The sequence below is a fragment of the Actinophytocola sediminis genome, assembly GCF_054779715.1.
On record NZ_BAAGXS010000018.1, the window covers coordinates 225,019 to 280,196 of the forward strand.

At 71.4% G+C, this 55,178-nt stretch carries 55 protein-coding genes, 1 pseudogene and 1 riboswitch (2 of these 57 only partly in view); of the genes and pseudogenes, 34 read left to right on the forward strand and 22 right to left on the reverse strand.

All coding sequences use genetic code 11. The features are described from left to right. Positions 1 to 400 carry the 3' portion of an AfsR/SARP family transcriptional regulator gene (locus ACYVIP_RS11345; RefSeq protein ID WP_460394984.1) on the forward strand. It extends 2,744 nt beyond the left edge of the window, so the window shows 400 of its 3,144 coding nt (coding positions 2,745-3,144); its start codon lies beyond the left edge, outside the window; it ends in the stop codon at positions 398 to 400. 18 nt (positions 401 to 418) lie between these two features. Here ACYVIP_RS11345 and ACYVIP_RS11350 read toward each other — a convergent pair whose 3' ends face one another. After that, positions 419 to 625: a hypothetical protein gene (locus tag ACYVIP_RS11350; protein WP_460394986.1), complete on the reverse strand. Its 207-nt coding sequence runs from the start codon at positions 623 to 625 to the stop codon at positions 419 to 421. A gap of 170 nt (positions 626 to 795) precedes the next feature. Between ACYVIP_RS11350 and ACYVIP_RS11355 the strand changes: the two genes are divergently transcribed. The 16 genes from ACYVIP_RS11355 to ACYVIP_RS11430 are packed head-to-tail and all read left to right on the forward strand — an operon-like array spanning position 796 to position 18,049. Continuing rightward, positions 796 to 1,692 (forward strand): hypothetical protein, encoded by an 897-nt coding sequence (locus ACYVIP_RS11355; RefSeq protein WP_460394988.1) that lies wholly within the window; start codon positions 796 to 798, stop codon positions 1,690 to 1,692. A gap of 10 nt (positions 1,693 to 1,702) precedes the next feature. Next, positions 1,703 to 3,025: a phenylacetate--CoA ligase family protein gene (locus tag ACYVIP_RS11360; RefSeq protein ID WP_460394990.1), complete on the forward strand. Its 1,323-nt coding sequence runs from the start codon at positions 1,703 to 1,705 to the stop codon at positions 3,023 to 3,025. Further along, positions 3,022 to 4,716 (forward strand): prenyltransferase/squalene oxidase repeat-containing protein, encoded by a 1,695-nt coding sequence (locus ACYVIP_RS11365; RefSeq protein ID WP_460394992.1) that lies wholly within the window; start codon positions 3,022 to 3,024, stop codon positions 4,714 to 4,716. The genes ACYVIP_RS11360 and ACYVIP_RS11365 overlap by 4 nt, the downstream gene beginning before the upstream one ends. An 11-nt stretch (positions 4,717 to 4,727) precedes the next feature. Next, a complete protein-coding gene (locus ACYVIP_RS11370) occupies positions 4,728 to 5,144 on the forward strand; it encodes a hypothetical protein (protein WP_460394994.1) in 417 nt (138 codons plus the stop codon). A gap of 4 nt (positions 5,145 to 5,148) precedes the next feature. After that, positions 5,149 to 5,451 (forward strand): acyl carrier protein, encoded by a 303-nt coding sequence (locus ACYVIP_RS11375; protein WP_460394996.1) that lies wholly within the window; start codon positions 5,149 to 5,151, stop codon positions 5,449 to 5,451. Then, positions 5,448 to 6,410: a class I adenylate-forming enzyme family protein gene (locus tag ACYVIP_RS11380; protein WP_460394998.1), complete on the forward strand. Its 963-nt coding sequence runs from the start codon at positions 5,448 to 5,450 to the stop codon at positions 6,408 to 6,410. Before ACYVIP_RS11375 ends, ACYVIP_RS11380 begins: the two co-directional genes overlap by 4 nt. Next, positions 6,407 to 7,921, forward strand: coding sequence for an aromatic amino acid ammonia-lyase (locus tag ACYVIP_RS11385; RefSeq protein ID WP_460395000.1), 1,515 nt, complete (start codon positions 6,407 to 6,409; stop codon positions 7,919 to 7,921). Before ACYVIP_RS11380 ends, ACYVIP_RS11385 begins: the two co-directional genes overlap by 4 nt. Continuing rightward, complete coding sequence (locus ACYVIP_RS11390) at positions 7,918 to 9,087, forward strand: 3-deoxy-7-phosphoheptulonate synthase (protein ID WP_460395002.1); 1,170 nt, start codon at positions 7,918 to 7,920, stop codon at positions 9,085 to 9,087. The genes ACYVIP_RS11385 and ACYVIP_RS11390 overlap by 4 nt, the downstream gene beginning before the upstream one ends. A 33-nt stretch (positions 9,088 to 9,120) precedes the next feature. Next, positions 9,121 to 9,849 (forward strand): SDR family NAD(P)-dependent oxidoreductase, encoded by a 729-nt coding sequence (locus ACYVIP_RS11395; protein ID WP_460395004.1) that lies wholly within the window; start codon positions 9,121 to 9,123, stop codon positions 9,847 to 9,849. After that, positions 9,827 to 10,852, forward strand: a complete 1,026-nt coding sequence (locus tag ACYVIP_RS11400) for an ATP-grasp domain-containing protein (RefSeq protein ID WP_460395006.1) — start codon at positions 9,827 to 9,829, stop codon at positions 10,850 to 10,852. The genes ACYVIP_RS11395 and ACYVIP_RS11400 overlap by 23 nt, the downstream gene beginning before the upstream one ends. Next, positions 10,849 to 12,006: an AMP-binding protein gene (locus ACYVIP_RS11405; protein ID WP_460395008.1), complete on the forward strand. Its 1,158-nt coding sequence runs from the start codon at positions 10,849 to 10,851 to the stop codon at positions 12,004 to 12,006. The genes ACYVIP_RS11400 and ACYVIP_RS11405 overlap by 4 nt, the downstream gene beginning before the upstream one ends. A gap of 16 nt (positions 12,007 to 12,022) precedes the next feature. Beyond that, positions 12,023 to 13,360 (forward strand): hypothetical protein, encoded by a 1,338-nt coding sequence (locus tag ACYVIP_RS11410; RefSeq protein WP_460395010.1) that lies wholly within the window; start codon positions 12,023 to 12,025, stop codon positions 13,358 to 13,360. Positions 13,361 to 13,369: 9 nt separating this feature from the next. Then, positions 13,370 to 14,632, forward strand: coding sequence for an MFS transporter (locus ACYVIP_RS11415; protein ID WP_460395012.1), 1,263 nt, complete (start codon positions 13,370 to 13,372; stop codon positions 14,630 to 14,632). Between the two features lie 29 nt (positions 14,633 to 14,661). Continuing rightward, the gene (locus ACYVIP_RS11420; RefSeq protein WP_460395219.1) at positions 14,662 to 16,014 is read left to right on the forward strand and encodes an ATP-grasp domain-containing protein; all 1,353 of its coding nucleotides are present in this window, start codon (positions 14,662 to 14,664) and stop codon (positions 16,012 to 16,014) included. Then, positions 16,014 to 16,763 carry an MBL fold metallo-hydrolase gene (locus ACYVIP_RS11425; RefSeq protein ID WP_460395014.1) on the forward strand — a complete coding sequence of 250 codons (750 nt, stop codon included), beginning with the start codon at positions 16,014 to 16,016 and terminating at the stop codon, positions 16,761 to 16,763. The genes ACYVIP_RS11420 and ACYVIP_RS11425 overlap by 1 nt, the downstream gene beginning before the upstream one ends. A gap of 5 nt (positions 16,764 to 16,768) precedes the next feature. Next, complete coding sequence (locus ACYVIP_RS11430) at positions 16,769 to 18,049, forward strand: amidase family protein (RefSeq protein WP_460395016.1); 1,281 nt, start codon at positions 16,769 to 16,771, stop codon at positions 18,047 to 18,049. Here ACYVIP_RS11430 and ACYVIP_RS11435 read toward each other — a convergent pair. The 3 genes from ACYVIP_RS11435 to ACYVIP_RS11445 all read right to left on the reverse strand — a co-directional run bounded on the left by ACYVIP_RS11435 (position 18,042) and on the right by ACYVIP_RS11445 (position 20,753). Next, on the reverse strand, positions 18,042 to 19,328 hold the full coding sequence (locus ACYVIP_RS11435) for an ArsB/NhaD family transporter (protein WP_460395018.1): 1,287 nt from the start codon (positions 19,326 to 19,328) through the stop codon (positions 18,042 to 18,044). The genes ACYVIP_RS11430 and ACYVIP_RS11435 overlap by 8 nt on opposite strands. Before the next feature lie 193 nt (positions 19,329 to 19,521). Next, complete coding sequence (locus ACYVIP_RS11440; RefSeq protein ID WP_460395020.1) at positions 19,522 to 19,980, reverse strand: CBS domain-containing protein; 459 nt, start codon at positions 19,978 to 19,980, stop codon at positions 19,522 to 19,524. Positions 19,981 to 20,195: 215 nt separating this feature from the next. Continuing rightward, positions 20,196 to 20,753: a hypothetical protein gene (locus ACYVIP_RS11445; protein WP_460395022.1), complete on the reverse strand. Its 558-nt coding sequence runs from the start codon at positions 20,751 to 20,753 to the stop codon at positions 20,196 to 20,198. A gap of 203 nt (positions 20,754 to 20,956) precedes the next feature. Between ACYVIP_RS11445 and ACYVIP_RS11450 the strand changes: the two genes are divergently transcribed. Together ACYVIP_RS11450 and ACYVIP_RS11455 are read left to right on the forward strand one after the other, a co-directional pair. Next, the gene (locus tag ACYVIP_RS11450; RefSeq protein WP_460395024.1) at positions 20,957 to 21,913 is read left to right on the forward strand and encodes a sensor histidine kinase; all 957 of its coding nucleotides are present in this window, start codon (positions 20,957 to 20,959) and stop codon (positions 21,911 to 21,913) included. Then, positions 21,910 to 22,575 carry a response regulator gene (locus tag ACYVIP_RS11455; protein WP_460395026.1) on the forward strand — a complete coding sequence of 222 codons (666 nt, stop codon included), beginning with the start codon at positions 21,910 to 21,912 and terminating at the stop codon, positions 22,573 to 22,575. The genes ACYVIP_RS11450 and ACYVIP_RS11455 overlap by 4 nt, the downstream gene beginning before the upstream one ends. 129 nt (positions 22,576 to 22,704) lie before the next feature. Here ACYVIP_RS11455 and ACYVIP_RS11460 read toward each other — a convergent pair whose 3' ends face one another. The 3 genes from ACYVIP_RS11460 to gdhA all read right to left on the reverse strand — a co-directional run bounded on the left by ACYVIP_RS11460 (position 22,705) and on the right by gdhA (position 25,283). After that, the gene (locus ACYVIP_RS11460; RefSeq protein ID WP_460395028.1) at positions 22,705 to 23,400 is read right to left on the reverse strand and encodes a DUF3558 domain-containing protein; all 696 of its coding nucleotides are present in this window, start codon (positions 23,398 to 23,400) and stop codon (positions 22,705 to 22,707) included. Beyond that, positions 23,336 to 23,719, reverse strand: a complete 384-nt coding sequence (locus ACYVIP_RS11465; protein ID WP_460395030.1) for a hypothetical protein — start codon at positions 23,717 to 23,719, stop codon at positions 23,336 to 23,338. Before ACYVIP_RS11465 ends, ACYVIP_RS11460 begins: the two co-directional genes overlap by 65 nt. A gap of 223 nt (positions 23,720 to 23,942) precedes the next feature. Beyond that, positions 23,943 to 25,283 carry an NADP-specific glutamate dehydrogenase gene (gene gdhA / locus ACYVIP_RS11470; RefSeq protein ID WP_460395221.1) on the reverse strand — a complete coding sequence of 447 codons (1,341 nt, stop codon included), beginning with the start codon at positions 25,281 to 25,283 and terminating at the stop codon, positions 23,943 to 23,945. Between the two features lie 116 nt (positions 25,284 to 25,399). On the opposite strand from gdhA, the gene ACYVIP_RS11475 reads away from it, so the two are divergent. The 7 genes from ACYVIP_RS11475 to ACYVIP_RS11505 all read left to right on the forward strand — a co-directional run bounded on the left by ACYVIP_RS11475 (position 25,400) and on the right by ACYVIP_RS11505 (position 32,464). Beyond that, a complete protein-coding gene (locus tag ACYVIP_RS11475; protein WP_460395032.1) occupies positions 25,400 to 26,947 on the forward strand; it encodes a hypothetical protein in 1,548 nt (515 codons plus the stop codon). A gap of 131 nt (positions 26,948 to 27,078) precedes the next feature. Further along, on the forward strand, positions 27,079 to 28,227 hold the full coding sequence (locus tag ACYVIP_RS11480; RefSeq protein ID WP_460395034.1) for a peptidoglycan DD-metalloendopeptidase family protein: 1,149 nt from the start codon (positions 27,079 to 27,081) through the stop codon (positions 28,225 to 28,227). 145 nt (positions 28,228 to 28,372) lie between these two features. Continuing rightward, positions 28,373 to 28,966, forward strand: a complete 594-nt coding sequence (locus ACYVIP_RS11485; protein ID WP_460395036.1) for a hypothetical protein — start codon at positions 28,373 to 28,375, stop codon at positions 28,964 to 28,966. Positions 28,967 to 29,203: 237 nt separating this feature from the next. After that, positions 29,204 to 30,166: a methionine ABC transporter ATP-binding protein gene (locus ACYVIP_RS11490; protein WP_460395038.1), complete on the forward strand. Its 963-nt coding sequence runs from the start codon at positions 29,204 to 29,206 to the stop codon at positions 30,164 to 30,166. After that, complete coding sequence (locus tag ACYVIP_RS11495) at positions 30,163 to 30,843, forward strand: methionine ABC transporter permease (protein ID WP_460395040.1); 681 nt, start codon at positions 30,163 to 30,165, stop codon at positions 30,841 to 30,843. The genes ACYVIP_RS11490 and ACYVIP_RS11495 overlap by 4 nt, the downstream gene beginning before the upstream one ends. 26 nt (positions 30,844 to 30,869) lie before the next feature. Continuing rightward, the gene (locus ACYVIP_RS11500; protein ID WP_460395042.1) at positions 30,870 to 31,718 is read left to right on the forward strand and encodes a MetQ/NlpA family ABC transporter substrate-binding protein; all 849 of its coding nucleotides are present in this window, start codon (positions 30,870 to 30,872) and stop codon (positions 31,716 to 31,718) included. A gap of 77 nt (positions 31,719 to 31,795) precedes the next feature. Further along, positions 31,796 to 32,464 carry a lysoplasmalogenase family protein gene (locus ACYVIP_RS11505; RefSeq protein WP_460395044.1) on the forward strand — a complete coding sequence of 223 codons (669 nt, stop codon included), beginning with the start codon at positions 31,796 to 31,798 and terminating at the stop codon, positions 32,462 to 32,464. Here the strand turns inward: ACYVIP_RS11505 and ACYVIP_RS11510 are convergent. Continuing rightward, positions 32,425 to 33,885, reverse strand: a complete 1,461-nt coding sequence (locus tag ACYVIP_RS11510) for a glycoside hydrolase family 76 protein (protein ID WP_460395046.1) — start codon at positions 33,883 to 33,885, stop codon at positions 32,425 to 32,427. The two genes, ACYVIP_RS11505 and ACYVIP_RS11510, sit on opposite strands and share 40 nt — an antisense overlap. A 75-nt stretch (positions 33,886 to 33,960) precedes the next feature. Then, on the reverse strand, positions 33,961 to 34,317 hold the full coding sequence (locus ACYVIP_RS11515) for a MerR family transcriptional regulator (protein WP_460395048.1): 357 nt from the start codon (positions 34,315 to 34,317) through the stop codon (positions 33,961 to 33,963). A 56-nt stretch (positions 34,318 to 34,373) separates the two neighbouring features. Here ACYVIP_RS11515 and ACYVIP_RS11520 point away from each other — a divergent pair, with 56 nt between their 5' ends. The 3 genes and pseudogenes from ACYVIP_RS11520 (at position 34,374) to ACYVIP_RS11530 (ending at position 35,970) form a co-directional block, all read left to right on the forward strand. Then, positions 34,374 to 35,231, forward strand: a complete 858-nt coding sequence (locus ACYVIP_RS11520; protein WP_460395050.1) for a polysaccharide deacetylase family protein — start codon at positions 34,374 to 34,376, stop codon at positions 35,229 to 35,231. A 41-nt stretch (positions 35,232 to 35,272) separates the two neighbouring features. Continuing rightward, positions 35,273 to 35,776, forward strand: a pseudogene (locus ACYVIP_RS11525) (helix-turn-helix domain-containing protein); the annotation flags it as partial. A 113-nt stretch (positions 35,777 to 35,889) separates the two neighbouring features. After that, the gene (locus tag ACYVIP_RS11530; RefSeq protein WP_460395223.1) at positions 35,890 to 35,970 is read left to right on the forward strand and encodes a DUF397 domain-containing protein; all 81 of its coding nucleotides are present in this window, start codon (positions 35,890 to 35,892) and stop codon (positions 35,968 to 35,970) included. A 42-nt stretch (positions 35,971 to 36,012) separates the two neighbouring features. On the opposite strand, the gene ACYVIP_RS11535 is transcribed toward ACYVIP_RS11530, so the two are convergent. The 5 genes from ACYVIP_RS11535 to ACYVIP_RS11555 form a co-directional block, all read right to left on the reverse strand. After that, a complete protein-coding gene (locus ACYVIP_RS11535) occupies positions 36,013 to 36,876 on the reverse strand; it encodes a CU044_5270 family protein (protein WP_460395052.1) in 864 nt (287 codons plus the stop codon). Further along, entirely contained in the window at positions 36,869 to 37,438 is a 570-nt protein-coding gene (locus ACYVIP_RS11540; protein ID WP_460395054.1) for an RNA polymerase sigma factor, read from the reverse strand. Before ACYVIP_RS11540 ends, ACYVIP_RS11535 begins: the two co-directional genes overlap by 8 nt. Before the next feature lie 129 nt (positions 37,439 to 37,567). After that, the gene (locus ACYVIP_RS11545) at positions 37,568 to 38,203 is read right to left on the reverse strand and encodes a C39 family peptidase (protein WP_460395056.1); all 636 of its coding nucleotides are present in this window, start codon (positions 38,201 to 38,203) and stop codon (positions 37,568 to 37,570) included. A 123-nt stretch (positions 38,204 to 38,326) separates the two neighbouring features. After that, a complete protein-coding gene (locus ACYVIP_RS11550; RefSeq protein WP_460395058.1) occupies positions 38,327 to 39,418 on the reverse strand; it encodes a hypothetical protein in 1,092 nt (363 codons plus the stop codon). Then, positions 39,418 to 40,500 carry a sensor histidine kinase gene (locus ACYVIP_RS11555; RefSeq protein WP_460395060.1) on the reverse strand — a complete coding sequence of 361 codons (1,083 nt, stop codon included), beginning with the start codon at positions 40,498 to 40,500 and terminating at the stop codon, positions 39,418 to 39,420. Before ACYVIP_RS11555 ends, ACYVIP_RS11550 begins: the two co-directional genes overlap by 1 nt. Before the next feature lie 60 nt (positions 40,501 to 40,560). Here ACYVIP_RS11555 and ACYVIP_RS11560 point away from each other — a divergent pair, with 60 nt between their 5' ends. Continuing rightward, entirely contained in the window at positions 40,561 to 41,187 is a 627-nt protein-coding gene (locus ACYVIP_RS11560) for a response regulator (protein ID WP_460395062.1), read from the forward strand. Here the strand turns inward: ACYVIP_RS11560 and ACYVIP_RS11565 are convergent. Beyond that, complete coding sequence (locus ACYVIP_RS11565; RefSeq protein ID WP_460395064.1) at positions 41,165 to 42,451, reverse strand: outer membrane protein assembly factor BamB family protein; 1,287 nt, start codon at positions 42,449 to 42,451, stop codon at positions 41,165 to 41,167. The two genes, ACYVIP_RS11560 and ACYVIP_RS11565, sit on opposite strands and share 23 nt — an antisense overlap. Positions 42,452 to 42,523: 72 nt before the next feature. Here ACYVIP_RS11565 and ACYVIP_RS11570 point away from each other — a divergent pair, with 72 nt between their 5' ends. Continuing rightward, positions 42,524 to 42,991, forward strand: coding sequence for a DUF309 domain-containing protein (locus tag ACYVIP_RS11570; protein WP_460395066.1), 468 nt, complete (start codon positions 42,524 to 42,526; stop codon positions 42,989 to 42,991). Between the two features lie 13 nt (positions 42,992 to 43,004). On the opposite strand, the gene ACYVIP_RS11575 is transcribed toward ACYVIP_RS11570, so the two are convergent. Continuing rightward, positions 43,005 to 43,532 carry a DinB family protein gene (locus tag ACYVIP_RS11575; protein WP_460395068.1) on the reverse strand — a complete coding sequence of 176 codons (528 nt, stop codon included), beginning with the start codon at positions 43,530 to 43,532 and terminating at the stop codon, positions 43,005 to 43,007. A 94-nt stretch (positions 43,533 to 43,626) separates the two neighbouring features. Here ACYVIP_RS11575 and ACYVIP_RS11580 point away from each other — a divergent pair, with 94 nt between their 5' ends. The 3 genes from ACYVIP_RS11580 (at position 43,627) to ACYVIP_RS11590 (ending at position 48,065) form a co-directional block, all read left to right on the forward strand. Continuing rightward, complete coding sequence (locus ACYVIP_RS11580; RefSeq protein WP_460395071.1) at positions 43,627 to 44,595, forward strand: helix-turn-helix transcriptional regulator; 969 nt, start codon at positions 43,627 to 43,629, stop codon at positions 44,593 to 44,595. 521 nt (positions 44,596 to 45,116) lie between these two features. Continuing rightward, entirely contained in the window at positions 45,117 to 46,586 is a 1,470-nt protein-coding gene (locus ACYVIP_RS11585) for a glucose-6-phosphate isomerase (RefSeq protein WP_460395075.1), read from the forward strand. A gap of 123 nt (positions 46,587 to 46,709) precedes the next feature. Continuing rightward, positions 46,710 to 48,065, forward strand: coding sequence for a glycosyltransferase (locus tag ACYVIP_RS11590; RefSeq protein ID WP_460395077.1), 1,356 nt, complete (start codon positions 46,710 to 46,712; stop codon positions 48,063 to 48,065). Between the two features lie 33 nt (positions 48,066 to 48,098). Here the strand turns inward: ACYVIP_RS11590 and ACYVIP_RS11595 are convergent, their stop codons facing one another. The 6 genes from ACYVIP_RS11595 to ACYVIP_RS11620 all read right to left on the reverse strand — a co-directional run. Further along, positions 48,099 to 49,412, reverse strand: a complete 1,314-nt coding sequence (locus ACYVIP_RS11595; RefSeq protein ID WP_460395079.1) for a hypothetical protein — start codon at positions 49,410 to 49,412, stop codon at positions 48,099 to 48,101. Between the two features lie 60 nt (positions 49,413 to 49,472). Further along, positions 49,473 to 50,051, reverse strand: coding sequence for a vitamin K epoxide reductase family protein (locus ACYVIP_RS11600; RefSeq protein WP_460395081.1), 579 nt, complete (start codon positions 50,049 to 50,051; stop codon positions 49,473 to 49,475). Further along, complete coding sequence (locus ACYVIP_RS11605) at positions 50,048 to 50,806, reverse strand: DsbA family protein (RefSeq protein WP_460395083.1); 759 nt, start codon at positions 50,804 to 50,806, stop codon at positions 50,048 to 50,050. Before ACYVIP_RS11605 ends, ACYVIP_RS11600 begins: the two co-directional genes overlap by 4 nt. 117 nt (positions 50,807 to 50,923) lie before the next feature. Then, on the reverse strand, positions 50,924 to 51,952 hold the full coding sequence (locus ACYVIP_RS11610; protein ID WP_460395085.1) for a ribonucleotide-diphosphate reductase subunit beta: 1,029 nt from the start codon (positions 51,950 to 51,952) through the stop codon (positions 50,924 to 50,926). Then, entirely contained in the window at positions 51,943 to 54,288 is a 2,346-nt protein-coding gene (locus tag ACYVIP_RS11615; RefSeq protein WP_460395087.1) for a ribonucleoside-diphosphate reductase subunit alpha, read from the reverse strand. Before ACYVIP_RS11615 ends, ACYVIP_RS11610 begins: the two co-directional genes overlap by 10 nt. A gap of 136 nt (positions 54,289 to 54,424) precedes the next feature. Beyond that, positions 54,425 to 54,659: riboswitch (cobalamin riboswitch) on the reverse strand. 50 nt (positions 54,660 to 54,709) lie between these two features. Further along, positions 54,710 to 55,178, reverse strand: partial view of a hypothetical protein gene (locus ACYVIP_RS11620; protein WP_460395089.1) — the final stretch only. 809 nt of this gene lie beyond the right edge of the window; 469 of the gene's 1,278 nt are visible here — the last part of the coding sequence; its start codon lies beyond the right edge, outside the window — the gene reads right to left on this strand; the stop codon is at positions 54,710 to 54,712.

A 55,178-nucleotide genomic window follows, 5' to 3' on the forward strand; every position in this document is an offset into this window, starting at 1 on the left:
GGGCGAGCTCGGCCAGGCGGAGTCGACGCTCGGCGAGGCCCTCAGCGCGGCGGGCCAGGTCGGCGAGCGGCTGGTCATGGGGCAGTCCCGGCTCGGGATCGGGGAGATCCGGCTCGCCTACCACGACCGGTGCGGCGCGGCGGAGCACTTCACGGCGGCGGCCGCGCTCTTCGACGAGTCGGGATCGGTGCTGTGGCACGCCAAGGCGCTGGTCCTGCTGGCGACGGCCCAGGCCGGGCAGGGCGGCGTCACCACGGCCGCCACCACAGCTGTCGTCGGTCGCGCGCGGGAACTGCTGGTCGGGTTGGCGTCCAAGGAGGCCGCGCGTTGGCTGGCCCGCCTGGACGCGCTGCGGCCGGAGCTGCCAACCGGCGAGTCACCGGCCGCCGCCAGGACCTGATCGCCGGGGTGAACCGCCCTACCAGTGCATGTCGCCGCCCTCCCGGGGTGGCTCGCCGTCGGACCTCGGGGTCGTGTCGGTGACGTCGTCGCCGGCCGAGGCGGACAGGGCGGCGCCGGGCGGCTGGGCCGCACTCACCGAGGCCGAAGCGACCGCGCCGCTGGTCGCGATGACACCGGCCAGCCCGATGACCACGATCGCGATCTTCCTGGTTCCGTTTCGCATGCCTCGTGTCCCTGTCCGTTCGTTGTCGGGTGTCGGATGAGCCCAAGTCCACGGTGAACCGCTTTCACATTACTGCCGCGCCGCTGTCATCCCACTGACAGTCGTTCGAAAGCGCGCGCCGGGAGATTCCTGGGGTCACAGCGGCATCGGCAGAGGCAGAGGCGACCACGGTGAGCACCCCGGTACGGCGGCTGGGCGAGGCGGAGATGCCCCTCGTGGTCGACGCGATCGATCCGGTGGCGGTCGTGGCGAGCGGGCTGACCGGCGCGGCGCTCACCGCCGAGGAACGGGCCTGCGTCGTGCGTCCGTGGCCGAACATGACGTCCTCGACCGACCTGCTGCTGGTGTCCGACGGGGTGGAGGCCGGCGGGCTGCTGGTCTCCGAGCCGATCCTGCGCGCGCTGTACACCTCGGCGCTCGCCACGCTCGCGGCGACCGAGCTGATGGTGCCGGGGCCGGTGCAGGCCGCGGTGTTCGGGGTCGGCCTGGTCATGCGGCTGCAGCTGATGCTGACCGCCAGCAGGCTGCGGACGGTCAGCCGGATCGTCGTGCACCCGATGATGGTCGGTACGGGCACCCCGTTGGACACCCATGTCATCGCGCTGGTCGACCTGACCGGGGTCGAGCTGTCGATGACCGACGACGTCGAGGACGCGGTGTCCGGGGCGTCGCTGGTGATCGTCACCGGCGACAGCGTGGCGCGGATCGGGGCCGGCGGGATCGCGGCGGGCACCGTGGTGGTCAACGCCAGCGGCCGGACCCTGCCCGAGCTGGTCGCCGCCGCCGAGCGGATCTACGTCGACGATCCCGCGTTGCTCGACGAGCGGACCCACGACCACCTCACCCAGCAGGCGGTGGACGCGGGGCTCGCGCAGGTGCTCTCCGGCGCGCACCCCGGCAGGTCGGGCACCGACGAGACCGTCCTGGTGGAGCTGCTCGGCGCCGGCGCGCTGGACATCCGCCTGGCATGCCAGCTGTATCGCGCCACCGATGACCGCGGCCTGTGGAGCGGACCGGTGCCCTGGCCTGCCGGTGATGACCGGGAACGGAACGAGAAACGGCGTTAGGGAGGCAGACTTGCTGATTGGCAGCAGCGCGGCGCTGGACTTACTGGTGCGCGCGGAGAACGAACTGCGCGCGCGGTCGAAGGGCGTCCCGTCGGCAGGCTTCTACGACGGCAAGCTGGCCCAGCTGTGGGACCGGGCGCGCGGATCCCTTGCCTACACGGGGATCGGCGAGTTCTCGCCGGCGGCGTTCGCTCGGCTCGCGGTGACGTCCAAGGAGGATCTCAAGCGCAGCCCGTGGGACTACGTCGCGGTCGGCCTGGACGACGCGGCGAAGTACTACGAGACCACCGGGACCTCGGGCGTGGTCACGCCGACGCCACGCACCGTGGACGACATCGTGTGGAACACCGTCTCGGTCGGCACGGCGTGGCGGGAGCTCATCGGGCAGGACGATCGAGTGCTGGTCATGCTGCCATCGGACCTGGTTCCGGTGGCGGACCTGGTGGTGAACGTGTGCGAGTACCTTGGGGTGCCGCACGCCAGGGCCTACCCCTTCGCCACCGGCATCGTCGACTGGGACCGGCTGGTCGGGGTGCTCGGCTCGCTGCGGCCGACGGTGGTGTTCATCGCTCCCGGGGTGGCGGTGCAGTTCGCCCGCCTGCTCAAACAACGGGGCCTGATCGCGCGGACACGGGAGAGCGTCCGTGCGCTGATGATGCTCGGCGAGGTCAGCACCGGCCCGATGCGCGCGCGGATCGGGCAGTGGTGGGACGCGTCCTGTTTCGACATCAGCTACGGCAGCACGGAGACCGGCACCCTCGCGGCGTCCTGTGTGGACGGTTCGTTGCACATGCTGACCGCGGCCAACTTCTTCGAGCTGCGCACCGATGCCGGCATCGAACCGGTCGGCGGTGACGACAGTCCGCGTACCGGCACGCTGGTGGTCTCCCCGCTCAACACCTACGCCCGTCCGTTGCTGCGGTTCGACACCGGCGACCAGGTCACCGTCGGCATGCCCTGCCGCTGCGGCGATTCCCGGCCGGTGGTCACCGTGCACGGCCGGGCCACCGACGCGATCACGCTGCACCAGGTGGAGCTGACGCTGCGGACCGTCGAGGAGGTGGTGTACTCGGCGACCACGGCCACCGGCTACCTGATCGAGATCGACGCCGACGGGAGCTACGGGCGGCTGTTGCTCGAACGCGACATCGACGCGGACCGCGCCGCGGAGCCGGCCATGGTCGAGGCCGTGCGCGCGGCGAGCACCGCGCGCGCCGGAATCCGGTGGGACGACGTCGTGTTCGTCAACGCGCTCGCGGTCACCACCAAGAGCGGCGGCTCCCAGAAAAGCTGGAAGCGGTCCAACATCCGCGTCGTGGAGCCGGTCGGATGAGTATCTCGGTTGCTTCTCCGGTGCTCGCGACCGTTAGTGGGGAGCCGGATCTGTGGTGCACCTACGCCGCCGTGCGCACGTTGCGGTGGCTGGGGATGCCGGCGGTCGACGTCGATGGCACCGCGGCCTATCTCGCGGGCCGGGGCAACACCGATGGCGGCTACGCCTGGAGTCGCGGCATGCCGTCGGATGCCTGGGCCACGTTCTACTCCGTGCAGGCGCTGCGCGATCTCGGCCGGACCGTCCCGGCACTGGACGCCACGGCGCGCTGGGTGGACCGGACCTGGTCCGGCGACGCCTACGCGATGACCCCGGGCCAGCGACCCGACGTGTGGGCGACGCACTTCTCCACCCGCACGCTGATCGAGGCCTGCGGCACCGACGTCGCCGACCGGCCGGCACTGCTGGCCTGGCTGGCCGCGTTGCAGCGCCCGGACGGCGGCCTGACCTGGTCGCCGACGCACACCGATGCCGATGTGCGGGCCTGCTTCTACGGTGTGGCCGCGTGGCGGGCGGTGAACTCGGTGGCCCCGGTGCGCCCGCCGTGGCACGTGCCGGCGCTGGTCGACTGGCTGACCTCCATGCGCGGCCAGGACGGCGGGTTCCGGTTCGGCGCGCACGCGGAGTTGTCCTGCCTGTGGGCGACCTACCGGGCAAGCGCCGCGCTCGCCGCCCTCGGCGCCGAGCCCGCGCCCGCCACCGCCGCCTACGTACACGGGCAGCGGGGCACCTCCGGCGGGTTCACCCGGTGGCCCGGCTATCCCGTCGAGGACGTGTGGGCGGCGTTCTGCGCGGTCGGCACGCTCGACGCCGTCGGCGCGGACACCGGTGCGCTGGCCGGCGCGGTCGCCGCCCGGTTGGGCGATTTCGCCTGTGCCGGCGGGGGATTCACCTACCGCGAACCGGCGGTCGCCGGCGACGTGCTCACCGCGTCCGCCGCCGTGCTGAGCGCGCGCGCCGACGCGGCCGACATCGTGCCGTGGCTGGAAAGCTGTCAGCTGCCCAACGAGGGCGGCGTCATGTACATGCCCGGCCGGGGCAGCGAGGTGCGCTGCACCGCGTGGGCGCTGGCGGCGGGCGCGTTCGCCGGCGACCCCGACGGCCGGCAGCGCATCGCCGAATGGCTGCGCGCCACCCAGAATCCCGACGGCGGCTGGGGATACTGGGAGGGCCGCGGCTCCGACATGGTGTCCACGGCGGCCGCGATCGCCGTCGCCGACCGGCTCGACGCACCCCTGGCCTCCCTTGTGGACACCGGGCGGATGGTCGACTTCGTCGCGTCGTGCGCGGTCGGCGACGGGTACGCCACGGTGCCCGGCACCACCCCGACCTTCCGGGCGGGCGCGCAGGCCGGCCGGGTGCTCGCCTCGGTCGGCGCCGGGGACCGGGACCGGGTGGTGGCACTGTTGGCGCGCCACCGGGTCCGTGGCGGCGGGTTCGCCAACGAGGGCAACCGCATTCCCGACCTGTTGTCCACCTACGAGGCGGTGCTCGCCGCCGACGTGCACGGCATCCCGGTCGACGCGGTCCACATCGGACAGTTCGTCGCGTGTGTCGGGACCGCGGCCGGTACGGCGTGGACGCCGTTGGGCCCGCCGACCGGCGGCGCGCTGGCCGACTGCCTGCACACCCTGCTCCGCGCCCGGCTCGACGGCACGGTGCGCGACCTCCCACCCGTCACCCTGTCCTGAGTGGACCAACCATGCCGACACTGCACATCACCTCGGGCCCACTGCCGGCCGCGCGCCGGCGCGCCGTCGCGGTGCGCCTCACCCGCTGGCTGCGCGACCGCGGCGTGCCGCCGGGCAACGTCGTGGTGAACTTCGCCGACCACCCGCCGAACACGGTGTTCTCCGGCGCCATGCCCGTCGAGGCGCTGGGCGCGGCGACCGCACGGCTACGCCATGCCAGCGTCGTCTGTCAGCTCGGCCCGGACCGGGACGAGCGGTTCCGCGACGAGCTCTGCGCCGAGATCGCCGACGCGCTCGGTGCCGACGCCGACACCGGGTTCCTCACCATCGAGTTCCGCCCCACCCGCCCGGACCACGTGCACGTGTGGCGAGCGGGGGCGCCGCACCGCGCGGACCGGTCGTCACTCACCGCACCGAAAGGCAACTGACGTCATGCCCGAGAACACCCTGCCGGTGGCCGAGAAGATCCACGCCGAGGTGTGGGCCGTCCTGCGCGCGCAGTTCGGTGCCGCGGCCGACACCCTCACCGGCGACAGCGAGTTCGTCACCGCGCTCCCGACCGGCTTCGACAGCCTGACCGCGCTCGACACGATCTCCAGGGTCGAGGCCGCGTTCGGCCTCGAGGTCGACTTCGTCAGCCACGACGTGCGGTACTGGTTCGTCACGCCGGACCGCATCGTGCGCTACGTGACCGACCAGCTGGAGGACCGCGCCGTGCTGGGGAACACCCGATGACCGGAGCGGCTGTCGCCGGCGGGATCGACTTCACCACGTCCGGATCGACCGGCCCGCCGACGGTCTGGCGTCGCACGCGCGAGCAGTTGCGCGCCGAGGTCGAGCTCGTCGTGGACACCGTGCTCGGCCCGGTCGAGCACGTGGTCAGCTTCGCCCCGCGCCGCCACCTCTACGGCGCGCTGTTCGCCGAGGTGCTGCCGGAGCTGCTCGATGTCGGTGTGGACGACCTGTCCGGCGATCCCCTTGCCGTGCCACGGATCGTGCCCGGCCGCCGGACGCTGTACGTGTGCCTGCCGGGGAGCTGGCCGATTCTGCGGGCGGCCGGTGGCGACCTGCGCGGCTCGTACGCGCTGCACGGCGCCGGCCCGGTGCCGCCGGGTGCCGCGGCCGCCGTCGCGACCCTCGGCGCCGCCGGGTTGGTGGCCGTCGAGCTGTTCGGCTCGACCGAGACCGGCGCGATCGCCCACCGCCCGATGGCCGGCGGTGCCGACGAGCCGTGGCGGCTGTTCCGGGACGTCACGCTGCTGGACACCCCCGGACCGGACGGCAGCTGCGCACTGCACGTGCAAAGCCCCCGGATAGCGCGCCAGGACGGTCCGCCGGCGGGCAGCCACCGGCTCGACGACCTGATCCGCCCGGTCGGCCGGGACGGGTTCCGGTTCCTCGGGCGGGCCGGCCGGCTCATCAAGATCAACGGCAGGCGCTGTGACCTCGGCCGGATCGAGCGGGTGGTGGCCGAAGCCGTGCCCGGCCTGGACGCGCTGTGTGTCGGCATGCCCGACCCGGTGCGCGGCGAGCACTACGAGCTGTTCGTCGCCGGACCGGCGCTCGACCCCGGCGTGCTCGCCGGCGCGCTCGGCGAGCTGCCGGCACCGCGCGCCGTGCACCGCCTTGACCGGATTCCGCGCACCGCCACCGGCAAGGCCGCGATCGACCAGCGCCCGGAGGCGGCCAGATGACCATCAGCGACGCGCGACCGGTCCCACGGTCCACTGCGGACGATTCGGCCTGGTCGGCGGTCGCCGGACTGCTGGCCCGGTCCGCGCCCGGCAGCCAGTGGCTGCCCGACGCCGCCGAGCGCGCCGCCATGCGGACCGCCAACGACCATCTGTCCACAACGGACTCACCGGTGTACGGCGTCACCAGTGGTTTCGGGCCGCTCGTCGGGTATCCCGGCGACCCCGACCCGGCGGCACAGGCCACCGGGCTGATCGCCCACCTGACCGTCGGCCAGGGGACGCCGCTGCCCCGTGCGGTCGTCCGCACCATGGTGTGGCTGCGGCTGACCGGGATGGCCCGTGGCCACTCCGGCGCCGACCCGGCGACCGTGGCCCGCCTGGCCGACCAGTGGAACCGGGGGTTCACCCCGCTGGTGCCCGCCGACGGCAGCCTGAGCGCCAGCGGCGACCTGGTCCCGCTCGCGCACGCGGCCGCCGCGGCCGCGGGCCGGGAGCGGGCGGTCCTGCCAGACGGGACGGTCGTCGCCGCGGCCGACGCCCTGCGCGCGCTGGGCGCGCGGCCGGTCCGGTGGGACGCGCGGACCGGTCTCGCGTTCGTCAACGGCACCAGCGCGGCACTGGCGCTGGCGCTGCACAACCACCTCGACCTCGCGGCCCTGGCCCTCGCCGGCGCCGCGATGACCGGCCGGCTGGTCGCCCTGCTCGGCGCGCACCGCTCGCCCTACTCGACCCAGATCGCCGCCGTCCGGGGCCACCGCGGTCACCTCGGCGCCGCCGCGCTGATCCGGGACGCGGCCGGTGACGACCCGGTCAACCCGGCCCGCCCGCTGCAGGAGCCCTACTCACTGCGCTGTGCGCCCCAGGTGATCGGCGCGGTGCTGGACCAGCTTCGCCTCCAGTCGACGGTGCTGGTCACCGAGGCGGAGGGCTGCACGGACAACCCGGTGGTGGTCGACGGCACGGTCTGGCACGGCGGGAACTTCCACGCCGCACCGGTCGGCCTGGCCAGCGAGCAGCACGCGCTGTGCCTGCACCAACTGGCCTTCCTGGTGGAGCGCCAGCTCGCGCTGGTCCTCGACCCGGCGCACAACAACGGGCTGGCCCCGATGCTCGCCGCCGCGCCCGGCCGCACCTCCGGGTTCGCCGGGGTGCAGCTGGCGGCCACCTCCCAGCTGGGCGCGATCCGCCAGCGCTGCCTGCCGGCCTCGATCACGGCGGTCCCGACCAACCTCGGCAACCAGGACCACGTGCCGCTGGCCCTCAACAGCGCGGTCGCGGTGGCCGACATGCTCGAGCGGGCCTGGCTGATCGTGGGCTCGCTGCTGTTGGCGCTGACCCGGCTGGCGCGGCTGACCGATGGCGCCCGCTGGGACGGCCCGCTGTGGTCCCGGCTCGCCGACCAGCACGCCGACCTGGCCAAGGACCGCGCCCTGGCCCACGAGGTCGCCGCCGCGGCCAGCACCGCCCGGCAGGAGTTCCGCCCCGACCTCGCCGTGGGAGGCACCCGGTGACCTCGACTGTCCCGACCACGGCGGCGCATCAGCCGGTGTGGGCCGACCAGGACGCCGTGCCCTCGGTTCTCGCCGAGCTGCGTGCCCGGCACCCGCTGGTGCGCGCCACCGAGTGCGACACGTTGCGCGGCGAGCTGGCCGAGGTCGCCATGGGCGGGCGACTGGTGCTGCAGGGCGGCGACTGCGCCGAGCCGTTCGCCGACGCGCGCGGCGGCCGCGTGCTGGCCAAGGCGGCCCAGCTGGCGGAGCTGGCCGCGCTGCTGGCCGCCGAGACCGGGGCGCCGGTCACCCGGATCGGCCGGTTCGCCGGCCAGTACGCCAAGCCGCGCTCCCAGCCGACGGAGACGCTGCCCGACGGGCGCGTCGTCCCGGCGTTCCTCGGCGAGGCGGTCAACGGGCCCGAGCCCGACCCGGTCGCCAGGCGAACGGACGTGACCCGGCTGCTGGCCGCCTACGACCACTCGGCCCGCGCGCTCGACGAGCTGTTCGGCAACCGGTTGCCGGCCGTGGGCGACGACCTCGTCTACGTCAGTCACGAGGGCCTGCTGCTGGAGTACGAACGCGCCCTCGTGCGCGGGGACCACGCCAGCTCGGCGCACCTGTTGTGGATCGGCGAGCGAACCCGGTTCCCCGGCAGCGCGCACCTCGCCTTCGCCGAGTCCATCGCCAACCCGGTCGGGGTCAAGCTCGGGCCAACCGCGACGGTCGAGGAGACCGTGGCCATGGTCGACCAGCTCGGCACCGTCCCCGGCCGGCTGACGTTCATCGTCCGGATGGGCGCGGCCACGGTGGGCGAACGGCTGCCCGTGCTGCTCGACGGGCTCGGTCCGCGCGCGCGGCGGGTGGTGTGGCTGACCGATCCCATGCACGCCAACACCCGGCGCACCGCGACCGGCAAGAAGACCCGGGTACTGGACGACATCCTCACCGAGGTGCGCGCGTTCTTCGCCGTGCTCGGCGAGCGCGGTCTGCACCCCGGTGGGCTGCACCTGGAGCTGACCCCGGACCAGGTGACCGAATGCGTCGACCACGCGGCCGACCTCGGCGACCCCTGCCCGCTGCCGAGGTTCGAGTCGCTGTGCGATCCACGGCTCAACCACGAACAGAGCGTGGCCGTGGTGGCCACGGCGGCCCGGCTGGCCGCCAGGTACGGCAGCTGGCGGTGATTCATGCCGGGAACAACGAGCACGGAGGATGAGATGTCGAAGGTAGTCGTCGTGACCGGTGGCGGAACCGGGATGGGGCGGGCCATCGCCGAACGGTTCGCCGCCGACGGCGCGCAGGTGCACATCATCGGGCGCCGGGCGGAGCCGCTGGCGCGGGTGGTCAAGGAGAACCCGGACGCCGCGATCCACCCGAGGGTGGCCGACCTGACCGATGCCGCGTCGGTGCTGCGGTTGGGTGAGCTGTTCGCGGACCGGACGGTGGACGTGCTGGTCAACAACGCCGGCGGGATCGTCCGTGAGGTGGCCCCCGGCCCGGCCGGCACCTTCGAGGGCTTCCGCCGGACGGTCGAGCTGAACCTGCTGACCGCGATGAACCTGACCGAGGCGCTGTGGCCGAGCCTGGCCAGGCCGGGGGGCTCGGTGATCGGCATCAGCTCGATCGCGGCCCAGCGCGGCGGCGGGGACGCCTACGCGGCGGCCAAGGCCGGGCTCGCCGGCTGGGCCTTCGACCTCGCCAAGGCCGGCGGCCCGGACGGGATCACGGTCAACATCGTGGCCCCCGGCTATGTTCAGGACACCGAGTTCTTCAACGACAGCGGCCGCTCCGCCCGCCACGACCGGCTCGTCGCGGAGACCCTGCTCGGCCGGGCGGGCACGCCGGTCGACATCGCCGCCGTCGTGCACTTCCTCGCCTCCACGGGCGCCTCGTGGGTGACCGGCCAAGTGATCGGAGTCAACGGTGGCGCACTTCTCGGTCGCTGAGCCCGCACCGGCGGTGGACCTGCCAACCGGCTCGACGCCCCGGATCCTCTACCTGTTCCCGGACCGGTCCTCGGCGACCCTGGCCGCGTGGGAGCGGGACCGGTTCTGGCCCGTCTACGAGAAGGTGGCCCGCGCCAACGGGCTCGACTTCGCGGTCGCCGTCCCCGAACACGTGGTGCTCGGCGACGGCGCGGCCTACTGGCGGGGTGAGCGGCTGCGACCCGAGCGGGACATCGTGGTCTACGACGTCCGGTCGGAGCCGATCCACGAGGCCGACCTGTGGTCGAGCCTGACCCTGGTGCGTTCGTTGGCCGAGCAGGGTTTCCTGCTGGCCATCCCGCTGTCGACCGCCCTGCTGTGCAACGACAAGTTCGCCACCGCGCAGGCGCTGGCCGACTCCCCGGTGCCGGTGATCCCGTCGGTGCGGGTGATCACCGGTCGGGACCTGGACCTGTTGAGCTACCGGGAGCTGATCCCGGACGACTGGTTCCCGGCGTTCGTCAAACCGGCGTACTGGGGCAAGGGCGTCGGCGGCGTGCGCTGTCCTGACCGGTCCACTTTGGACGCATTGCTGGGGCTGGCATCGGGCAGCGGCGCCACGATGCTCGTGCAGCCGTTGGTTGGCGAGGTGGTCGCCGACACCCGGGTCGTGCTGGTCGAAGGGGAGATCGTGGCCGTGTACGACCGGATCGCCGCGGCGGGCTCCCATGTCGCCAACGTCAGCCGGGGCGGGCGGGTAGTCGAACGGTCCGATGTGGACGGTCCGGTGCGGGAGCTGGCCGCGCTCGTGCACCGCCGCTTCGACCTGCCCTACGTGTGTGTCGACCTGCTCCGCACGGCCGACGGCGGGTGGTGGTTCTCCGAACTGGAACTGGACGGCGCCGTGGCCGGCCTGTTCGACGACCAGGACGCGGTGGCGCGGATCGTCGGCGGCCGGTTCCGTGCCTACGCCAGCCGGCTCGACCGGCACCTCAGCCCGACCTCAGCGAGGAGAAACCCATGAACCCCAACGTCATCGGGTCCGTCGAGCCGGGCGCGGTGCTGGCCGAGGCGCTGCGCTGGCGCGGCGGCGACGAGGTCGACGACCTGCCGCCGTGGCCGCACCCGCAGCTGCGGGCCGCGACGGTCGAGCGCGCCGCGACCACCGGCGGGTTGATGGTCTGCAGCGGCGGCACCACCGGCTCGCCCAAGCTGACCGTGCTCGCCCCCGATCTCGGCGTCCCCAAGGTGCTCGCGCACTGGCGACCGCTGGTGGCCGGCGACGTGCTGCTCAACCTGTTCTCCACCGGCAAGATGTGGGGCGCCCAGTACTTCTACAACGCGGTGGCGACCCACTCGCGGGCCGTGGTCGCCCCGGCGGGCTCGTTCGCGCCGGCGGAGTTCGCCGAATGGTCCGCCGAGATCGCCGGCATGGGCGTCACCGCGCTGGCCGGCGCGCCCAACGTGCTGGCCCGCTTCGCCGACATGGTGGCCGGCAGCGACCTGACGTTGCCGGTGCGGTCGGTCATCTGGTCGGGGGAGCCCTTGACCCCCGCCCACCGGACGCGCGTCCTCGCCGCGTTCCCGGACGCCGGCTTCTGGGGCAACTACGGGTCGATCGAGACGTTCGTGATCGGCGTCAGCCGCCCGGACTGCGACCTGAGCGCGGTCCACCTGCTCCCCGACCAGCTCCTGGAGCTCGAGGACGACGGCGCGCTGCTGACCCGCGTCGGCGAGGGCTGGCCGACCCCGGCCGTACGCTTCCGGCTCGGCGACCGGGTGCGGCCCGTTGACTGCTCGTGCGGCGGGGACAACGCGTTCACCGTCCTTGGTCGCGCGGACGACAACGTCAAGTTCTTCGGCACCATGGTGCTGCTTGGCGACGTCCTCAACCACGCGCGCACGGTCGAGGGCGTGTTCGACGCCCAGCTCGTGGTGTACCGCGATCCCGATGTCCCCTCGGCCGTGCTGTCGATGACCCTGCTGGTCACCGGCTCCGCCGACCCCTCGGCCGTCCGCCGGGTGATCGTCGGCGCGGTGGAGGACCTGGGGATCGTCGACGCGCACACGCCGGAGGCCTTCACCGTGGCCGCCGTCGCCGAGGTCACGCGCAACGAGCGGACGAACAAGGTGCTGCCCGTGGTGTGGGAGTCCGCCGCCGAACCGGTGGCGCGCTGAGGAAAGGCAGGAAGTCATGACCGCCACCGTGCACGAGCCCGCCATCGTGGAGAACGCGCCGACCAGGGCGTTGCTCACCGACCGGCGCTCGCTCGACACCACCACCCCCGGCTACGACCGGTTCCGCTCGTGGTTCACCCGCGCGCTGCTGTCCCGGCCGGCCATCCTGGACGCCGCCCAGACCCGCCGGCTCGCCGACGGCCTGCCGCTGCTGCTGGCCACCCTGCACGCCCTGCCCGAGCGCCTGTTCGGCGGCGACCAGGTGGCCTTCGCCGACGCGCTCGGCTGGGCCGGGGCGCGGGACGCGCTCGCGGCGCTGTCCGGACCGACGGTGCCGCTCGGCCGGGCCGACCTGGTCAACAGTCCGGCCGGCTTCAAGGTCGTGGAGTTCAACACCTCCAGCTCGCTTGGCTCGTTCGAGTTCGGTGAGCTGTGCCGGGCCAGCCTCACCGACCCGGGGTTCGCCGAGTTCGCCGACCAGGCCGGCCTGTACTACCTGGACCCGATGACCAGGCTGGTCGACACGATCCTCGCCGACACCGCGCTCACCCGCGACAGCCGGCCGACCGTCGCGCTGGTCGACTGGGTGAGCGTGCCCTTCGAGGTCGACGGCTCGCTGTTCGAGGACCTCATGGCCGAGCAGGGCATCCGGGTGCTCAGCGGCACGGTCGCGGACCTGGAGCTGACCGGCGCCGGACTGCATCTGCGCGGTGAGCGCGTGGATGTCGCGTACCGGACGTTCCTGCTGTCCACCGTCGCCGAGGATCCCGACGCGGCCGCGCGGCTTACCCCGCTCACCGAGGCGGCGCGCACCGGGGCCGCCACGGTGTTCACGCCGCTCAACGCCGACCTGTTCGGCACCAAGGAATGCCTGGCGCTGCTCACCGACCCGGCCAACCGCGACCGGTTCACCGACCAGGAATGGGACAACGCCCAGCGCCTGCTGCCCTGGACGCGGACCATGCGCGGCGCGGACACGGTGGCGGCGCAGCGGGGTTCCCTGCTGGACCAGGTGTTACGCGAGCAGGGGGAGCTGGTGCTCAAACCCACCAGGGGACGCGCCGGCCACGGTGTGGTCGGCGGCTGGCTGGTGCCCGCCGAGCAGTGGGCCGCGCTGGCCCGTCGGGCGACCGATGGCGACTACATCGTGCAGCGCCGCGAGCACTCCGTCGCCGAGCGCTTCGCCGGACCGTCCGATGTGGACCCGTCGACCTGCCTGCTGCACTGGGGGATGTTCGTGACCGCCGCCGGGCTCAGCGGCGGGTTCGTCAAGGGGCTGCCCGACAGGCCGCAGGACATTAGGTTCCTCGGCGACGGCTCCCATGTCGGCTGCGTCTTCCACGCCCGAGCCTGAAGGACGACGATGACCACCCACCTCCAGGACACCCCGGCGGCCCCGGGATCCCTGTGGCGACACCGGGACTTCCTCCGGTACTGGGCCAGCCAGCTGGCCTCGCGCATGGGCGTGCAGGTCGCCGAGCTGGTGCTGCCGTTGGCCGCGATCCTCCTCGTGGACGCCACACCGGTCGAGCTCGGTGTGGTGAACGCGCTGGCCTTCGCCCCCTACCTGCTGCTCTCGCTGGCGGCGGGCGTGTGGATCGACCGCAGCCGCAAACGGGGCCTGCTCGTGCTCTCGGAGTTCGGCCGGGTCGTCGTGCTGGCCGTCATCCCGGTGATCGCCCTGTTCGGCGCGGTCTCCCTGTGGCACCTGTACGTCGTGGCGTTCCTGCTTGGCGTGTGCGCCGTGCTGTTCGACGTCTCGGGCACGGCCTACCTGCCCTCCCTGGTCGAACGGGACCAACTCCTCGACGGCAACGCCAAGCTGCAGGCGACCATCGTGGTCACCAGCTCCGGCGGGCCCGCGGTGGCCGGTCTGCTGGTGCAGTACCTCGTGCCGCCCGTGGTGCTGCTGATGAGCGCGGTCAGCAGCCTGTTCTCCCTGGTCTGTCTGCGCGGCATCAAGCGCAGGGAGGACCCGCCGGAGCCGAAGGAACGCCATGCGCTGCGCGAGATCGGCGAGTCGCTGCGGTTCATCGCCCACGACCGGTACCTGCGCTTCCTCACCATCCGCTCCGGCGTGAACAACCTGTTCTTCCTGGCCCGCAACACGATGCTGCCGTTGTTCGTCCTGCAGACCCTCGGGCTGGGCACCTCCGCGCTGGGGCTGGTGCTCGGGGTCGGCGCGATCGGCGCGCTGATCGGGTCGATGCTGTCCAAGCGACTGGCGTCGCGGCTGGGCCCGGGGCGGGTGATCGCCGTCGGCTACGGGGTGGCCTCGGTCGTGCAGCTGTTGCTGCCGCTGGCCATGGGACCGACGTGGCTGGCGCTGACGATCATGATGTCGATGTTCTTCGTCGGCGGCATGTTCATGACCATCGGCAACACCAACGTCGCCACGCTCCAACAGATGCTGATCCCCCGCGACCAGCTTGGCCGGGTCGTGGCCGCGATGCGCACGGTCACCTGGGGGAGCATGCCGGTCGGCGCGCTGGTCGGCGGCGTGCTCGGCTCGCTGATCGGCATCCGGGAGACGCTCATCGTCACCGCGGTCGGCTTCTGCCTGTCCGCGCTGTGGCTGGTGTTCTCCCCGATCGCGAAGCTGACCGCCATGCCAGAAGCGAAGTGAGCCAAGGGAAAGGAGGGACCGTGCACCCCATGCCGTCCCCGGAGCACCGGCCAGCGGCCTTCGTCCTGACCGGCGCGTTCCGGGTCATCTGTCGCAACCACAAGTACCTCACCGCGCTCGCCCGGCGCGGTCTGCGGGCGCTGGTCCTGTGTCCGGAGTCCTCCCGGGAGCAGGCGCAGGCCGTGCTGGCCGCCGGAGCCGGCCCGGTGCCGACGATCGCCGAGGTGGCCTACGCCGCGGGTGAGCTGGACCAGGAGGGTTCCTTCGTGCCGGACGTCCTGGCCGTCCTCGGGGACTGGCGCGACCGGTACCGGATCGTGGGGGTCTACGCGATGGAGGAGACGCTGGTCGAGCCGACCGGGCTGGTCTGCGACCTGCTCGGGGTCCCGGCCCCCGGGCTGCGGGCCAGCCGTGTCTGCCGGAACAAGTACCTGCAGCGCGGCTATCTCGCCCCGTTCAGTCCACAGTCGACGATCGTGCCGCCCGGCCGGCGACACACGGTCGACCTGGCCGCGCAGCGGTACCCGGTGGTCGTGAAACCCGCCACCCGGCACGCCAGCTCGGGCGTGCTGGCCTGCGAGCGCCCGGACGAGGTGGCCGCCCTGCTGCCGACCTACCGTCCACACGAGACCGTCCTGATCGAACAGAAGGTGGTCGGCCAGGAGTTCTCCGTTGAGTCACTGGTGTCCGGCGGCGAGGTCCGGTTCGCTTCGGTGACCAGGAAGGAGACCACCGACACCACCGAACGGACCTTCGTCGAGCTGGTGCACAGCGTGCCCGCCGGCCGGGAGGTGACCGAGACGTTGCTGACCGAGGACCGGAAGGTGTTGCGCGCACTGGACTTCGCCGACGGCGTGGCGCACTCGGAGTGGCGGGTGACCGACGCTGGGGAGACCTTCCTGATGGAGATCGCGTCCCGCACCCCTGGCGACGGCCTGACCCTGCTCTACGAGTTCGCCTGCGGCCGGCCCATCGAGGAGCAGATCATCGCGATCGCGCTTGGCGAACAGGTCGACTACCCGGCGCCGCGCCGCCGTGCCCGGCAGGTCTACCTGCGCCACCCGGTCGGCGTGCTGCGCGAGGTCACTGTGGACTGGCCGGGCGTGCGTCCGGTGTGGCTCGGGGACACCGACCTGTGGCCCGCCGCGGTGCCCGGCAACGCGGACGACCCACCCGCGCTGCGCCTGGTGCTGGTGCTCAAGGAACGCGGCAGCGAGCTCGGCCAGCTGATCTCCTCCGACGACCGGGCGGTGACCTTCTTCATCGACGCCGACACCGAAGCCGAGCTCGACCAGCTCGAACACCAGGTCCGCGCGGCCATCGCGCTGTCAGTCGACCCGCTGGCCGTCGATCCGCTGTCGGTCGAGGCGGTGGCCGTCTGATGCTCGTCCGGACCGTGGTCGCCGACGCGTTCGCGACCAAGTGCTACTTGGTCGCCGATGGTCCTGGCAGCGACTGTGTGGTGGTGGATCCCGGCTACGGCGTGGCCGAGAAGCTGCCCGCCGCGCTGGCCGAGGACGAACTGACCCCCCGGGCCGTGCTGCTCACCCACGGCCACCTCGACCACACCTACTCGGTGACCGAGGTGTGCGCGCGGTACCGGATCCCGCTCTACCTGCACCCCGACGACCACTGGATGCTGTCCGACCCGCTCGCCGGGCTTGGTCCGGACGTCTCGCCGCTGTTCGAGGAGTTCCTGGCCCCCGGGTGGCGGTGGCGGGAGCCGGCCGAGGTCGAGTCGTTGGCCGGCGGGGACGTGCTTGAGCTGGCCGGGTTGCCGGTGCGGGTGGACCACACGCCCGGCCACACCGCGGGCTCGGTGATGTTCAACCTGCCAGGCGACCTGCGCGTTCCCGGGTACTGCCTGGTCGGCGACACCCTCTACGCGGGGAGCATCGGCCGCACGGACCAACCGAGCGGGGACCGCGGCGACACCCTCCGCTCGCTGCGCTCCATGCTCGCCAAACCTCGCGAGGTGGTCCTCTACACCGCGCACGGCGAGGACAGCACCCTGGCCACCGAGCGCACCGACAACCCGTTCGTCTGGGAGGCGGCCAGGTGGTCGGGCCTCGGCACGCCCCCCACCACCGCCGACACGGTCCGCGACTACAAGGCACGCACACGAAAGTAGGGCCCATGTCCGAGGAAGTCGTTCTGCCGGAACTGCTGCGCCTGCCGCTCGCCGAACGCGTCCGGCTGATCGCCCGCGGCGAGCTCGGCCTGCGCGAATGGCGGTCGCAGGCCGACGACTGGGCCTTCGCCGCGGACAGCCGCTACCGCGCGTGCGCCGACCTGCGGCCCACGACGGGGCCGGTGCGGTTGGGGGTCAAGGACACCGTCGACGTGGCCGGTTTCCCGACCAGGCTGGGGTTGCGCCGCTACCGCCACCACCCCGACCGCACGGCCGCGCCCCTGCGCGAGGTCGGCGTCGGGGTCACCGCGAAGGTGGTCACCACCGAGCTGAACATCGGCGTCGGCTCCGGCTGCGTCAACCCGAACTTCCCGGCGTTCGACCCGGCAGGCTCGTCCACCGGCTCGGGGGTCGCCGTCGCGGCCAACATCTGCGACGTGTCGCTTGGCACCGACGTGCTCGGCTCGGTGCGCTGGCCCGCCGCCCGGTGCGGGGTGGTCGGCCTGCGCACCACCCACGACCGCGACGGTCTCGACGGCGTGTTCCCGCTGTCCCCGTCGATGGACGCCGCCGGCTGGGTCGCCAGGACCGCCGAGGACCTCGCGTTCGCCTGGGAGCACCTTGGCCTCGGGCGGGTGCCCGAACCGCGCGGGCGGCGGGTCGCGGTGGTCGAGGAGGTCTTCGACGGCGGCTGCGACGACGAGGTGCTGGCCACCCTGGAGACCGTGCTGGCCGCGCTGACCGCCGCCGGTCACACCGTGGGCCGGGCCCGGCTCGGCGAGTTGTGGGACTGCCGGGGGATGGCCTGGGAGCTGTGCTCGGCCGACGCCTGGCGCGGCTACCAGGTGTGGGGCAGCCGGTTGAACGACGACCTGCACGAGACCACGCTGACCGCCCTGCGCACCGGTGCCCAGGTCAGCGCCGAGCGGTACGCCGAGATCAGCGCGCGGATGGCGGCCAGCCGCGCGGCCGTCCCGGCGCTGTTCGAGACCCAGGACACCGACTTCCTGCTGCTGCCGCTGGACCCGGACCTGCCGTTGCCGATCGGCGTGCGCGCGCCGTCGAGCTCGACCATCCCCAAGCCGGGCGACGCCGACTACGAACGCCAGGTCGGCTACACCCCGGTGGCCAGCTTCGCCGGACTACCCGCGATCACCTTCCCGGTCGGCGTCAGCGCCGAGCACGGCGCCCCGCTGGCCGCCCAGCTGGTCGGCCGGCCGGGCACCGACGGCGAGCTCATCCGGCTGGCCCGCGACCTAGCCGATCACCTACAGCCGATCACGTGAAGTAGCGCAGCCACACGTAGACCCAGGCCATCACCGTGGTGAGCGCGGTGACCACGATGCCGTACCGGGTGAACTGCCAGAACGAGATCGGGTGACCGGTGCGCGCGGCGATGCCGATGGCGACCACGTTGGCGCTGGCGGCCACCGCGGTGCCGTTGCCGCCGAAGTCGGCGCCCAGCGCGAAGGCCCACCACAGCGACCGTCCGGTCGCGACGTCCGGTGCCGTCGCGGTCAGGTCCTCGACGATCGGCGCCATCGTCGCCACGTAGGGGATGTTGTCGAAGAACGCGCCGAGCACCGCGGAGCCGAACAGCAGCGAGGTGGCGGCCATGAAGAAGTTGTCCCCGAAGGCGCTGACCGCCCACGTGCCGATGGTCGCGATCACCCCGGTGTGCACCAGGCCGGCGACCATGATGAACAGGCCCATGAAGAAGACCAGCGTCTGCCACTCCACCTCACGCAGCACGTCGATCACGTCGGCCCTGGTGACCAGCAGCATCAGCCCGGCGCCGAGCAGCGCCACGATGGCCGGGTCCAGGTGCAGCGTGGCGTGCAGGCCGAAGCCGACCACCACGGCCGCGAACACCACCAGGCACCGCTTCAGCATCGCCGGGTCGGTGATGGCGCGGCGTTCCTTGAGCGCCATCACCGCGGCCACCTTCTCCGGGTGGTACTGGAACGACTTGCGGAACATCACCCTGGTGAGCAGCACGAACACCACGAACACGATGACCACGATCGGCGCCATGTGCACGAGGAAGTCGGTGAACGTCAGCCCGGCCCGGCTGCCGATGATGATGTTCGGTGGGTCGCCGATGAGCGTGGCGGCGCCGCCGATGTTCGAGGCGAGCACCTCGGCGATCAGGTAGGGCCGCGGCGAGATCTGCAGCCGCTCACACACCACCACGGTGACCGGCGCGACCAGCATGATCGTGGTGACGTTGTCCAGGAAGGGCGAGGCGATCGCGGTGATGACCATGAGCATCACCATCAGCCGGTACGGCTTGCCCTTGGCCCGCTTGGCCGCCCAGATGGCGAGGTAGTCGAACAGCCCGGTCTGTTTGACGATCCCGACGATGATCATCATGCCGAACAGCAGGAAGATGACGTTCCAGTCGATGCCGGCGTGTTCGGAGAAGAACACCTCCGCACCCGGGATGAGCCCGAAGGCGGCCATCGCCCCGGACGCGATGAGCACGACCTTGACCTTGTCGGCCTTCTCGGTGGCGATGAAGAAGAACGCCACCAGGAAGATCGCCAGCGCGAGAACGGCGCTCACTTGGCCGCCTCCCCGGGATTACAGGTGGTGGTCGATCCTGGGGGTGACAGAAGGTGGCTCACGTGTCGAACCCCGGTGGTCTGCCGTCATGGGGGTGCACGGGAGCTGGCTCCTCCGCTCATGGGCATGGCACGCCGACCGGGCACCGGCCAGTGGCCGGTGCTCGGGGGTGCGGGGAATGGACTTGTGGCGATCACTCGTCGGTGGTGAACACCGCCAGGCTGGTGATCAGCCGTTCCAGCGTGATCGCCCCGATCAGGGCGCCGTTGGGATGAACCACCGCGATGAGCGGACTGTGTTGTCGCGCCATCAGCGCGGCCACTTCCAGCAGAGTCGCCTCGGCACGGACGGTGACCGGTTTGCTCACCGCCACCGGTACGCAGTCGGCCACGGTCCGGTCACCGAGCTCCACCCAGAACCGGTCGGCGTGGTCCTCGTCGATCGCCCGCACCAGCGCGGGGTCGTTCTGGTAGGCCTGTGGCACGGCCAGGCGCAACACCTGGGTGCCGGGCAGCACCATCTTCGGCCGGGAGAACTCATCCACGACGATGAGCCCTGGCAGGCGGCTGACCGCCATCACCCGCACTGCCTTGGTGACCGGATCACTCATCGTGACGGTCGGCACGTGCGCGGCGATGTCGCTTGCTTGCATGGCACCAGCCCCGGTTGTGCGACTGAACTGACTCTGTTCCGCCTCCCCGCGTTTCGCTGTGTTGGTCGCGTTGGGGACGGCGGGCGCTGCTTGGGCACGTGCTTGTGGCTGGGTCGCGTCACGTTCCCCTGAGGTGCGGTTGGGGACGCCTCGGGATGACACTGAGGCGTGGTTGGGGAGGACTCGGGATGACTCCGAGGTTGACCGCAGGTGGCTCACCGGTGCTCCTTGGTGACCGCCGCGACGGTGCGTTCCAGCACGTCGAGCCGGTCCACGATCGACGGACTGTGCAGCATCGCGGCGACCTGGTCGGCCTCGTCGGCGTCCAGCTCGATGACCTGCACGGGTACGTCGGGGTCCACAGCGGGCTCGTAGACGAGCAGCTGGCGGGTGTCGTCGGTGGTCAGTACGCCCAGCCGCTGCCCGCCGCGGGTGACGAGGTGGGCCAGCCGCCCGGTGCCGGGCACCGTGGTGTGGGTGACGTTCATGGCCGGGGACTCCCTCCTCATGCCTATGTACATGTCTCTGTCGGCTGTGGACACCGTCGAGTCTGCGCGAAACCGGATGCGCTGACCATCGGTGCCAGCACCCACATCGGATGGGGAGAACCATGTAGCCGGCCGGTCGTCCCGGCCCCCGAGCCCGGTGGTCCCGGCCAGGACCAGGCCGACCGCGATGAGCACGCCGTGCCCGAGTGCGATCCCGACCGCCAGGGTCACGGCGGCGGCGGTCAGCATCAGCCACACGCGCCGCGGCGTCGACGTGGCCGCCATCATGCCCCTCCGATCCCGGGGCGGTTCCCGTACCACTACGGTCGCTCATCTCGGCAGGCGCGTGCCATCCGTGCGGGCACCCAACAATGCCGGGGTCTACTACCGATCGACAGGTCGTGGCCGCGGACCGCACCCTCACGTTGCGCGGGTCCATGGCGGGCGCGGAGAGTGAAGGCGATCAGTCGGGCCGAGGAGGTTGGTGCGTGTCGCTGTTCTGGCGGATCTTTCTGCTCAACGCGGTGGTCGTGGTCGGCGCGACGGCGACGTTGCTGCTCGGGCCGGTCACCGTGTCCACCCCCGCGTTGCTCACCGAGGTGCTCGTGCTGGCGGCGGGGCTGGGCATCATGCTGGTGCTCAACGCGGTGCTCTTCCGCATCGGGCTGGCCCCGCTGCAACGCCTGACCAGGGCGATGACCACCGTGGACCTGCTGCGGCCGGGGCCACGGCCCGCGGTCGTAGCAGGTCGTGGGGAGATCGCCGACCTGATCCGGGCGTTCAACGGCATGCTCGACCGGCTGGAGGCCGAGCGCGGGCGCAGCGCCGCCCGGGCGCTGTCCGCGCAGGAGGGTGAGCGGCACCGGGTCGCCCAGGAGCTGCACGACGAGGTCGGCCAGACGCTCACCGCGGTGTTGCTGGAGCTCAAGCGGGTGGCCGACCACGCGCCCCGGCCCGTGCGCAACGAGCTGCGGCAGGTGCAGGAGACCACCCGGGGGAGCCTGGACGAGATCCGCCGGATCGCCAGGCGGCTGCGTCCCGGGGTGCTCACCGAACTGGGCCTGATCAGCGCGCTCAAGGCGCTGGCGGCCGAGATCGGCGGGCCGACCGGGCTGGTCGTGCGGCCGTCGTTCGGCCCTGACCTGCCCTCGCTCGGGGAGGAGACCGAACTGGTCGTCTACCGGGTCGCGCAGGAGGGCGTCACGAACATCGCCCGGCATGCCGGCGCAACGCACGCCGACCTGACCCTGCGCCGCGAGGGCGCCGACGTGGTGCTGCGCATCCGCGACGACGGGCACGGCATCGGCCACGCCGCCGAGGGCGCCGGCATCCAGGGCATGCGTGAACGCGCGCTGCTCGTCGGCGCCCAGCTCACGGTCGGTGCCGGGCCGGGTGGCGGCACCGAGGTACGACTTTGCCTGCCGATCCCAGCGGAGCAGCCATGACCACGACGCGACCGGCGCCCGCGCGCATCCTGCTGGCTGACGACCACGCGCTGGTTCGGCGGGGCGTGCGGCTCATCCTGGACAACGAGCCGGACCTGACCGTGGTGGCCGAGGCGAGCGATGGCGCGGAGGCGATCGAGCAGGCGCGTGCGCACGAGCCGGACCTGGCGATCCTGGACATCGCGATGCCCAGGATGACCGGGTTGCAGGCGGCGCGGGAGTTGTCCCGGTTGCGGCCCGACCTGCGGATCCTGATCCTCACGATGCACGACAACGAGCAGTTCTTCTTCGAGGCGCTCAAGGTGGGGGCGTCGGGCTATGTGCTCAAATCGGTGGCCGACCGGGATCTGGTGGAGGCGTGCCGGGCCGCGATGCGGGGAGAGCCGTTCCTGTATCACGGCGCGGTGACCGCGTTGATCCGTAACTATCTCGACCGTGCCCGGGACGGGGACGAGCCGCCGGACCGGCCGATCACCGTGCGGGAGGAGGAGATCCTCAAGTTGGTCGCGGAAGGACACTCCACCAAGGAGATCGCCACAATGCTGGTCATCAGCGCCAAGACGGTCGAACGCCACCGCGCCAACCTGCTACAGAAACTGGGCCTACGCGACCGCGTCGAACTGACCCGCTACGCCATCCGCGCCGGCCTGATCGAGCCCTGAACCGCCGCATGCCCTGAATGAGGCATTGGAGACGTTCAGCGTCCTGAATGAGGCATTCAGGGCATTTACCCAGGCCGAGCGACAACGGCAGATCAGGCCCCTCGGACCTTTCCCCGGTGTGTGCGCTACTCAGCCGTGGGCTTTCCGCAATGTCGCCAATGCCGCTGTCGCCACCTGCAACGCCCGATCGCATGACCCCTGCGCGCCCAGCCGACCCTGCTCGGTCGTACGGAACGTCAACGAATCGGAGATACCCACCACGATCACGCACGTTCCCCTGGCGCGAAGATCGGGGCTGCTGGCGTAAACCGCCGGATACTCAGCTACGGTGACCGGTTCGAAATACTTGAACTGGTCGCGGCCCCGATATGTATCCGACAGGCCGTTTTCGTTCCCGGTAAGAAACCCCACACCGATCGTGCTTCCCAGGTCCGGGTTGGCGTGCCAGGTGCAGAACGGCCCGGCGTTCTCCGCCACGGCTCCCGTCGTCGTCTCGATCCCTGGACGGCTCACGTCGAACGTTGCCAACTGAGCCTTGCTCAGCGTCGTGCACGGCTGGGTGAGAAACGCGGTCGCGTCCAGCGGAGTGTCCACCAGAGGTGCCCCATGTGTCTCGTCCGCACTCGGCGCGGAGGATTCCGACGTGCTCGTGGTGGGCTGCGCGGTCGGGTTTCCGTTCTCCTCAGAAGAACAACCCGCAGTCACTACCACGACCGACACCAGACTTGCGACCAGTCCGGCCAGGCGTGTTTTCATCCGGTCAGCCCCCGTCAACACTTCGCATCCGCTCAGCGGCCTGCTCGTCGTCAGCAGCGTACTGCGCATGTGCGGCCTGCAACTTCTGAATGTAGTTGTCTGTGTAGTCCGCCATGGCGGCGTTGTGTTCGATGGCCTTGGTCAACGACTCGATCGTCGCCGCGGCCTGGAGTTGGCTCATCAAATCCTTGGCCGGTGGCACAATCAGTTGCTGTGCTTGCGTGAGCTTGTCTCCATCGACCCGAATGCCGTCGCGGATTTTGATCCACTCGGTGATGATCGCGTCCAACTCGTCCAGGTCGGCGAACACGTACTTGCCGTCCGCGCCGCCGCCACCGCTACCGACGACCACGTAGCCGGCGTTTCTCGCCAGCGGCCCCTCATTCACCGAGACACCCTCCCCAGGAAATCTCACCATCGGTGATCACACTGCCACTCTCTGGCTGTGCTCACGGGACACCATAGGGCGTTCACCGGATCGCCGGGCCAACCACCAACGACGCCACCCGAACGGCGCACGCGCCCGAAACCGGGTCATCCAACGCAGCGAAGGGTCCCTTCACTGCACTGGGCGCAGCGAAGGGACCCTTCGCTGCGGGGCGGGGCGGGAGTCAGATGACGCCGAGGGCGAGCATGGCGTCGGCGACCTGGGTGAAGCCGGCGATGTTGGCGCCGGTGAGGTAGTTGCCCGGTGAGCCGTACTCGTCCGCGGTCGCCAGGCAACGGTCATGGATACCGTGCATGATCTCCGCCAGCCGCAGTTCCGTGTGCTCGAACGTCCACGAGTCCCGGGACGCGTTCTGCTGCATTTCCAACGCGCTGGTCGCCACCCCGCCGGCGTTCGCCGCCTTGCCAGGCGCGAAAGTCACTCCCGCTTCGGCGAAATTCCGCACCGCCGCCGGAGTGCACGGCATGTTCGCGCCCTCGGCCACGATCGCGCACCCGTTGGCGACCAGCGCCACCGCGTCCGACTCGGTCAGCTCGTTCTGGGTCGCCGACGGCAGTGCGATGTCGCACGGCACCTCCCACACCGACCGGCCCGCGACGAACCTGGCCGCGTCGCCCCGCGCCTGTGCGTACTCGCTGATCCGCTCCCGGCGCGTCACCTTGATGTCCTTGATCAGCTCCAGGTCGATGCCCTTCTCGTCGACCACGTATCCACCGGAGTCCGAGCACGCCACCACCGTGCCACCCAGCTGCTGGATCTTCTCGATCGCGTAGACGGCCACGTTGCCCGACCCGGAGACCACGACCGTCTTCCCGTCGAACGAGTCCCCGCGGGTCCGCAGGATCTCCTCGACGAAGAACACCGCGCCGTACCCGGTGGCCTCCGTGCGCACCTGTGACCCGCCCCACGCCAAACCCTTGCCGGTCAACACCCCGGACTCGTACCGGTTGGTGATCCGCTTGTACTGCCCGAACAGGTAACCGATCTCCCGCCCACCGACTCCGATGTCACCGGCCGGCACGTCGGTGTACTCGCCGATGTGCCGGTACAACTCGGTCATCAGCGCCTGGCAGAAGCGCATCACCTCGCCGTCCGAGCGGCCCTTCGGGTCGAAGTCCGAACCGCCCTTGCCACCACCGATCGGCAGACCGGTGAGGGCGTTCTTGAAGATCTGCTCGAAGCCGAGGAACTTCACGATGCCGAGGTAGACGCTGGGGTGGAATCGCAACCCGCCCTTGTAGGGGCCGAGCGCGGAGTTGAACTCCACCCGGAAACCCCGGTTGATCTGCACGGTTCCCCGGTCGTCGACCCACGGGACGCGGAAGATGATCTGCCGCTCCGGTTCGCACAGCCTGCGCAGCACCGCGCTGTCGGCGTACTCGGGGTGCTTGGCCACCACCGGCCCCAGACTGTCCAACACCTCGTGCACGGCCTGGTGGAACTCGCTCTCACCCGGGTTGCGGCGCAGTACCTCGGCATAGATCTGGTCCAGCTTCTCGTCCAGCCGCGGCACGCGGTGCTCCTCTCGTCGCCGGTGAGGGCGATGTCCGCTCCCCGCGCCACCGTCTCATATCGACCAATGCCTTGTGTCGGGTGGATTGCCAGCGAATACTACGCAGCGTGTCCACCTCGACTGCCCGCGTCACCACCGGTCGGCCCAACAAGATCGCCGGCGACGCCGAGGGCCGGTGTACCAGCCGGACACGGATCGCGTGGCTGTTGCGGATGAGCCGCCTGTTCGGCACCGACCCGGAACTGGCCGTGGCCCGCCGGTGCGCGGCGGCGTTCCCCGCCAGCTACGGGCAGATCACGCCGAGTCAGATCTCCCGCTGGGAGAACGGCGTGTTACCTGTGCCATACCGGGTGATCCGCGCCTACGAGGACGTGCTCGGCCTGCCGGCGGGCCAGCTCACGACCGCGGTCGACGTGGTGCACCAGGTCCGGTCGGTCCGCGCCGGCCCGCCCCGGCTGGACCGCCACTTCGACCCCGACGCCCGGCTCGCCGCCGAGCTGGACGCCCTGCTCGACCGGTGCACCGGCGACGCCCCGGTCAGCGGCGCGGACTGGGACGGCATGAGCGCCAGGGTGACCGCGATGCCCCACGTCTACCTGCCGCGCCGGCTGTGGCACGAGCTCGCCACCCGACTGCTCGCCGAGATGTCGGTCTCCCGGGGCCGGGGCTACCAACACCGCTGGGAGGCGCTGCGCCGCCTGCAGGGCCACCCGGTGGCGCGCGAGGAGATCGCGGGCGCGGTGGTCGAGATGATCGCCGACCCGGCCAGCCAGGTCGTGGTCGACCCGTTGATGCTGCTGGCCAACGACCGGCAGGCGACCCAGCTGCTTGTCGACGAGGTCGCGGCGCCGACCAGCGAACGCACCCTGCGCGCCGCCCTGGTCGTGTGTGAGCTGGCGGCCGGCGCCGGCAGGTTCGGCACGGCCGAGTCCGCCGCGCTGGCCACGCTCGCCCAGTCCTACCTCGGCGACGACGGCGTGCCGGAGCCGGCGCGGCGGGCGGCGGCCGAACTCGTGGCCACTCTGCGCCCCGATGGCAGGCGGCGGGTGGCTCCGGCGGAGCGGGACGCGAGCCGGCTGGCGGCGGTGGTCACGTTCACCGTCGCCGCGCTCGCCGAGCTGGCCGCGCGCGGCCGGGGCGTGGCCCTCGGCGAGAACCGGATGCTGTCGCGGCTGGTCGAGGAACTGATGTTCCGTCCGGAGGTCGACGTGCGGCTCGGTGCGGCGGCCGTGCTGGCGGCCAGCCCGTTCGGCGACGTGCTCGCGGACGGGCTCGCGGCGGCCCTGAGCACCGCGACCGGGACGCAGCTGGTCGAGTACGCCGACGCGCTCGGCATGATCGGCGGGCGGCGGCACCGGCCCGTGCTCGAGGAGTTGCTGGTGGCGCGGGTGCCGAGGCCGGTCGCGGCCCAGGCGGCGTTCGCCCTGGGCAACCTGCCCGGCCGCACCGCCGACCCGATCCTCACCGAGGCGGTCGGCCGCAACGCGCGCGCCTGGCACACCCGCCGCGGCGAGGCGGTCGCGGAAGTGCTGCGCTGTCTGGTCTACGCGGCCGGCATGCAGCGGGCCCGGCCGGTGTTGCTCGGCGTGCACCGGCGGCCGGACGTGCCGGCCGAGGTGCGGGCGGCCGCGCGGTGGTGGCTCGCGCGGTACTGATCGCGAACTAATTGCGAGCCGTGACGGCTCCGGCAATAACTGTGCTGCGCCGGGTAGGACTCCTGGTGCAATCGTCTCGCGTCATCGGCCGGCTGCCCTGCCTCCGAAAGCTGACCCGACGGGAGACCGTTATGACCCCACGACGATTACTGACCGGACTGCTGGCACTCGGGGTGCTCGCCGCGCCGACCGCTGTCGGCACCGCGACCGCCGAACCGAAACCCGATCTGGTCGCCGAGGTGACCGCCCGCCTGCACGAGGCCGCGCCCCGGATCGCCGCCGCCACCCCGCGCGTCGGCGTCACCCGCCAGGACGCCGGCTGGGCGTTCGGCACCGCGGTGCTCGCGGCACCACCGAACTCCGACACCATGCCGCAGGGGTGGCTGTTCGTCGCCCGCCTCGGCGACGCCGGGTGGCAGGTGGCGCTGGAGGGCGAGCCGGCTTTCGGCACGCTGTCGGCGAAGTCGCCACTGGTCGGCGACGCCGAGCGGGACGTGCTGGCCGCGCAGAACGGTCTCCAGACCCAGGCCAACGGCGACTGGCGTACCGGGCTTGCGCTGCCGTACGCGGTGGGCCAGACCTGGGCGATGCCGGGTGGCCCGCACGGGTGGAGCGGCGCGGCCGCGCCCTACAGCTCGATCGACCTCGCCGGTGGCGACCAGGTCGTGCGGGCCGCGCGGGCGGGTGCGGCGTACACGATCTGCAAGGGCTGGGTCCGGGTGGTGCACGACCGCGGCTACGCCACGGACTACTACCACCTGTGGGACAACATCAACGTGGACGGCGCGGCGGTGGGCCAGGGTGCCTACCTCGGCTACACCGGCACCGACGTCACCTGTGGTGGCTCGGCCTCCGGGCGACACGTGCACTTCGCCCTGCGGCAGAACAACGTCTACGTCGGCATCGCCGACCACAATGTCGGCAAGTGGGTGCCGCAGAACGGTGCCTCGGCCTACCAGGGCTTCGCCCTGCACGGCAGCACCCGGGCCAACGCCGGCGGCTCGCTGTACAACTACGGCGCGCTGGGCTTCACCCAGGGCGTGATGGACACCAACGGCGGCGGCGTGGTGAACAAGCGCACCGGGCCGGGCACGAACTACGCGCTCGCCGGCACGGTCGCCGACGGTGCGACGGTGACGGTGTCCTGTTCGCGGAACGGCACCAGCCACAGCGGGCGGTGGGGCACCACCAGCCTGTGGAACCGGCTCTCCGACGGCACCTGGGTGACCGACGCGTTCATGTGGACCGGCCTGAACGGTCCGGTCAACGGCACCTGCTGAGCGCTACCGACCTCGGCCGGGTCCGGAGGACCCGGCCGAGGCGGGGACCGCTGTCCGGCGTTCGCCGGACAGCCCGTCGGGCGACCGCGACCTAGGGTCGCGGTGATCCCGGTTTTCCCCGTCACGACCATCGTGAGGTAGACGCGTGTCCACGCCGCCCGTGCACCACTGGAACCAGCGTCCGCCATGGCCATCGGCTCAGCCACCGGCCCAGCCGCCGGTGGGGCCACCGCCGGGCGAGCGGCCGCCGTCGACCGCGCTGCTGACCGCGACCTGGCTGGTCAGCCTGATCGCCGGGGTGGCCTACATCGGCCTGTTCACGTTGATGGCGCTCGGTGCGGCCGATGAGATCACGACGATCGAACGGGTCCAGGACCTCAAGGACAGCGGCGGGCCGGTCACCAACACCGACGAGGACCTCGCGGCGTCCATCGCCGAGAACGAGCTCGCGATCATCGTGTTCGCCGTCGGCGCGGTGCTCACCATCCCGCTGCTGGTGGCCAGCGTGCTCGGGCGCACGGGCAGGGCCGCGGCGCGGGTGCTGGCCACGGTGTTCCTGCTGCCCCCGGCCGTGGTGATCGCCTTCGGGGTCGTCCACGACATCAACGACGGCCATCCGGAGAACGCGTTCGCCCTGGTGTTCACCCTCCCGGCGATCGTGCTCTCGGTGCTGTGGTGGCTGCCGCCGACCACGCGGGGGATGGCCGCGCGGCGCTGGCGGCGTACCGGCTCCTACTAGCTCCGCCTGCCGCGGACAAGCGGCATTCACATAGTGGTATGTCCTGTGTGGACTGTCGGGTGCCGGTTGACACGCTGTCGGCATCTCCTTGAGGATCAAGGTCATGCGCAGCGCCGGACGGCTGATCTCGTTGTCGGCGGCCTTCGACGGCGCGGCCGCACGGTCGTGACGTCAGATCCCGGTCAGCGGGCCGAAGACGGCCCGCCAGATGGCATAGTTCTGACCGGACTGCGCAAGGTGTATCCGTTACGTGGCGGCGAGGTCGTCGCGCTGGACGGGATCGACCTGCGGGTGCCCCGGGGCGCGATCCACGGCATCGTGGGGGAGTCCGGCGCCGGCAAGTCGACCCTCATCCGCTGCGTCACCGCGCTGGACCGGCCGACGTCGGGCAGCGTCCTGGTCGACGGCGAGGAGCTCAACGCGGCCGGCGAACGCGACCTGCGCCGGGCCCGCCGCCGCATCGGCATGGTCTTCCAACAGGTCAACCTGTTCGACGCGCGCACGGCGGCGGAGAACATCGCGTATCCGTTGCGGGTGGCCAGGGTCCCGGCCGCCCGGCGGCGCGCCAGGGTGACCGAGCTGCTGGAACTCGTTGGCCTGCAGGGGCGCGGCGGCTCCTATCCCGCGCAGCTGTCCGGCGGCCAGCGGCAGCGGGTCGGCATCGCCCGCGCGCTGGCCGCCGACCCGTCGGTACTGCTGTGCGACGAGCCGACCTCCGCGCTGGACGCGGCCACCACCCGGCAGATCCTGGCGCTGATCCGCGATGTGCGCGACCGCATTGGGCTGACCGTACTGATCATCACCCACGAGATGTCCGTGGTGCGCGAGGTCTGCGACTCCGTCACGCTGCTCGACCACGGCCGGGTCGCCGAGCACGGCGCCATCGACGAGGTGGTCGCCCGACCGGGCACCCGACTGGCGCGCGAGCTGATTCCCGTGCCACCACTGCCCATCGGCACCGAACACACGGTCGTCGAGGTGGCCTTCGCCGGCGGGGACACCGGCGCGGTGTTCCGGCTCATCGGCGGCCTCGGCGATGGCGTCGCGGTGGCCGCCGGCACGGTCGAGACCCTCGGCGGGACCAGGGTCGGCCGGCTGCGCCTGGACGTGCCCGCCGCCCGCCGTGACGAGGTGCTCGCGGCGTTACGGGAGGCCGGGTTGCACGCGTCGATCGGCGCGCCGGAGGTGACCGGCGAATGAGCGACTGGTTCGCCGACCTGCTTGGCAACCCGGCCATCACCGACCGGCTGCCCGAGGCGACCATGGAGACGCTGCTGATGGTCGGCTGGTCGGCGCTGCTGTCGGCGGTCGGCGGGCTGCCGCTGGGACTGTGGCTGCACGCCACCTCGCCCGGCGGGCTCGCGCCGCGGCGCTCGGTCAACGCCGTGCTGTCGCTGATCGTGAACGTCGGCCGGTCGCTGCCGTTCATCATCCTGGCGATCGCGCTGATCCCGCTCACCAGGGCGATCACCGGCTCGGCGCTGGGCTGGGAGGCCGCGGTCGTGCCGCTCACCGTCGGCGCGGTGCCGTTCTTCGCCAGGCTCGCGGAGAGCGCCGTGCGCGAGGTCTCCGCCGGCAAGATCGAGGCGGCCCAACTCGCCGGCGCCTCCCGGGTGCGGATCCTGGCCGGGGTGCTGGTGCGCGAGTCGTTGCCCGGCCTGGTTTCCGGCTTCACCGTCACGGTGATCGCGCTGGTCTCCTACTCCGCCATGGCGGGCGCGATCGGCGCCGGCGGCCTCGGTTTCCTGGCGATCAGCTACGGCTACAACCGTTTCCAGTGGGACGTGATGATCGTCTGCGTGATCGTCATCGTGCTGCTGGTCCAACTCCTCCAGACCGTCGGCGACCTGGTCGCCCGCGCGCTGGACCACCGCTGACCCCCGGCACGAGAGAAGGACCGCCAATGCGCAAGGCCAGCAGACTCGCCGCCATCGCCGTCGTCACCTCGTTGGCCATGACGGCGTGCGGCTCGGACGAGCCGGCGGAGGACACCGGCTCGGGGGAGCGGACCACGCTGTCGATCGGCGCGAGCATCACCCCGCACGCGGTGATCCTGGAGTTCGTACGTGACGAGCTGGCCGCCGATGCCGGGCTGGAGCTGGAGATCGTCGAGTACGAGGACTACGTCCTGCCCAACGAGAACCTCGCCGACGGCTCGCTGGACGCCAACTACTTCCAGCACCAGCCCTACTTCGACGCCCAGGTGGCCGAGCGCGGCTACGAGTTCGAGCACTTCGACGGCGTGCACATCGAGCCCTACGCGCTCTACTCCGGCCGGGACGGCGAGACCCCGCGCTACGCCTCGACCGACGAGCTGCCGGACGGCGCGGTCATCGGGATCACCAACGACCCGTCCAACCAGGCCCGCGCGCTCGACCTGCTGGCCAAGGACGGCCTGATCGAACTGGCCGACACCGGCGAGGCCGACGCCACCGTGCTGGATGTGGCCGACAACCCGAAGAACCTCGAGTTCCAGGAGGCGGATCCGGCCTCGCTGGCCCGCGCGCTCGAGGACGTCGACGCGGCGATCATCAACGGCAACTACGCGCTGGAGGTCGAGCTGAGCGCCGCGGAGGACTCGCTGCTGGTGGAGTCCGGCGCGGACAACCCGTACGCGAACTTCGTCGCCTACCGCAGCGAGGACGCCGGCAACGAGCAGTTGGCCACTTTGGACAAGCTGCTACGGTCCGAGGAGGTGCGCGCGTTCATCGAGAAGCGCTGGCCGCTCGGTGAGGTGCTGCCCGCGTTCTGAGCCATTGCCCTGAATGCCTCATTGAGGACGTTGAGCGTCCCCAATGCCTCATTCAGGGCATGCCGTCGAGGAGCAGGATGACCAGGATCGCCGGGGCGTTGTTCTTTGTGCTCGCCGTTGGGCACCTCGGCGCGGGGCTGGCCGGCGCGGACACCCTTGCCACGGTCAGCCAGATCCTGCTGATGCCGGCGCTCGCGGCGGTCGTGCTGGCCGCGACCGCCGGGCGGCGGCGGTCGCGGTTGGTGCGCCTGCTGGTGCTCGCGCTCGGGTTCTCCTGGCTGGGGGACAGCGTGCCGGCGCTGTTCACCGGTGACGCCCGGTTCCTGACCATGGTCGGGTTGTTCCTGTGCGCCCAGATCGCCTATGTGGTCGCGTTCTGGCCGGAACACCGCCGGTCGGTACTGCGCCGGCCGGCCGTCATCGGCTACCTGCTGGCGTTCTGCGCGCTGCTCGTCGCCTGCGCGCCCGGCGCGGACGGGTTGCTGGTGCCGGTGATCTGCTACGGCGGCTGCCTGACGCTGATGGCCGTGCTGGCGACCGGGGTGCACCCGGTGGCCGGTATCGGCGGCGCGGTGTTCTTCGTCTCCGACGGGCTGATCGCGCTGGACGCGTTCGCCGGCTGGTATGCGCCGCCGATACCGGGTTTCTGGGTGATGCTCACCTACATCGTCGGGCAGGCGTTGATCACTTCAGGTGTGCTGCGGCGTCAGTGCGCCGCGTTCAGCACCGCCAGCGCGCTGGCCTGACAGCCGGGCCCCGCCGGCTTTGTCCACGCCGACCAGGACAGCGAGTACTGGTCGAAAGCGTTGCGGGAGTAGGCATACGCGGTGTCGGCCTGACGGTCGAGATAGCCGGTGTACGGGCGGTTGGTGAGCGCGTCGTTCAGTTCGGACAGGCCGCGGGCGAGGCCGGCCTTGAAGTAGGCCCCGTCGTTGGCGCAGCCGTCCCAGCCTTCCGCCGGGTCGTGCAGGATGCCGCCGCTGTCGGTGAGCGGCGAGCCGGACCGGGTGGTGGCGTCGGCGACCTGCCGGGCGCGGTCGCGGGGCGCGGAGTCGCCGGTCAACGCGGACAGCGCGGTGAGGCCGGACATCAGCACGCCCTGGTTGTAGGTGAACACCGTGCCGCCAGGGGCGCAGTTCGCCTCGTCGAGCCCGTCGCGGACCAGGCCGTCGCCGCCGATCAGCCCGCTCGCGGCGAACCACGACCAGCCGGCCAGCGCGCGGTCGCGGTAGCGGGTGTCGCCGGTGCGGGCCGCGACCGTCGCGTTGACCTGGAGGTAGAGGCTGTTGGAGATGGCCGCCTTGTAGGTCAGGCCTTCCTTCCACCGGATGCCGCCGCCGCACGCGCTGGTGGTGAAGGTGTGCATGTGGTCCGCGGCGATCCGGGCGGTGTCCAGGTAGCGCCGGTCGCCGGTGAGGTCGAAGGCGTCCAGCCAGGCCATCGCCCACCAGCCGGTGTCGTCGGAGTACTCGTTGCGGAACTGGCCGCGGCCGGAGTTCACGTTGCGGTCGTAGGTGGTGGCGATCGCGTAGCGGTAGCTCGGCAGGTTGGTGACCTCGGCGTTGCGGATGACGGCGGTCAGCGCGACGGCCGAGCCCCACCAGCCGCCGCTGCGGAACAGACCGGTGCTGTTGTCGTAGATCGCCATCATCGCGGTCGCCGCGGCCTCGGTGCGGTTCGCGGCGTTCCAGGTCGTTCTCGCCCACTGGGTGCAGCCGACGGCGCCGGTGTCCACGGCCCGGCCGCAGGCGCGCAGCGCGCCGACGCCGCGGTTGGCCCAGTCGTCGTTGTTGTACATCTGGGTTCGCCAGCCGCCGACGCCCGCCGGCGCGGTGGTCGCGCCGAGGCGGCCCTCCCAGGTGGCGCCGCCGTCGAAGGAGCGGTCGAGCCACACCTCGTCGCCCGGCCGGGACTGGTCGATGGCCGCCCAGCCCATCGGGTCGCCGTCGCCGAGGTGCAGGACGAGGGTCCGGCCGGACAGGCCGGCCGACACCGGGGTGCGGTCGCCGGTGGCCAGCGCGGGGTCGCGGGCGTCGCAGTAGCGGTTGCAGATGGTGGCCGCCGGCGCGGGGGCGGGCGTGGTCGGTTCGGCCGCGGCGGTGGGCGCGAACAGGATCGTCGCGGCGGTGAGTAGGACAGGGACCAGGAGAGGAGACGTGCGGGTCACGGGAACCTCATCTGTCGCAGGGAAATTTCACCGTGACTGATGAGAGCGCTTTCCGGAAGACCCCGAAGAGGGTAACTACGTCGACGCCGCGTCGATCACCTCGTCGAGGACGTCGCGGGAGTTGTGCAGCTCGGTGATCAGCCGGTCGATGCGGTCCCGTTCGGCGGCGAGGTCGGCGACCAGTTGGGGGGTGGCGATCTGGGACGGGCCACCGTCGGCGTCGCGCATACACGGCAGCAGCCGCGCGATCTTCTTGCTGTGCAGTCCCGCGGCGAACAGCTCCTGGATGCGAATGACCCGGTCGACCGCGTGCTCGGGGAAGTCGCGGTGGCCGCCGGGGGTGCGGTCGGCGATCAGCAGCCGCTGTTGTTCGTAGTAGCGCAGCGACCGTTCGCTCACCCCGGTTCGCCTGGCCAGCTCACCGATCCGCATCTCGACCTCCGCGCGGGCTTGAACCTGACATTGATGTTAACTCTTACCGTGTCGGCATGACGCACCCTCCTTTCACCTACAGCCCGATAACCGAGCGGCCGGCGCTGCACTGGCCCGGCGGCGCCCGGGTGGCGGCCTACGTCGGGCTCAACGTCGAGCACTTCCTGATCGACCGCCCGTCCACCAGCATCTGGCCCGGCACCGCGGACCTGGTGCCCGACGCGCTGAACTACGGTTGGCGCGACTACGGCGTCCGGGTCGGCATCTGGCGCACGATCGAGAGCCTGGACCGGCACGGCATCCGAGCCAGCGTGCTGCTGAACTCCTCGGTGGCCGAGCGCTACCCGCAGATCATCGAGGCGGGCCGTCGCCGCGACTGGGCCTGGCTCGCGCACGGGCGGACCAACTCGATCATGCATGCCGACCTGACGCGCGAGGAGGAACGTCGACTGCTCACCGAGATCATCGACACCATCGCCGCCGCCACCGGTCAGCGGCCGAAGGGTTGGATGGGACCGGCACTGACCGAGACGGTCAACACCCCGGCGTTGCTGGCCGAACTCGGCCTGACCTACCTGCTGGACTGGACCAACGACGACCAGCCCTACCCGCTGACCGTGCCCGGCATGATCAGCGTCCCGTACTCGGTCGAGCTCAACGATCTGCAGCTGTTCGGCAGGGGGCTGACCGGGCCGGAGTTCGTGCGCGTGGTCAGGGACCAGTACGAGCAGCTGCACGCCGACTCCGAGCACAGCGGCCGGGTGCTGGCGTTGGCGTTGCACCCGTTCGTGATCGGCCAGCCCTTCCGGCACAAGTACCTGGACCAGGCCTTGGCCTTCCTTGCCGAGCAACCCGACATCTGGCTGACCACCAGCGACGAGATCGCCGCGCACTACCAGCGGACGATCGCGTAGACCAGCTTCTTCTCTGCGGAAGTCTGCGGATCGCCGAGGAGGTGCGCGCGCTGCGGGAAAAACATGGTCTCTCTCAGCTGGAGTTGGCCGGCCGGATCGGGTTCAGTCCGTCGACGGTGAAGAACATCGAGTCCGGTTATCGGGTGCCGACTCGGGAACAGGCGCGGTTGCTGGACGAGGCGCTCGACACGGCGGGCACCCTGCGTCGCCTGGAGGCCCGTGTTCGGGCGGCCCCGATCTCTCCGGGGTTTCGTCCGTTCGTCGCCGCCGAGGCGGATGCCCGTTCGCTCAAGTGGTTCGAGCACACAGTGGTGCCCGGCTTGCTTCAGACCGAGGATTACGCGCGGACGCTGGTCAAGGTGTATCCCGGTCTGACCGAGGATGAGGTGGCCGCGCGAGTGACGGCGAAGTCGTGCCGTCAGCAGGTGCTGGAAGCTGAGAAGCCGCCGTGGTTGTGGGCGATGGTTGACGAGCAGGTGGTGTGCCGCGAGATCGGCGGCGCTGAGGTGATGCTGGCGCAACTGGCGAAGTTGGCCGAGTTCGCTCGCCGTCCTCGGGTCACCATCCAGGTGCTTTCCGCCGCTCGCCCGCACACTGCGCTGCTGGTGGCTTTGTCATCGCGGAACTGGCCAGGGAGCCTGCGGTGGTCTAGATTCTGGTGCGGGACACCAAGAATCGGACCGGCGGCACGCTGGCGTTCTCGCCGAGCACCTGGCGGCGTTTTCTTGGCGGGGCCTGACCCGTCGGGGCAGGTCATGGCCTGCCCCGACGTCAAGTCCCGTCAGGGTTTCTGGCCGGGGTTGTCCACGGCCGCCTGCTCGACCACCGCGCCCGCCTCGGGCATGCCGAGGAACGCGTACGTTTCCGTGTCGAACACCAACATGACCGCACTGTCCACATGGGTCCAGCGCACCCCGACCCCCGGCCGGCCGGCACCGTCCTTCGCGTCCGCCACGACCTCCAGGCCGTCGAGCTCGGCCACGGCCTCGAACAGCGCGGCGAGCGCCGCCGGGTGCACGTAGCCCTCGGCGACCAGTTCGTAGATGTTCTTGCCGAGCGAGTTGGCGCTGTCCTTGCTGCCGGGCATCGCGTTCAGGTACTCGCGCATGCCGGCCGCGTCGGTCGGCAGGTTCGGCTGGTAGGCGGGGCTCGGCTCGCACTGCTCGAACTGGCCGGGCAGCGGCCGGTCCTCCTTGTCCCGCACCGGTGTCCGACCGTCGCGGCAGCCGGGGATCAGCAACGTGGCGTTGTACTGCTTGACCTGTCCGTCCCGGGTGCCGTCGGCCGACAGCCAGGCCTCGCGGGCGGCCCCGCCCGCGTACTCGGTCCTGGTGTAGACGAACTGGTCGGGCCGGGGCGGGGTGGCCGGCAGCGCCCTGGCCGCCTGGGCCGCCTCCCGCAGGATCTCCTCGGCGCTGGCCGGCGCCGGGGCGATGCCCACCGGCTCCAGCACGCCGAACGAGACCACGGCGGTGATCGCGGCGGCCAGGCCGACCACGGCGACCCCGGAGACCCACAGTCGCCGCCGGCCGCGGGACGGTTGGGCGATCGAGGTCACCAGCGTGGCGCGGGCCGGGGCGAGGTCGGCCTCGCCGAGCAGCGGGGTGTCGTTGGCCATGTCCTTGAGCAGCGTCAGTTCATCCATGGTTGATGGGCTCCTTCGAGAGTGCCGCGCGGACCAGTTTGCGGGCGCGGTGAAGTCGGGACCGGACGGTGCCGATCGGGATGGCCAGTGCCTCGGCGACCTCCTCGTAGCTGAGGTCCTCCCAGGCGATCAGCAGCAGCACCTCGCGGTCGCCATCGGCCAGGTCGGCGAGCGCGGCGGCCAGCATCCGGTGCATGGCCGACGCGGTGACCTGCGCGGCCACCCGGTCGGCGTGCCCGTCCGGCGGCGGCTCGGGGCTCATGCTGGCGCGGAGGCGGTACTCCCGGATCTCCGTGCGCTGGTGCTGGCGGGCCAGGTTGGTGGCGATGCCGTACAGCCACGGCCGGGCGTCGGCGCGGGCCTGGTCGTAGCGCTCCCGCTGGCCGAAGGCGGCCAGGAAGGTGTCCGCGACCAGGTCGTCGGCGACCTGCCGGCCCAGCCGGCGGGTGAGGTAGCGCTGGATGTGGGCCGCGTGCCGGTCGAAGATCACGGCGAACCGCTCCGGGCGCCGCAGGGACGCCGTGATGATCGCCGCGTCATCGTCGTCGTGGGGTGGGTGCATCGACTCCTCATATCCGTCGGGGACGGTGAACACCCACCTATTGGCACGAGGTCCCGTTCGAGTTCTCCGGCTTGGTACACGACGACGGCCGGCACCCGCTCGGGGCCCCGGCCGTCGTCGTGCGTTGTGTCAGGCGCTGTAACCCTTCGGCGGGATGAGCGAGGCCAGCTGGTCGAAGGACAGCCAGTAGATCTGGTTGCCGCTGAAGGACGCCGGGTCGGCGATCAGCACCGCGCGGTTGACGTCGTTGTAGCCGATGACCGTGAAGTAGTGGTAGATCGTCTGGTCGGGCGGGTAGCCGGGCGGCTGGTTACCTGGCGGGGCCACGATGTTGGCCACGATGGCGTAGCCGTTGTCGATGTCCAGCACGATGTCGCGCCACAGCAGGTCCTTCTGCGCCTGGGTAGGCGGATCGTTTGGCATCTCCTTGGTCTCATACCAGCCGACGTGGCCGCCGAGCACCCGGGTGACCTGCCCGATCCAGTCGGTGCCGCCGGTGTGCGTGCCGAGCTGGGCGGCGAGGTCGGCCTGGCTGCGGTGGACCCCGCGGGCCGACAGCGCGATCCTGGTGGCCGCCGGGCCGCACCAGTAGCCGGTTTCCTGGACCTGGTAGTCGACCTGCAGCACGTGCTCGCCCGCGATCTCGGTCGACGCGGGCGCGGCGGCGGGTCTCGGATCGGCCGTGCTGACCGGCGCGAGCACGAGCGGAGAGATGACCATGGCGGCCGCGAGCACCGCGGCCGCGGCGGGCCTGAAGGTGTGCATGGTGGTGTCCTCACCGATCCCAGACCGCACCGATCCCCGACGCACCGGAGCCTTGGGATCACTCCGTGCGATCGTCGCAGGCGGCGAACCCGCTGGCCATAGCCTGGCGACGGCGCAGTTGCGTCAGGGCGCACCTGCGCCAGGCACCCACAGCTCGACATACGGGTCCGGTTCGGCCAACAGCCGGCCGCCGGCCGCGGCGAGCAGGTCACCGGCCTCGGTCAGGTCCAGCGCGGTCTCCCCGGCGCAGGCGGCCAGCACGGTCACCAGCACACCGCCGTCGGCGGGCACCGCGCGCACCGTCGCCTCGGCGGCCACGGCCGACATCGCCGCGAGGACCCGGCCGGTCGCGGTGAGCAGGGCCTCGCGTACCGGCTCGTCGACCACCGCCGCCGGTGGGCGGAACGCGGCGTGGTTGACCGTCACCCGCAGCCCGGCGCGCGCGGCGACGGCGTCCAGCCCGGCGGTCAGCCCGGCGCCGGCGTGCTCGCCGTCGGCCTCGACGAAGCCGCGCAGCCACCCCGCCTCGTCCCGGACCCGTTGGCGCAGCACGGGATCGGTCACCTGGTGGCCGCGGCCGATGGTCTCCAACGTCTGGAGGACGCGGTCGTGCAGCGCGGCCGCGGCGTGCGCGCGCACCTGCCGGACGGCGGCCTCCTCCGCCCGGCGCGCGGCCACGTCGTCCACCTCGGCCAACTCGGCGGTGGTCCGGCGCAGCAGGCGGGCCGACAGCCAGCCCGCGACCGGGTTCACCGCCAGTTGGAACACCGCGATGGCCGCCGCCGGCACCGGCTGACCGTGACGCCAGACGAGCACCGCGACGGTCGCCGCCACCCAGCAGGACACGACCGCGTACGCCCGGCCGAGCCGCCGGGCGCTCAGCCCGACGCTGAACGCCGCCATCATGGCGTAGTTCCCGGCGAAGTAGGCCATGGTGCCCGGCTCGTCCACCAGCAGCCCGTTGGCCACCACCACCGCGCCGACCACCACCAGGTCCACCACGACGAACGCGCCGCGCACAGTGCCGTGCCGCGCCCAGTGCGCCGCCAGTGCCGCCGTCTCGGCGACCAGGACCGCGAGCAGCGCCGGCCCGTGCCACGGCGCGGGGAACCGGTCCAGGGTCAGCGACACCGCGAGCGCGCACACCAGCAGGCTGATCGCCCGCACGGCCAGCCCGGCGCGCCGCACCAGCCGCTCGGAGACTCCGGCGGGCATCACCTCGGCACCGTGAGGCGCACGACCGTCCCGCGTCCTGGCGCGGAGTCGAGGCCGGCCCGGCCGCCGACCTCGGTGATCCGGCGCACGATCGACCGCTCGACCCCGATCCCGCCGGCCGCCCGCGCCGGGGTGCAGCCGTGACCGTGGTCCACCACCTCGACCACGACCCACTGACCATCCACATCGGACTCGACGGTCGCGCGTACGGTGGCCGACCGCGCGCCGGAGTGCTTCGCGGCGTTGGTCAGCGCCTCCCAGACCGCACCGGCGAGCGCGGTCACGGTCGGCGCCGGCAGGGCCGGCAGCGCGGGCGGCACGTCGACCTCGACCACCAGTCCGTCGTCGCGGCGGGCGAGCACCACCGCGAGCAGCGCCGCCCGGACGTCGGTGGACACCGGGCGCCGGTCGTCGAGAAACTCGCGTAACCACAGGGTTTCCGCGTCGAGCCGGGCGAGCACCGACGGGTCGGCGACGGCGCCGGCGGCGGTGAGCCGGTCGAGGGTGTCGAACAGCCGGTCGCCGACCAGCTCGGCCTGCCGGACGCGTTCCCTGGTGCGCGCGGCCTCGGTCGAGGCGGCCAGCGCGTCGGCGCGCCTGCGGTCGATCTCCCGCGCCGCGCCCCTGGTCCACGCGGCGATCAGCCAGGCGACCGTCAGCACCGCGACGAGGTTCGCGGTGTCCGGCAAGGAGATCCACAGTGGGACGTCGGTGGTCGCGAGCTTGGCCGCGGCGACCGCGGCCGCGGTGAGCGCGGCCCCGATCCGCCACGGCGCCAGCCCGGCGGTGATCACCCCGATCTGCACGTAGTTGAACATCGGTCCGAGCGTGACCAGCACGGTGAGCACGACCGCGTCCACGGCGGCCGAGACCAGGCCGATCCGCCCGGATCGCCACCACCACACCACGAACCCGATCGACTGCGCGAACACGAGCACGCAGACCAGCCACAGCCCGGGTGTGGACCCGGCCGCCACGACGAGCGAGACGCACGCCCCGAGCCGGAACACCGCGGCGGCGAGCGCGATGATCCGGTCGACCCGCACCGTCGCCGGCAGGGCGCCGGCGACCCCGTCAGCCATCGTGACCGCCTTTCGCCGTTCGCCCATGATGGCAGTACTTCTGTTGGTAGAGTCCGGATTGTGCTCCGAGTCGCCGTGGTCGACGACCACCCGGTCGCCCGCGAGGGGTTGCGCGCCATCCTGGCGGCGACCGAGATCGAGGTGGTCGCCGCGCACGCGCACCCCGACGAGCTGGGCGCGGTGGAGTATGACGTCGTGGTGCTCGACCTGTACCTGGACCCCGACTCCGGCAGGCCAGCGCTCGACCACGTCCGGCGACTGGCCGAGACCCGGCCGGTGCTGGTGATCTCCGCGTCCCGCCACCCGGAGGACGTGGTGGCCGCGGTCAACGCCGGGGCGTCCGGGTTCCTCAACAAACAGTCGACCGCGGAGTCCTATGTGGAGGCCATCACGGTGCTGGCCGCCGGCGACTTCCACGTCTCGGCCCAGCTCGCCGACATGGTGGCCGCGGTGCTGCCGGGACTGCCGGCCGACCGGCCGGAGCTGTCGCCGCGAGAGCAGGAGACGCTGAGCTACATCGCGCGCGGCTTCACCCACGGCCAGACCGCGACCAGGATGGGGGTGTCGAAGGCGACCGTCGACACCTACGTCGCGCGCATCCGGGCCAAGCTGCAGGTCGGCAACAAGGCCGAGTTGGCCATCGCCGCGCTCGAGCACGTGCGCCCTAGCCGGCGAGCAGTTCGATGAAACCGTTGCCCCGGCCGAGTTCGGTGCGCCAGCGCGATTCACCGGTCCGGGCGTCGACGGCGGTGACCGTGAGCGGTTTCTCGCCGAGGACGTCTCCGCCACCGACCCCGTAGACCTCGCCGCCGCGCACCATCGGCCGGCCGGGCGCCGCCGTGGTCCACAGCTCCGTGCCGTCGTCCATCGCGAACGCCGTCAGCTCACTGTCCTGCCGGCTACCCGCGTAGACCACGCCGTCCCCGATCGCCGCCAACCAGTAGGTTCCGGTGCTCTGCACCGTCCACAGTGAACGTCCGGTGGCCAGGTCCCGCGCGTCCAGATCGCCGCCGGAGGGCCCGACGACCCCGACCATGCCCTCCTGGGTGAGCAGTAACTCCTCGGCCGGGAAGTCCGTCCCGGTCAACGCCCACCGGCGTTCGCCGTCGTCGAGGTCGTGGGCGGCGATGTCGACGTCGTCGCCAAGATTGCCGGTGAACACCACCTGGTCGTTGACCGCCGTGGCCTCGGCGATGTCGGTCAGCGGGATGCCGTCGGCATCCCGGGGGACGACGGTCCAGCGCACCGCGCCGGTCACCGGGTCAAGGCCCAGCGCCACATCGGTGTTGCCGGGCAGGATGACCACCGCCTCGGGCGTGGCGACGGCCCCGTCGACATCGGTGGGGAAGTGGTCGGGCAGCAGCGTCGCCAACTCGGCGCGCCAGCGGGGCTTCCCGGTCGCGAGGTCGACTGAGGTGACCGCCTCCTGTCCGATCTCGCGATCGTAGGCGAACGCGCTGCCATCGCCGGTCGCGAGCAGGACGGTGTTCTCGGCGCGCCAGCGCAGTTCGCCGCTCGTCCGGTCGAACGCGTGCAGGATCTCTTCCATGGACAGCAGCACGACGTCGTCGACGGCGGTCAGGATGGGGAAGGTCTGGTCGAGCCCGCTGGTCGACGGGACGCGCGCCCGCCACTTCTCCGTCCCGGTCCCTGGGTCGAGCGCCCGTAGCCCGTCCTCCGCGACGGCCAGCAGCGTCCCGTCGTCCAGGGTGACGATCGGGTTGCCGACTGACTCGTTGTCGAACAGTGGGGGCCACGGGAGCTCGGTCTGCCAACGCGTCGTCCCGGTGTCTCCGTCGAGCGCGGTCAGGCCCTCGCCGGTCTGCACGAACACCGGTGCGGCGCTCTGGGCGTCCTGTTCGGTTCGCGGCGGTTCATCGGTCGGCTCGCCGCCGCATCCGGTCAGGCCGACAACGAGCAGGATCCCCATCAACGCCCGGAAAACACCCATGGCGCGACGCTAGCCAGCGGGTGTCCCCGTTGGCATGTCAGGCGAAAAGACCACACGGCGTAGGCTGGGGCCGTGCGAGTAGATCGGGACCGGGACCCGGCTGGCAACGCCCGCAACGCCCGCGAGCGCGACGGCCTTGGCCGGCCGCTGCCCCGGGGCGTCGCCGGCGTCCCCCGCCAGCCGGAGGGCGTCGTCCGCACCCCCGAGGAGACCGTGCGCGAAGCGCAGCGGCTGCTCGACGGCGGCATGCCCTTCCACGCGCACGAGGTGTTGGAGGACGCCTGGAAACAGGCCCCGTCGGCGACTCGGGCGTTGTGGAAGGGCCTGGCCCAGCTGGCCGTCGGCGTCACCCACGCCGCGCGCGGCAACCACACCGGCGCGGCCACGCTGCTCACCAGGGGCGCGGACAACATCGAGCCCTACCGCGACCAGCCGCCGCACGGCATCGACGTCGCGGCGCTGTCGCGGTGGGCGCGGGAACACGCCGAGGCTGTCACCGGCGGAACCGGTGAGGTGCCGCCCTTCCGGCTCCGGGCGTGAGCTCAGCCCACGATCAGCCCATCGTCTTCGCGCCGTCCAGTGACTCGCGGATGATGTCGGCGTGGCCGGCGTGCTGGGCGGTCTCGGCGATGATGTGCATGATGACCCGCCGTGCCGTCCAGTGCTTGCCCACCTCGTACCACGGCGCGACCGGCAGCGGGTGGGCGACGTCGAGGTCGGGCAGGGTCGCGACCAGCTCGTCGGTGCGGCGGGCCACCTCGGCGTAGTCGGCGAGCACGCCGGCCAGCGTCTCCTCGGGCAGCAGCCGGAACCCGTCGGTCCACGTGGCGAAGTCGTCCTCGGACATCTGCTCGAAGTTGCTCGACTCGGCCGGGCCGTCGACGATGAACTTCGCCCAGGTCGCCTCCCCGGCGGTCACGTGCTTGATCAACCCGCCGATGGTCAGCTCGCTGGCGGTGGTCCGTTGCCGCGCCTGCTCGTCGGTGAGCTCCCGCGCGGTGAACCGCAGGAACTGGCGGTGGGTGGCCAGCGTCTCCAGCAGGTCGGCGCGCTCGAGGTCGGTCGTGATCGAGGTCGTCATTTCTCTTCTCCACCCTGTGTGGTGATCAGTACGTACCGAACGCTAACGGCCATTCAGGTCACTTTCTGACCGCAATCGGCGGAGAATCGGCACCATGGCGAACACCAGCTCCCGGACCCTGCGGCTGCTCTCGTTGCTGCAGAACCACCGCTTCTGGCCGGGCACCACACTCGCCGAGCGGCTCGGCGTGTCGGTGCGCACCCTGCGCCGGGACATCGACCGGCTCCGCGAGCTCGGCTACCCGGTGGCGGCCACCCGCGGGGTCGACGGCGGCTACCAACTCGCCGTCGGCGGGGCACTGCCGCCGCTGGTCATCGACGACGAGGAGGCCGTCGCGCTGATCGTCGGCCTGCAGAACGCGGCCCAGAGCACGGTCGCCGGGGTCGCCGAGTCCTCGGTGCGGGCGCTGGCCAAGGTGACCCAGGTGATGCCGGCGCGGCTGCGGCGCCGCGCCGAGGCACTGAGCGCGATGACCGTGCCGCTGGAGTGGTTCGGCCAGCAGCCGCCGACCATCGACCCGGACATCCTCACCGCGATCGCGCTCAGCTGCCGGGACACCGAGCGGCTGCGGTTCGCCTACACCGCGGCCACCGGGAACCACACCGACCGGCACGTCGAACCGCACCGCCTGGTGAGCCTGGGCCGCCGCTGGTACCTGGTCGCCTACGACCTCGACCGCCACGACTGGCGCACCTTCCGCCTCGACCGGCTCGCCGAACCGCGCACGACCGGTGCCCAGTTCCTGCCCCGCGCGCTGCCGGCGGCCGACGCCGCCGCCTTCGTCCGCGCCCACCTGGACAACGCCGTGCGCCCCGTCGCGGTCGAGGCCGTGGTCGACGCCCCCTCGGCCACCGTCGGCGACCGGGTCGGCCGCTGGGCCGCCGTCGAGGCCGTCGACGACACCCACGCCCGCGTCCGCCTCACCACCGACTCGCCGTCCTGGGCGCTGCTCATCCTGGGCGCCTCGGGTGCCGACTTCCACGTCGTCGGGCCGCCGGAGCTGCGCGCGGAACTGCGCGACTGGGGCACCCGCTTCCTCCGTGCGGCGGGGCCGGGAAGCTGATCAGCTCGTCGCCGGCGTGTGGTTGTACGACCCTGGTGGAGTGGCTGTGCTCAGTCATGCCCTCAGGACACCGCCGACTGTGCGGCCGTGACAGAACGCCACGTGACGTGCGTCACTAATGTGTTGAATTGAATGGTGTGCTCGAACGGCGGCGTTTTGTTGTGGGATAACTCCGGGAATCCGGGAACGGCGACCGCGGGCGAGCATTACGAATCGCCGAGTCCGGCGTGGTGCGCACCGGGCGACCAGGCCAGCGGCCCGATCGCCATGGCTGTGTCGCCACGCCACGGCCGGATGAATTACCGGAAACCGGTCACCAAAAGAATCTTGAAAGAATTGGCCGGGCCCCGCGCCAAGACACGCCATTCGGCCGATGGCACCTTCGTGCGTGCCCGCGTAACGTTGAACATCGCTCTGTGTCACCGGTCGTCGACGGGGAGACAGCCATGGGCAGCTCGGGGGCCGCGCGATGGAGCCACTATCGCCACGGCCGGTTCGCTGATCCAGGAACGGGTTTGTCGATGGACCTGAGCGGGTTCGCCATCGAGCCCGACCGGCTGGACGCGCTGTCGCCCCGGCTCATGCGGGCACTCACCGCGATGACCGACCTGGAGAACGGCGCGCTCGCCAACGCCGACGAACGGCGCCAGGTCGGCCACTACTGGCTCCGGGCACCCCACCTGGCCCCCACCTCGGTGCTGGACAACGACATCCGGGCCAGCTGGCGGGCCATCACCGAGTTCGCCGACCGCGCCCGCGCCGGCTTCGACACCGTGCTGCACGTCGGCATCGGCGGCTCCACCACCGGACCGCGCCTGCTGTGTGACGCCTGGCGCGACCGGGGCGGGCTGCGGGTCAGGATCCTGGACAACGCCGACCCCGACGGTGTCGTGCCGGTCCTGCGCGACCTGGACCGCACGCTGGTCTCGGTGGTGTCCAAGTCCGGCATCACGCCGACGCCCTGGCAGGTCGTGCGGGAGCTGGAACGGGCATACGCCGCCGGCGGCGTCGACTTCGCCAAGCACGCGGTCGCCACCACGGTTCCCGGCAGCGACCTCGACCGGCACGCGCGGGACAGGGGGTGGCTGGCCAGATTCCCGATGTGGGACTGGGTCGGCGGCCGCACCTCGGTCACCTCCTCGGTCGGGCTGCTGCCGGCGGCACTCGCCGGCGCGGACATCGCCGCGTTCCTCGCCGGCGCGGCCGAGATGGACGTGCTCACCCGCCGCCGCTCGGTCCGGCACAATCCGGCCGCGCTGCTGGCGGCGGCCTGGTTCCACCTCGGCGACGGGCAGGGTGACCGGAACATGGTCGTACTGCCCTACCGCGACCGGCTCACCGTCCTGCCCGGCTGGATCCAGCAGCTGGTGATGGAGTCGGTGGGCAAGAAGGCAGGCCGCGACGGCCGGATCGTGCACCAGGGCATGACCGTGTACGGGCACAAGGGCGTCACCGACCAGCATTCCTACCTGCAACAGCTGTGCGACGGCCGGGACGACTCCTTCGTCACCCTCATCGGCACCCACCATGGCGAGACCGAGCGGGCACTGGAGCTGGCCGACCACCTGGTGTGTGGGCTGTTCGGCACGCACGCCGCGCTGGTGGCCCGCGGCCGCCCGGTCGCCGTGCTCATGCTGCCCGACTACCGGGAGCGGGCGGTCGGCGCGCTGCTCGCCCTCTACGAACGCGCGGTCGGGCTGTACGCGGAGCTCATCGACGTCAACGCCTACCACCAGCCGGCCGTCGACAAGTACGCCGCCATGCCGATTCTGGCTCTGCAGCGGGAGATCATCAGTCAGCTGCGGACGTGTGCCGAGCCGTCCACGGCACGGTCGCTCGCCGCGTCGATCGGCCGGCCGGACCAGGCCGACCTGGTGCACCGGTTGCTGGAGCATCTCGCGTTCGCCCGCCCGGACCTCGTCAGCGCCCCGTTCGGCGGCTCGCCGGAGGACACCGGCTATCTCGCGGTGGGGGAACGCACGCATGCCTGAGGACACCGCCGTCACCCCGTCTTCGTCCATTGTGGACGCGGTGCCGGATACCGGCCGTGCAGGTCCACAAAGTACTCAGTGGGAAAACCCCATGCTGTCGGGTAGAACTGGTGGTGGTACACGATGACGAGTGAGCTGACCGAAGAGCACGGCGTGACCAGGGTGGCCGTCGAGGCCACGGCACGACCGAGGACCGACTCCCGGCTGACCGGTCCGGCGGCGAACCTGGTGCGGCGCCTGGGAAGTGCGCGCATCTGGCACGTCAGCAGCACGGCAACCGGCGGCGGGGTCGCCGAGCTGCTCTGGTCCTCGATCGCCCACCAGCAGACCCTCGGACTGCCCGCCGGCTGGCTGATCGCGGACGCGGAACCGGAGTTCTTCCAACTCACCAAACGAATCCACCACGGCCTGCACGGCCGGGCGACCACCCCGTTCACCCCGGCCGACGACCAGTTCTACCGCGACGTGACCACGAGGTCGGCCGCGCAGCTGGCCGAGCACATCCGTCCTGGCGACGTCGTGCTGTTACACGACCCGCAGACCGCGGGCATCGCGGCGCACCTGATCGACGCCGGCGTGCGGGTCGGCTGGCGCTGCCACATCGGCACCAGGTCGACCAACGCGCAGGCGGAGGCGACCTGGGACTTCCTGCGGCCGCACCTGGGCGCAGTGCCCCGGCACGTGTTCACCGTCGCCGACTTCGCGCCGCACTACCTACGCCAGGAACGGATCTCGGTGATCGCCCCGTCGATCGACCCGGACACGGTGAAGAACCAGGAGCTGTCCGCCCGGCGGATCGACGAACTGCTCGCGGGCATCGGCCTGTTCGGGCCGGCCACCAGGTCGGGGGTGGGCACGACCATCCAGGACCAGCCGCTGCCGGCGGGCGTTCCGTTGGTCACCCAGGTCTCCCGGTGGGATCCGTTGAAGGACATGACCGGGGTGCTGCGCGCCTTCGCCGACTTCGTGCCGTCGCCGGCACAGCTGTTGCTCGTCGGGCCGGACCCGGCCGACATTCCCGACGACCCGGAAGGCGCCGAGGTGTTCGCCGAGGTGTCCGCGTTGCGCGCGCGGCTGCCCGCGCCGCTGCGCGCGCGGGTACATCTGGTGGTGTTGTCCCTGGCGGACACCGCGGACAACGCGTTGGTGGTCAACGCGATCCAACGCCGGTCGACCGTGGTGGTGCAGAAAAGCCTCCAGGAAGGTTTCGGGCTCACCGCCACCGAGGCGATGTGGAAGGCCAGGCCCATTGTCGCGTCGGCGGTGGGCGGGCTGCTCGCCCAGTTCACCGATCGCGTGGACGCGCTGCTGGTGAATCCGCTCGACCTGGCGGGTTTCGGCGCCGCGGTGAACGAGTTGCTCGCCAATCCGCGCTATGCCGCCGATCTCGGTGCGGCCGCCCACCGGACCTGTGCGGACAGATTTGTCGTCACCCGCGAGCTGGGAGATTATCTGGACTTCTACGGCACCCTAATCTGATATCGACAACGGCACCTGCTCACGCGGTGACAATCACGCGGTGACCATCGGGTCCGGTGCCGCCGCCCGCGCGAACGTGCGGTGTGCGAGCACGGCCAGGCCGACGGCGACCGCGAGCAGGCCCGCCGTCGGCAGGTACTCGGCGGGGGCCGCGTCGTCGACGGACGCGGTGAGCCGGAAATAGAGCATGATCCCGTCGATGCCGGCGGAGATGCCGGTCGCCAGGCCGGCGAACACGAGCGGGGTCGTGCCGCCGGGGGCCAGGGTGGCGCCGAGTGAGGTGAGCACCGGCACCGCCGCGACGGCCGTGGCGACCAGCAGCACCGGCGTGAGAATCTCGGCGGTACCGGCGGTGGCGGTCAGCCGCAGCAGCACCAGCGCGACCACGACCCCGCCAAGAACCGCGATGCCGGTCACCGTGCCGGCCCGTGCCCTGGCGACGGCCACTCCCGCGGCCAGCGCCGTCGCGGCCAGGATCGCCGATCCCCCGGTGGCCAGTTCGCCCGGCTCCATCGCCACCGCCGAGACGAGGGTGAACATCGTGCCGAGCAACAACCCGGCGACCGCGCCGGCGAGCAGGACCTGCCGGCCGGCGACCACGCCGGCGATCACCGCGGCGAGCACGCTGACCCCGAGCATGACCGAGCCGACGACCAGCGCGTGCTGGGCGAGCTGCTGGTTGAGCTCGGCGGCGGTCGGGACGGCGGCGTCGCCGACCACGATCCGCGGGCCAACGCCCGCGCTCGGGCTCTCCCACAGGTGGTACACCAGCGGCGAGGCGGCCGCGACGGCGCAGGCGATGGTCACCGGCCAGCCCGGGCGGGGCTCCGGCTGGTCGGCAACGGGTGCGGTCCGCGCCGCGACGACCGTCGCCACCACGACGACCAGTCCGACCGCCGGCACGGCGAGGTGGTTGCCGAAGGCGAGGTGGATCCCGACGGTGCCCGCGGACATGAACGCGACCAGCGTGGCGCCGAACCCGATCGCGCCCAGGGTCCTTCGCCCGGCCTGCCAGGTGGCTGTCGCCGCCCCCAACGCGCCGACCAGCAGCAACGGCACGGCGACCGCGCCGAGGACGATGTGGGCCGAGCCCGTCGGGGCGCCGAGGTCCTCCGGTAAGAACAGCAGCACCGCGGTCGGCGTGGTGCACAGCGAGCCGACGATCAGGAGCACCCGCCACGACCGTCCCGGCCACAGCTGCCAGGCGATCAGCGCGAGCGCCAGCGTGCCGACGGGGGCGTAGGTGGCGAGCGGAGTGTCCTGGTCACCGAAGCCGACGACGGGGACGTAGAAGGTGTTGATCCGCGCGGTGACCAGGGCGCCGATGCCAAGAACCACATATTTCACGTGCACCGCCATCCCCCGCCGACTCCGATCGGGTGATCCTACTCATAACGGAATTCCGGATCAGAACAAACTGGTCCAGTAGCTCCAGAATTCGGCCAGGACGAGCGCGGCGATGATCACGAACCAGGCCGCGAGTACCGCGGAGTGGTATCGCCACAGCGATTCTCCGGCACGCCGGGTGTTTTCGGCGGCACGCAGCGTGTCCAGGGTCGTGTACCAGAAGATCGGGATGGTCACGACCCACACCACCATGCAGTACGGGCACAGGGCGTGGATGTCGTACAGGCTCGCGATGATCAGCCAGTGCACGAACAGCACGCCGAATGCCGTGCCGACCTGCATGCCGAGCCGGAACCAGAGCGGCGGCACGAACCCGGCCAGCCGGACCACCCCGACGGTGACCACGACGGCGAACGCGGCGATTCCCAACAGGGGGTTGGGAAAGCCGAACGCCTCGGCCTGTGCGGAGTCCATCACCGAGCCGCAGGAGATGATCGGGTTGAGCGAGCAGGTCGGCACGTGGTCCGGGTCCCGCAGCACGGCGAGCCGCTCCAGGAGCAGCGCCGTGGCCCCGGCGAGGCCGATCGCGCCACCGATGACGTAGAGCCAGGCCACCCCTTTCGACGCGCCGACGGTCACCCGAGCGCCTCGTCGATCGTGTCCCGCAGCTCCCGGTCGACGTCGCTGAACTTCTCGCCGGTCGGCGCGAACCGCTGGCCGTTGACGAAGATCGTCGGCGTGCTGTCGACGCCGACCCGCTGGCCGGCGGCCACGTCGGCGTCGATGCGCGCGGCCACCGCCGGCGCGGCGATGTCGGTGTGGAACCGGTCGAGATCGAGGCCGATCTCGGTGGCGTAGCGGTCGAACAGGGTGGCCGCCCGGTCCTCGTCGTCGCTGAGCCGCTCCCCGCTGTCGTCGACCGCCCACTGTTGGTAGTTGTCGTACAACGCGTGGTACATCTCGAGGAACTTGTCCTGGTTGGCCGCGGCCTCGGCGGCGCGGGCGGCCGGCTGGGCCAGCGGGTGGGAGTCCAGCGGGAAGTTGCGGGTGACGAAGGTGATCCGGCCCGCGTAGTCGGTCTCCACCCCGCTGGTCACGTTGCGGTAGTACGCGGCGCAGGCCGGGCACTGGTAGTCGAGGAACTCCACGACGGTGACCTTGTTGCCTGGCGCGGTGGTCAGCGTGTCGCTGTCCGCGCTCGCGCGCAGCTCCCGCGGAATCTCGCCCTGGGTGGTGGTGTTGTCACCGCCGGTGTCGTTACCGGTGTTGCCGTCGGTGTTGTCGCTGTCGGACCTGTTGAACAGCAGGATGCCGCCGATGACGAGCACGGCGATCACCACGATCGCGACCGTGGTGATCACGTTCGCCGATGGCCTCCTGGACTTGCGTGTCATGCCTTGGTGCGCCCTTCGCCGGGTTTTCCCCATGATCTGCCAGAAGGTCGTACCGAGCCGTGACGCGGTTCCCGGGTGTCGGCGAGACCACCCGAAGGTGGTCCCGCCGTGGCAGGCCTAGAAGTCCTCGTCGAAGTTGACGGTGCCGGTGACCGCGACCTGGTAGGCCGACACCCGGCGTTCGAAGAAGTTCGACAGTTCCTGGACGTCCTGTAGTTCCATGAACGCGAACGGGTTCTTCGACCCGTACTCCGGTTCCAGGCCCAGCGCGGCCAGCCGCCGGTCGGCGACATGCTCGAGGTACGCGCGCATGTCGGCGATGGTGAGCCCGGCGACACCGCCGGTGAGCAGGTCCCCGGCGAACTGGACCTCGGCGTCGACGGCCTCGCGCAGCATCTGGCGCACCCGCGCGTGCAGGTCGTCGTCGAACAGGTCCGGTTCCTCGCGGCGCACGGTGTCGACCACGTCGAACGCGAAGGTCATGTGCATGGACTCGTCGCGGAACACCCAGTTGGTGCCCGACGCCAGGCCGTTGAGCAGACCCCGGGAGCGCAGGAAGTAGACGTAGGCGAAGGCGCCGTAGAAGAACAGGCCCTCGATGCACGCCGCGAAGCAGATCAGGTTGAGCAGGAACGCCCGCCGGTCGTCCTTGGTCTCCAGCCGGTTCAGGTGCTCGATCGAGTCGATCCACTTGAAACAGAACTCGGCCTTGGCCCGGATGGAGGGAATGTTGTCCACCGCGGCGAAGGCGGCCACCCGTTCCTGCTCGTCGGGCAGGTAGGTGTCGAGCAGCGTCAGGTAGAACTGGACGTGCACGGCCTCCTCGAACAGTTGCCTGGACAGGTACAGCCGCGCCTCCGGCGCGTTGACGTGTTCGTACAGGTTCAGCACCAGGTTGTTGGCGACGATGGTGTCGCCGGTGGCGAAGAACGCGACCAGCCGGTTGACCAGATGCCGTTCGGCGGCGGTGAGCTTGTTCAGGTCGGCGAGGTCGGAGTGCAGGTCGACCTCCTCGACCGTCCAGGTGTTCCTGATCGCGTCCCGGAAGCGTTCGTAGAACAGCGGGTAGCGCATCGGGCGCAGGGTCAGGTCCATGCCGGGGTCGAGCAGGGCCTGGCTGGTGTTCTCGGCGGTGGTCACTGGCATGCCTCACAGGTTTCTGGGTTCTCGATCGAGCAGGCGGCGGCGGTGGTGACAGTCGCCTGCTGGATGCGGGTCGCCGGCCGCGACCTCAGGTAGTAGGTGGTCTTCAGCCCGGACTTCCAGGCGTGGCGGTACATTGAGGACAGTTTGCCGATCGTCGGCGAGGCCACGAACAGGTTCAGCGACTGGCTCTGGTCGACGTAGGGGCCTCTGGCGGCGGCGAGGTCGATCAGCGCGCGCTGGGGCAGCTCCCACGCGGTGCGGAACAGTTCCCTTGACTCGGCGGGCAGCGCGCTCAGGCCCTGCACCGAGCCGTCCGCACGCTTGATCCGGTCCCGGGTGTCCTCGGTCCACAGCCCGTGTTTCCTCAGCTCCGCCACCAGATAGGAGTTGATCTGAAGGAACTCGCCGGACAGCGTCTCCCGTTTGAACACATTGGACACCTGCGGCTCGATGCACTCGAAGCAGCCGGCGATCGACGCGATGGTGGCCGTCGGCGCGATGGCGATCAGCAACGAGTTCCGCAGCCCGGTTTCGGCGATCCGGTCCCGCAGCGCCGCCCAGCGTTCGGTCTGGGTCGGGACGACGCCCCACAGGTCGGGTTGCAGACTGCCCTGCTCGGCCCGGGTCTGCTCGTAGGCGGGGTGCGGTCCCTCGGCGGCGGCCAGCTCGGCGGAGGTCTCCAGCGCGGTCAGGTAGATGTCCTCGGCCAGCCGGGTGGACAGCTCCTTGGCCTCGGGCGAGTCGAAGGCCAGGCGCAGCCGGAAGAACACGTCCTGCAGGCCCATCACGCCCAGCCCGACGGGCCGCCAGCGCGGGTTGCCCCGGGCGGCCTGCTCGGTGGGGTAGTAGTTGATGTCGATGACCCGGTCGAGGAAGGTGACCGCGGTGAACACGGTCTCCCGCAGCCGGTCCCAGTCGATCTCCGTGCCGGTCAGGTGCGCGCCGAGGTTGATCGAGCCGAGGTTGCACACCGCGGTCTCCTCGTCGGCGGTGACCTCGAGGATCTCGGTGCACAGGTTGGAAAGGTGGATGACGTTGCCGGCGTCGGCGGTCTGGTTGGACGTGCGGTTCGCGGTGTCCTTGAACGTCATCCAGCCGTTGCCGGTCTGGGCGAGCGTGCGCATCATCTTCGCGTACAGGTCCCGCGCCTTCACCGTGCGCACCGCGCGGCCGGCCCGCTCGGCGGCCCGGTAGGTCTCGTCGAAGGCCGGACCCCACAGGTCGGGCAGCTCCGGCAGTTCGTCCGGGTCGAACAGTGACCAGTCGGCGTCGGCCTCCACCCGGCGCATGAACTCGTCGGGGATCCAGTTGGCGATGTTGAGGTTGTGCGTGCGGCGCGCGTCCTCGCCGGTGTTGTCCCGCAGTTCCAGGAACTCCTCGATGTCCGGGTGCCAGGTCTCGAGGTACACGCAGGCCGCGCCCTTGCGCCGCCCGCCCTGGTTGACCGCGGCGACCGAGGCGTCCAGCGTGCGCAGCCAGGGCACGATGCCGTTGGAATGCCCGTTGGTGCCCCGGATCAGCACGCCCCGCGAGCGCACCCTGGACCACTGCACGCCGATGCCGCCGGCGAACTTCGACAGTCGCGCGATCTGCCCGTAACGCTCGTAGATCGACTCCAGCTCGTCGCGCGGCGAGTCCAGCAGATAGCAGGATGACAGCTGGGTGTGGCTGGTGCCGGAGTTGAACAGCGTCGGTGAGCTGGGCAGATACGCCAGTGAGGACATCAGCCGGTAGAACCGGATCGCCTCGGCCGGCGTGTCCGACAGTCCACATGCGACACGTAGCAGCCAGTACTGCGGGCGCTCGATGACCGCGCGGCTGTTGGGGTGGCGCAACAGATAGCGGTCGTGGACCGTGCGCAGCCCGAAGTACTCGAACCGCAGATCGCCGTCGTGGTCGACCGCGTCGTCCAGCTTGCGCGCGTGGGTGGTGACGAAGCTCGCCGTCTGGTCGCCGATCAGCCCGTGCTCGTGGCCGAGCGCGATGGCCTGGCTGAACGAGTGGATGCCGTTGCCGCGGACCTCCTTGTCGACGAAGGTCGCCAGCAGGCGCGCCGCGAGCCGGGAGTAGGCGGGCTCCTCGGCCACCAGCTCGGCCGCGGTCTGGATCGAGAGGCGGTCCAGCTCGACGGTGGTCGCGCCGTCGTACAGGCCGCTGACGGTCTTCGTCGCGACCCGCATTGGGTCCACATTGGACAGACCGGTGGCGCAGCGCTCGACGGCGCGCACGATCTTGGTGAGGTCGACGTGCTCGACCTCGCCGCCGCGTTTGCGTACCCGCATCGTCGGCCGTTCGGTGTCGTCGGCTTCCCGCATGCCGACCTGGCTTGTCGTCACAGCTCTCTCCTCGTGAGCTCGATCCGACCGGTTCCAGTCCGAAGTGGACACGCGAGGACCCATGGCGGTGCCCGTGAACGGCACCGCCGATGTCCGCACGCCCTCCCTCGGGGCCTGGAGACCGCGCCCACCCGCGGCGCGGGCAGGCGAGCTGGCAGGTCTTCGGACTCGCGGGCAGCCGAACCCGGGCGCGTCGACGCGCCAGGAGTCGGTGGTCTACTGGCCGTCGCTTCCCGGACTCGCGTCCAGTGCTTCGTGACGGCGGTCGTTCCCGTTCACCGCTGCGGGGCAGTCCCGGACTCGCACCGGGTTCCCTCTTGCGACGGACGCCCCATGGCGTGGACGTCCGAACCAGCTCGCTGAGCACAATACATGGAGTCCGCGACTCTTCCGGCACCCATATGTTGTGTCGGCGTGTCGGTCACGTGCCGACGACGGTGATCGCCCGTGCGCTGGCGTCGAGGTCGTGCCAGGTGTTCGCCGACCACTCCGAGATCGCGCCGTCGGTGCCCAGCCGGTACACCCGGTCGGCGCCGACCGCGACGTCAGCCGCGCCGTCGCCGATGCGCCGCCAGTCGTTCGGGCTGTCCCGGTAGACGCGCACCCCGCCGTCGTCGTCCATCGCGACCAGACCGGCGCCGCCCACCCGGATCGTCTTCGCGGCGCCGCCGATCCGGCGCCACCGCCCGTCGACCTGGTCCCATTCCTGCACTTCCGTGCGGCCCGCGGTCAGCCGGTACAGCGTCTCCCCGCCGACGACCAGGGTGTCCCGCGGATCCAGGGTGTCGGTGACCCAGGTCCAGTTCTCGGGAGTGCCCTCGTAGCGGAACAGGTCCGTGCCGCTCGGGCTGGAGGCGAAGATGCCGGCCGGGCCCGCGTACAGGTGCCTG

Excerpts from the sequence above, each read along its gene's own strand:
- ACYVIP_RS11350 (WP_460394986.1), bottom strand. The coding sequence starts at position 625 with ATGCGAAACGGAACCAGGAAGATCGCGATCGTGGTCATCGGGCTGGCC.
- ACYVIP_RS11365 (WP_460394992.1), top strand. The coding sequence starts at position 3,022 with ATGAGTATCTCGGTTGCTTCTCCGGTGCTCGCGACCGTTAGTGGGGAG.
- ACYVIP_RS11370 (WP_460394994.1), top strand. The coding sequence starts at position 4,728 with ATGCCGACACTGCACATCACCTCGGGCCCACTGCCGGCCGCGCGCCGG.
- ACYVIP_RS11375 (WP_460394996.1), top strand. The coding sequence starts at position 5,149 with ATGCCCGAGAACACCCTGCCGGTGGCCGAGAAGATCCACGCCGAGGTG.
- ACYVIP_RS11380 (WP_460394998.1), top strand. The coding sequence starts at position 5,448 with ATGACCGGAGCGGCTGTCGCCGGCGGGATCGACTTCACCACGTCCGGA.
- ACYVIP_RS11385 (WP_460395000.1), top strand. The coding sequence starts at position 6,407 with ATGACCATCAGCGACGCGCGACCGGTCCCACGGTCCACTGCGGACGAT.
- ACYVIP_RS11395 (WP_460395004.1), top strand. The coding sequence starts at position 9,121 with ATGTCGAAGGTAGTCGTCGTGACCGGTGGCGGAACCGGGATGGGGCGG.
- ACYVIP_RS11405 (WP_460395008.1), top strand. The coding sequence starts at position 10,849 with ATGAACCCCAACGTCATCGGGTCCGTCGAGCCGGGCGCGGTGCTGGCC.
- ACYVIP_RS11410 (WP_460395010.1), top strand. The coding sequence starts at position 12,023 with ATGACCGCCACCGTGCACGAGCCCGCCATCGTGGAGAACGCGCCGACC.
- ACYVIP_RS11415 (WP_460395012.1), top strand. The coding sequence starts at position 13,370 with ATGACCACCCACCTCCAGGACACCCCGGCGGCCCCGGGATCCCTGTGG.
- ACYVIP_RS11420 (WP_460395219.1), top strand. The coding sequence starts at position 14,662 with ATGCCGTCCCCGGAGCACCGGCCAGCGGCCTTCGTCCTGACCGGCGCG.
- ACYVIP_RS11425 (WP_460395014.1), top strand. The coding sequence starts at position 16,014 with ATGCTCGTCCGGACCGTGGTCGCCGACGCGTTCGCGACCAAGTGCTAC.
- ACYVIP_RS11430 (WP_460395016.1), top strand. The coding sequence starts at position 16,769 with ATGTCCGAGGAAGTCGTTCTGCCGGAACTGCTGCGCCTGCCGCTCGCC.
- ACYVIP_RS11440 (WP_460395020.1), bottom strand. The coding sequence starts at position 19,980 with ATGCAAGCAAGCGACATCGCCGCGCACGTGCCGACCGTCACGATGAGT.
- ACYVIP_RS11445 (WP_460395022.1), bottom strand. The coding sequence starts at position 20,753 with ATGGCGGCCACGTCGACGCCGCGGCGCGTGTGGCTGATGCTGACCGCC.
- ACYVIP_RS11455 (WP_460395026.1), top strand. The coding sequence starts at position 21,910 with ATGACCACGACGCGACCGGCGCCCGCGCGCATCCTGCTGGCTGACGAC.
- ACYVIP_RS11460 (WP_460395028.1), bottom strand. The coding sequence starts at position 23,400 with ATGCGCAGTACGCTGCTGACGACGAGCAGGCCGCTGAGCGGATGCGAA.
- ACYVIP_RS11480 (WP_460395034.1), top strand. The coding sequence starts at position 27,079 with ATGACCCCACGACGATTACTGACCGGACTGCTGGCACTCGGGGTGCTC.
- ACYVIP_RS11495 (WP_460395040.1), top strand. The coding sequence starts at position 30,163 with ATGAGCGACTGGTTCGCCGACCTGCTTGGCAACCCGGCCATCACCGAC.
- ACYVIP_RS11500 (WP_460395042.1), top strand. The coding sequence starts at position 30,870 with ATGCGCAAGGCCAGCAGACTCGCCGCCATCGCCGTCGTCACCTCGTTG.
- ACYVIP_RS11505 (WP_460395044.1), top strand. The coding sequence starts at position 31,796 with ATGACCAGGATCGCCGGGGCGTTGTTCTTTGTGCTCGCCGTTGGGCAC.
- ACYVIP_RS11515 (WP_460395048.1), bottom strand. The coding sequence starts at position 34,317 with ATGCGGATCGGTGAGCTGGCCAGGCGAACCGGGGTGAGCGAACGGTCG.
- ACYVIP_RS11520 (WP_460395050.1), top strand. The coding sequence starts at position 34,374 with ATGACGCACCCTCCTTTCACCTACAGCCCGATAACCGAGCGGCCGGCG.
- ACYVIP_RS11535 (WP_460395052.1), bottom strand. The coding sequence starts at position 36,876 with ATGGATGAACTGACGCTGCTCAAGGACATGGCCAACGACACCCCGCTG.
- ACYVIP_RS11540 (WP_460395054.1), bottom strand. The coding sequence starts at position 37,438 with ATGCACCCACCCCACGACGACGATGACGCGGCGATCATCACGGCGTCC.
- ACYVIP_RS11545 (WP_460395056.1), bottom strand. The coding sequence starts at position 38,203 with ATGCACACCTTCAGGCCCGCCGCGGCCGCGGTGCTCGCGGCCGCCATG.
- ACYVIP_RS11550 (WP_460395058.1), bottom strand. The coding sequence starts at position 39,418 with ATGCCCGCCGGAGTCTCCGAGCGGCTGGTGCGGCGCGCCGGGCTGGCC.
- ACYVIP_RS11555 (WP_460395060.1), bottom strand. The coding sequence starts at position 40,500 with ATGGCTGACGGGGTCGCCGGCGCCCTGCCGGCGACGGTGCGGGTCGAC.
- ACYVIP_RS11565 (WP_460395064.1), bottom strand. The coding sequence starts at position 42,451 with ATGGGTGTTTTCCGGGCGTTGATGGGGATCCTGCTCGTTGTCGGCCTG.
- ACYVIP_RS11575 (WP_460395068.1), bottom strand. The coding sequence starts at position 43,532 with ATGACGACCTCGATCACGACCGACCTCGAGCGCGCCGACCTGCTGGAG.
- ACYVIP_RS11580 (WP_460395071.1), top strand. The coding sequence starts at position 43,627 with ATGGCGAACACCAGCTCCCGGACCCTGCGGCTGCTCTCGTTGCTGCAG.
- ACYVIP_RS11585 (WP_460395075.1), top strand. The coding sequence starts at position 45,117 with ATGGACCTGAGCGGGTTCGCCATCGAGCCCGACCGGCTGGACGCGCTG.
- ACYVIP_RS11590 (WP_460395077.1), top strand. The coding sequence starts at position 46,710 with ATGACGAGTGAGCTGACCGAAGAGCACGGCGTGACCAGGGTGGCCGTC.
- ACYVIP_RS11605 (WP_460395083.1), bottom strand. The coding sequence starts at position 50,806 with ATGACACGCAAGTCCAGGAGGCCATCGGCGAACGTGATCACCACGGTC.
- ACYVIP_RS11610 (WP_460395085.1), bottom strand. The coding sequence starts at position 51,952 with ATGCCAGTGACCACCGCCGAGAACACCAGCCAGGCCCTGCTCGACCCC.